Below are 55,469 nucleotides of genomic sequence, written 5' to 3'. Positions count from 1 at the left end.
TCGAGGGTCCCTCGCTGCTGATCGAGGAGGGCCTCGACCAGGTCCGGCAGCTGGTCTCCGCCCACGCCGGGGCGGGTGCGGACGAGCTGGCCGACGGGGTCCTCGGGGCCGCGGAGCGGACGGGCCACGAGGACGACGCGGCCGTCCTCGTCCTTCGGCACGCTCCGGCCCGGGCGGGGTGACGAGCGGAGCGGCGGTGACGGCCGACATGTGACGGCGGGGGGCGGTGGGAGTGCCGGTCGGCCGTGACGGCGGGCGGGCACCCGGGCCGTGTCGGGCGCGGGGGCACCTTCGGCGCCGCTCGTCGGAATGCGCCCGGGTGGCGGCTGCGGAGGCCTGCGGGACCTCGGACACCGGGACGTCAGGCTGCCGGGCACGGGCACGTCAGGCTCTCGGGCGCGTGTCACCGGGCGTTCCGTCCGTGCGGTCGGTGTCTGATGAGCGGTGTGATCCGCAGTAAGGAAGCCAGACGTCGGGCCGTGTACGTGGCGCAGATCCTGGGCGTGACCGGCGCCTACTACCTGTCGGGGCGGCTCGGGCTGACGCGCCAGGTGGTGGTGGACGGGGCCGTGGTGACCCCGCTCTGGCCGCCCACCGGGATCTCGCTCGCCGCGCTGCTGTACTTCGGGGCGCGGATCTGGCCGGGCATCGCCCTGGGCGCGCTGATCACGGTCTCCGTCATCGGTGACGCCTTCACCGTGTCGCGCATGGGCATCGTCCTCGGCAACACCCTCGCCCCCCTGGCCGCCTACGCGCTGCTGCGGAAGGTGGGGTTCCGGAGCGAGCTGGACCGGCTGCGGGACGGGATCTGCCTGGTCTTCCTCGGCGCGTTCGCCGGGATGCTGGTCAGCGCCACCGTCGGCAGCGTGACCCTGCTGCTCGACGACAAGGTTCCCCCGGGGCGCTTCTGGCTGGTCTGGGCGTCGTGGTGGGCCGGGGATGCCATCGGGGTCCTCGTGGTCACCCCCGTACTGCTGGTGCTGCGCCGGCTGCGGCGGCCCCGGCTGGACGATCGGTGGGCGGAGGCGTGCGTCCTGGCGGTCGCGGTGGTCCTGGCGGGGACGATCTCCACCAGGAGCCCGCAATCGATGCTCTATCTCGTGTTCCCGGTGATCGTCTGGGCGGCGCTCCGGTTCCAGCTGCCCGGCAGCGCGCCGTGCGCCCTGGTGGTGTCGGTGCTGGCGATCACGGCGGGCACCGATTCCCTGGGGCCCTTCTCGGGTCACACCCTGATGGAGATCATGATCAACCTGACCGTGCTCAACGCGTGTGTGGCGCTCACGGCGCTGCTGCTCGGCGCGATCGTGGCCGAGCACCAGAACATCCGCCGCGAGACGGAGCACGCGGTCGTGGAGCTGGAGGCGCTGGTGGAACAGCTGGCACCGCTGCCGGGCCCGCCGACGGGCCGCCATGGCGACGGGCCGTCGCCCCCTCCCCGGTAGGCCGGTGGGCCGCTCAGTAGGGCAGCGGCCGGCCGGACGGCGTGCGCAGGTCGAGCGGGGGCGGCCCGGACGGGGGCGGTGGTCGACGGACTACGATACGGATGCGGCCCATGGCCACCACCTCCTCCAGGTGACCGGTATCTGCCCAGTCGGCGCGGCTTCACACGTCCCTGCCCCGCTTCCCTCTTGTCCGTTCCCCCGTTTTCGGCGCCCCGGCAGGTGCCGGGGATGCGGGCCGGGCCTCGGGAGGTGACCCTTGTCGGGTGGGGGCGCAGAGCCGAGGAGGCCAGGTATGTCCGCGATGGACAAGATCAAGAAGATGTTCAAGGGCCATGAGGACCAGGCCGGCAAGGGCATCGACAAGGCCGGAGACGTGGTCGACGACCGCACCCAGGGCAAGTACAGCGGCCAGGTCGACTCCGCCCAGGACAAGCTCAAGCAGCAGTTCGGTACGGAGCGCGACCAGGATGGTCCGCCGCGTACCTGACCCGCATCCGGTCCCCGTCCGTACCGCTGCCGTACCGCTGTCGGCGGCGACCGGTCGGCGCCGTCCGCTCGCGCTCCGGTCCGTGCCACGGGAGGCGTCCCGTGGCACGGACCGGAGCGCGTCCGCGTAGCGAGGGCGCTGAGGATTTCCGGGACGCTCGTCGGATTCTTGTTATCGTCCGGCCCGCTCCGCATCTCCCGAGTGTGGGAAGTGACAGCACCGGACCCCGGAAGAGTGAACACAGCATGGGCAAGGATCACGGGACGGCCTTGATCGCGGCGGCGCGGAACGGCGACCAGGAGGCCAAGGACCAGCTCGTAGCGTCGTATCTGCCGCTGCTCTACAACGTCGTCGGCCGGGCGTTGAACGGGCACGCGGACGTGGACGACGTCGTGCAGGAGACGGTGCTGCGGATGCTGCGCTCACTGCCCGAGCTGCGCGATCCGGGGCGCTTCCGTTCCTGGCTGGTCGCGATAGCCATGAACGAGATACGCCGGCACTGGCGCGAGGGCCAGGCGGGGCCGGGCTCCACCGACCGCCTGGACGACTCGTTCGACCTGGCCGATCCACGTGCCGACTTCGTCGAGCTGACCATCCTGCGGCTCGGGCTGACCGGGCAGCGTCGCCAGGTGGCCGAGGCGACCCGGTGGCTGGACGAGGACGACCGTGCGCTGCTGTCGCTGTGGTGGCTGGAGACGGGAGGCCAGCTCTCGCGGGCCGAGGTCGCCGCCGCCATGGAGCTCTCCCCGCAGCACACCGCCGTACGGGTGCAGCGGATGAAGGCGCAGCTGGAGGCGGCCCGGGTCGTGGTGGGCGCGCTGGCCGCCGACCCGCCGTGTGTGCTGCTGGAGGACATGCTCGTCGGCTGGGACGGGGTCCCGTCCGCCCTGTGGCGCAAGCGGCTGGCCCGGCACGCCCGCGAGTGCACGGTCTGCTCGGGCCACGGCATGGGGCTGGTACCGGCGGAGGGACTGCTGGTGGGGCTGGCGCTTCTCCCGGTGGCCGGGGCCGTGGGGAGCATGGTGGCCCCGGAGCTGCTGCCCACGGCCGCACAGCTGGCCGCGGCCCCGGCGGCCGGAGCGGGGCGGGCCGAGCGCAGGCGCGGTCAGGCACGGCGGCGGCGCCGCAATTCGGCCATCGCCGCCGTGGTCGCCGTCGCGGCGCTGGGGACCGGTGGCGCGGCCGTGCACCTGTACACCGACGACGAGGACCGCGACGCGACGACGCTGAGCGCCGGGGTCCCGAGCGGTGGCCCGACGCTGCCCGCGGAGGCCGCGGCCTCCTCCGCCCCGACGACCGCGTCCCCCTCGGCCTCCGCCACCTCGTCCTCCCCTTCGGCCGGCGCTTCGGCGTCGTCGAGCCCCTCGCGCAAGCCCGAGCCCAAGCCCTCGCCGACGAAGAGCAGCCGGCCCCCCGCGCCCAGCTCGGCCGCCCCGGCCCCGCAGCCCCCGCCGCCGCCCGCACCCGCGCCTCCGGCGTCGGAGGGCGACCAGGTCCTCCAGATCGTCAACGCGGAGCGGGCGAAGGAGGGGTGCGGTCCGGTGACCTCCAACGATCTGCTGGCCACGGCGGCGCAGCGGCACTCCGCCGACATGGAGTCCCGGGACTACTTCTCGCACACCTCCCCCGACGGCACCGACCCGGGCGACCGGATCACCGCGGTCGGGTACCGGTGGAGCACGTACGGCGAGAACATCGCCAAGGGGCAGCGCACTCCGGCCGATGTGATGGAGGCGTGGATGAACAGCCCGGGGCACCGGGCGAACATCCTGAACTGCGCCTTCAAGGAGATGGGGATAGGAAAGCAGGACTCCGGCGGCGGACCGGTGTGGACGCAGAAGTTCGGCACCCGCTGAGCATCGGCCGGCCGGGCGGGACCGAGCGGGCGGGACCGGCCCAAGGCAGGGCGGGCGGGGCCGGGTTCGGAGCGGTCGCCGCGTCCTGACGGACTCGGACAGGGCTTGCTCGGATGGGGCTTGCTCGGGCGGGGCGGGGCAGGGTGGGGCTCGGCTCGGGCGGGGCTCGACGCGGGCCGTTCAGGAACAGCTGCCGCCCGGCCCTCGAACCCCGGAGGGCCGTGGGCCGGGCCGGGATCCGGTACGACCGCAGGGGGTCGTACCAGATCCCGGCCGGTTCAGCGCAGCAGCAGGGTCAGCGCGATGGCGACGGCGGTGACCGCACCCACCGCCGTGACCGCGAGGGCCACACAGCGGGCCCGGAGCCGCTCGTAGCGTGCGGTGTACTCCCCGCGCAGTTCGGCCGCCCGGTCGCGGACGCGGGTGAGCGCGTCGCGGGAGGCGGCGACCCGCTCGGTGAGGTAGACGCGCTCCACGTCCTCGCGCTGGGCGGTGGTGAGCCAGGGGAGCTGGTCGGTGAAGCGTCGCGCCTGCGCCCGCGCCCTCTCGATCTCGGCGTTCCACAGCAGGTAGCCCTCCAGTTGGGCCAGACCGCGGGCGCTGTCCTTGTCGGGGTTCACACGTCCTCCTCTCGTCGGGCTCTCCGGTCGCGGCGGGACGGGCTCACTCCTGCCGGTCCCCCGGCGCCACGGTGACGGAGGCGTCGGGCCGGTTGGCGGCCGCGTCGACCTCCCGCAGCGTCGGGTGGTGCAGGTCGAACGCCGGGGATTCGGAGCGGATCCGCGGCAGGGTCACGAAGTTGTGGCGCGGGGGCGGGCAGGAGGTCGCCCACTCCAGCGAACGGCCGTAACCCCACGGATCGTCCTCCCGGATCCGCTCGCCGTACTTGGCAGTCCTCCAGACGTTGTAGAAGAACGGCAGGATGGAGAGACCGAGAATGAACGAGGCAATGGTGGAAAGGGTGTTCAGCGCGGTGAACCCGTCGGCCGCGAGATAGTCCGCGTATCGGCGGGGCATTCCTTCCGCCCCCAGCCAGTGCTGCACCAGGAAGGTGCCGTGGAAGCCGACGAAGAGGGTCCAGAAGGTGACCTTCCCGAGCCGCTCGTCCAGCATCTTGCCGGTGAACTTCGGCCACCAGAAATGGAATCCGGCGAACATCGCGAAGACCACGGTGCCGAACACCACGTAGTGGAAGTGCGCGACGACGAAGTACGAGTCCGAGACGTGGAAGTCCATCGGGGGCGAGGCGAGAATGATCCCGGTCAGCCCGCCGAAGAGGAAGGTGACCAGGAATCCGATCGACCAGAGCATCGGTGTTTCGAGGGAGATCGACCCCTTCCACATGGTGCCGATCCAGTTGAAGAACTTCACGCCCGTCGGGACCGCGATGAGGAACGTCATGAAGGAGAAGAACGGCAGCAGCACCGCTCCCGTGACGAACATGTGGTGCGCCCATACGGTCACCGAGAGCCCGGCGATGGCGATGGTGGCGGCGACCAGGCCGATATAGCCGAACACCGGTTTACGGCTGAAAACCGGGAAGATCTCGGTGACGATGCCGAAGAACGGCAGGGCGATGATGTACACCTCCGGGTGGCCGAAGAACCAGAAGAGGTGCTGCCACAGCAGCGCGCCGCCGTTGGCCGGGTCGAAGACATGGGCACCGAACTTGCGGTCCGCCTCCAGGACGAGCAGGGCGGCGGCCAGGACCGGGAAGGCCAGCAGGACCAGGACACCGGTCAGCAGGACGTTCCAGGTGAAGATCGGCATGCGGAACATCGTCATGCCGGGTGCGCGCATGCAGATGATCGTGGTGATGAAGTTGACCGAGCCGAGGATCGTGCCGAAGCCGGAGAAGGCCAGACCCATGATCCACATGTCGGCGCCGATGCCCGGCGAGCGGACGGCGTCGTTCAGCGGCGCGTAGGCGAACCACCCGAAGTCGGCGGCGCCCTGCGGCGTGAGGAAGCCCGCGACGACGATGAGCGAGCCGAAGACGTACAGCCAGTACGCGAACATGTTCAGCCGCGGGAACGCCACATCGGGCGCCCCGATCTGCAGCGGCATGATCCAGTTGGCGAACCCGGCGAACAGCGGCGTCGCGAACATCAGCAGCATGATCGTGCCGTGCATCGTGAACGCCTGATTAAATTGTTCGTTCGAAATCAACTGGGTTCCGGGCCGGGCCAGTTCGGCGCGCATCACCAGGGCCAGCAGCCCGCCCACGCAGAAGAAGGCGAAGGACGTGACCAGGTAGAGCGTGCCGATCGTCTTGTGGTCCGTGCTGGTCATCCACTTGACGACGACATTGCCCGGCTCCTTGCGCCGTACCGGCAGTTCGTCCCCCTCTGCGGCATCGGTCTCCACCGGTTGCGAGATGCCCCTCGTCGTCACTGCGACGCTCCTTCGGTCAACGGCCCGTATGGACTCGGCGACCAGGATGGACCCGCGGAGATCGGTCCGGTGGGACATCCTTCCCCGTCCCGTGCGAGCGCCCGGCAAGGACACTCATATGGCCCACAGCGCCCTTCACCCGGCTTCTCCCTGACGTCACCCGAACGCACCGGCCCGGAATAGCTCGCCGGACAGCGGAGTTGGTGGAGCCACAGAACCACTGCTCCCCCACCCAGCACGTATCGGAAGGTCGGATCCATGAAGATCGGCATTATCGGCGCGGGCAACATCGGCGGAAATCTCACCAGGCGGCTGACGGCGCTCGGGCATGACGTCTCGGTCGCCAACTCCCGTGGCCCGGAGACCCTGACGGCCCTGGCCGAGGAGACCGGTGCCACCCCGGTCACCGCGTCCGAGGCGGCGCGGGGCGCCCGTATCGTCGTCGTGACCGTCCCGCTCAAGGCCGTACCCGACCTGCCCTCCGGGCTCCTGGACGGGGCGGCCGAGGGGGTGGCGGTCATCGACACCGGCAATTACTACCCGCAGCGCGACGGCCGGATCCCCGCCATCGAGGACGGGCTGCCGGAGAGCCGGTGGACCGAGCGGCAGCTCGGCCACCCGGTGATCAAGGCGTTCAACGGGACCTACGCCCAGGACATCCTGGACCGGGGCCGCCCGGCGGGCAGCCCCGGCCGGCAGGCGCTGCCGGTGGCCGGGGACGACCCGGTGGCGAAGCAGGCCGTACGCGACCTGATCGACGGACTCGGCTTCGACACGGTCGACGCGGGCGGGCTCGACGAGTCGTGGCGCCAGCAGCCCGGCACACCGGTCTACGGCCACCAGGGCGATGCCGACGCCGTCACGAAGGCGCTGGCGGAGGCGTCGCCGGAGCGGACGGCGGAATGGCGCGCCTGAGCGCCTGATCCGCGGGGGGGGGCGGACCGTCGCCGTCTCCCCCGCTTCCCCCCGTCCGTCCGTCGGGGCTCAGACCACCCCCGTCACCGTCACCCGCACCGAGACCGAGGGCTCGCCGCGGGTGGCGACCAGTGTGGCGGTGTGGACGGCCCGGGTGACATCGAGGGCACGGTGGCCGCGGTGCAGGACGAGCCGGAGGTCGATGTGCCAGGTGCCCGTCGTGGCGTCCCGGCTCACCCGTACCCCCTGCGTCCGCGGACCGGGGCCCGTCGCGAGGCGCGGGGCCCGGTCCGCGACCCGGGTCCTCAGCAGGTCCACGACCCCGGGGCGCAGGAAGGCGACGCCGGGAACGCCCTCGGCGGCCCGGGCCGCCGCTTCGGCCAGGCGGTCCTGGTCCCGGTTCCGGTCCCTCTCCCCGTCCTGTTCCCGGTCCCGCGGTGCATCGGCGGTCATCGCGCTGTTCCTCCCGTGCCATGGCCCTCGCGCCCGTCGTACGCTCCGTACGAACGGTGCGCCGGGCCGTCGTCGTGCTCGTCGTCCAGGATGTCCACGACCATGACGTCGGCCGCCCCGAGGCGGATGCCGATGTCCTGGTCGGCGACGGCGGCGATCCGGGCGCGTACGTCGTCGGCCACCTCCGGAAGGGACCGCTCCAGGCTCGCCGCCACTTCGACCCGCACATGGACGGGGCCCGTCGGGTCGGCCGGGTCGAGCGGGGCGATCCGGCAGCTCCCGGCCCGTACCCCGGGCAGCGCGTCGACCGCAGCCCGCAGCAGCCGGGCCGCGGCAGCCTCGACGATCCAGTGGTCCTCCTCCGGTTCCCCGAGGGGAAGCGCACGCCCGGGGCGCAGTTCGAGGCGGACCAGGTCCATCACCCGGGCCGTGATCGCGGCCGCGGTGGCCTCCGGAACATCGGGCTCCTCGGCGCAGGTGCGGCGTACGGCGGCGTCCAGGCCGGTGAGTTCGGCCAGGGCGGCCGAGCAGTGCGGGCAGGCCGAGAGGTGGGGGTCGTCGGCGGTCCGGCCGGTGTCACCGGCGTCCCAGACCTCGCTGAGCAGACGCCCGCAGGCGAGCCGTTCGTCCTCCGCCTCCTCCGTTTCGTCCCGGCTCCGCCCGGATGTGTACGGGTCCTGTTCCGGCTCGTGTCGGTTCCCATCCGGCCGGTAGCGGTTCTCCTCCAGCTCCTGCCCGTCCTCTCCCGGCACGTGCCCGTTCTCTTCCGGCAGGCCGGGGTCTGCGCTCATCGCCATGCGCTCATCGCCTCCGTCAGGGAGCGGCGGGCCCGGAAGACCCGGCCTCGGACCGCCTGCAGACTGATTCCGACCGTGTCCGCGATGCTCTCGTACGACAGTCCTTGCATCTCGCGGAGCACCCAGCAGACACGTTGTTCGGGTGAGAGGTCCGCCATCGCCCGGGCCAGTGCGTCGGCCGCGGCCCGCGACTCCACGGCGCGGGCGGGCGACGCCTGGTGGTCGGGGGCGGCCTGCTCGGGGACCGCGTCGAGGGCCGCCGCCGGTCTCCGGGAGCGGAGCCGGTTGAGGCAGCGGTTGGTGACGATGCGGTGGAGCCAGGTGGAGAAGGCCGCGTCCCGGCGGAACTCGGGGAGTTTGCGCCAGGCGCTCACGAAGGCGTCCTGAACGGCGTCCTCCGCGTCCGCCCGGTCCCCCAGGAGCCGCATCGCGAGTTGCAGCATGGCGGGACTGTGCCGCCGTACGAGCACCTCGAACGCCTCCTCGTCGCCCTCACCGGCGCGCACGACCAGCAGCGTCTCGTCGGTACGGGTGCCCTGCGGCGCCCGTGCCGTCATCTCATTCCCGTTGCCGGGCACGGACCAGCCCCTCCCGCGATCGCTTCCACGTCACCTTCCCGGTGCTGTCGTCTTCTCTGCTTCTCGGTCCTCTCCGTTGGACACACCGTCCGCCGGAACGTCACGCACCGATCTGCCCCGAACTCGGGTTCTCGAACTCGGACGCCACAGGGGTCGGCAGAAGATTTCCGGGAACCCGCGTGACGAATCGGCGGACGGCGTGTCCAAAGAGATGTCAGGCAGAACGAGCCGAGCGATGTGCGAGGAGTTTCCATGACCACCACTCAGGCAGCAGCAGCCGTTCCCTCCGCGAGCACGGGGCAGGGCACGGGCGGGACGAAGCAGGGCGCCGGCGGGACGACGACCGTGGGGAGCGGTGCCACCGGCGCGTCCGAGCCCGCCGCGACCCGGGGCCGCACCTCGATCGCGGACACCGTCGTCGTGAAGATCGCGGGGATGGCGGCGCGGGAGATCCCGGGCGTGCACGACATGGGCGGCGGGCTCTCCCGCACGATCGGCGCGGTGCGCGACCGGGTGCCGGGCGGCCGGCCCAACGTCGGGCGGGGTGTCAAGGTCGAGGTGGGCGAGCGCCAGACGGCCATCGACCTGGATCTCGTCGTCGAGTACGGCGTCGCGATCACCGATGTCGCCCATGACGTACGCGAGAACGTCATCGCGGCCGTGGAGCGTACGACGGGTCTGGAGGTCGTCGAGGTCAACGTGACCGTGAACGACGTGCACCTGCCCGAGGACGACGACGAGGCCGCGCCCGCCGAGACCCGCGTGGCGTGACGCGGTGACTCGGAGGGTGGACGGGCCGGAACCGGTGGGCGGTGTGCCCGGCGGCCGGGGTGTGCTCGGTGCCGCCGCGGGCATGGCGCTGGGGTTCGCGGGCTGGTTCGGCGGGTTCGGGGCGTTCCTCGTGGTGGGCGCGCTCGGGGCGCTGGGCTGGTTCGCCGGTCACCTCGCGGACCGGGGCACCGGGCTGCGGGAGTTCCTGGACGAGTTGGCGGGGAGGCGGCGGTGACGGTCCCCGCCGGTGAGCGCGGTACGACGACGGTGGCCCCGAGGACGGTGCGGCGCATCGCCGAACGGGCCGCCGCCGAGGCCCTGCCCGGCGGCGGGTCGGTGACCCGGGGTTCGGCCACGGTGCGCGGGGCCTCCGCCCGGATCGCGGTGGACGTGCGGCTGCCGTACCCGGTGCGGGCCGACGAGGCGGCGCAGCGGGTGCGGGAGCGGGCGGAGGCGCGGACGGCGGCCCTCACGGGGCTGTCCGTGCCCCGCGCCGCGGTCCGCGTCGACGCGCTGACGGTCGCCACGGCCTCTGCCGTGGTGACGCGTGGGGCTCCTGGGGACGTGGATGCCGTCGAGGCTCCGGAGGTGGTCCCCAGCGCCCGGATCAGGGCGGAACGGCGTGTTCCCTCGGCGCTTCTGGCGGTCGCGGGGGCCGTGGCGTGCGGGCTGCTGCTGGCCGATGTGATCGCGGTGCGGCTCGGCGGTGCCCCGGCCGACTGGCGTACGGCTGTCCTCGACTGGGCGGCGACCCACGGTCCGGCGGACTCCGCCGTTCGGATCGGCGGGGCGGTGGCGGCGCTCGCGGGCGTCTGGCTGCTGGGGTGCGCACTGCTGCCGGGTTCCCGGCGGCGGCTGCGGATGGGCGTGTCCGCGCCGGAGGTGCGGGCGCAGTTGGACCGCACGGCTGCGGCCCGCGTCCTGCGCGAGCGGGCGCTCGCCGTCTCCGGGGTGGTCGGAGCGCGGGTCGGCGTCCGGCGTCGGCGGGCCCGGGTACGGGTCGTCGTGGGGTATGGCGACCCGGAGGAGGTGCGCTCGGAGGCGGTCCGGGTGCTGGACGCGAGTCTGGCGGAGCTCGGCCTGGCCCGTACGCCGGTGCTGCGGGTCGGGGTTCAGGTGCGGCGTGACGCGGGCGCGGAGGCGACCGAGCCTTCGGCGGCGACTGCGGGCGCGGACCGGCATGAGGTTCGGGACACGTCGGACGGCCTTCGGGACGGCCGCCAGGGCGAGCTGCGGAACGGGCACGAGGACGGCGTCGGCGACGAAGTCCGGACCGGATATGAGGACGGGGTCGGCGACGACCTCCGGGAGGGCGGAAAGGCGTGAGCGGCGTGGCGGATGGCGGCGTGACGGGCTGCGGCGGGGCGGGCGGCGGCAGCGGGTGCCGGGCGAACGGACGGGGTGCGGGCCGGTGACCGGGTCGCGTGGCGTGGTGAACCGGGCGCTCCTCGGTACGGTCGGCCTCGCCCTCCTGACCGGTGGCGTCCTGCTGGCCGTCGGGGACGGTTCGGGGCTGGGACGGATCGGGCGCGAGGTGCCCGACCGGTGGGCCGAGCGCGCCGCGGACGGGGTGCTGCTGGACCGCGACGGGCTGGCCCGGCTGCGGGAGAACGGCTGGTGGACTCCTGCGGTGATCGTGGCGCTCATCCTCGTACTGGCCCTGTTCGTCCGGTGGTTCGCCCTTCAGGTGTCGGTGTCCGGCCCCCGCTGGGTGGGCCTGCGGGCCCCTGGACTGACATTGCGACGACGGAGCTGGGAGCGGGCGATGACCGCGCAGGCCGTCGCCGTGGAGGGCGTGGCGCGCGCCCGGGTCCGCCTGTCCGGTCGGCCACTGCGTGCGGCGGTGACACTGGTCGTCGAACCGGAGGCACGGCCTGCGGAGGTGGTGCGCCGGGTCGCCGCCGGGATGGTCGCGGACGCGCGCCGCTGCGCGGGCGTACGCGGTCTGCCGACCGATCTGCGGGTGCGGGTGGTGAACCGGCGCGAGCGGCGCACGCGCTGAGCCGGGGTGCCGGAGACGGTGCACCGGATCCCCACCCCGCCCACCACCCGTACCTACTCGTGAGTAAGGTGTGGGGCCCGGGATGCCGACGCCACGGTCCGTCCGGTCCCGGAAGGTCCCCGACGAAGGCCGTGGAGAAGGAGCCGTGCCATGCCCCGCACCATGTCCGTGGCGGACAGCATCGTCGTCGGCGCCCCACCGGCGTACGTGTACGAACGGCTCAGCGACCCCACCGCGATGGGGCGTTGGAGCCCCGAGAACCGCGGTGCGACCGTCCGGGGAGAGCGGCGCGGCACGTACGTCGGCATGGTCTTCGAGGGCCGCAACAGGCGCGGGGCCATGGGCTGGACGACCCGGTGCACCGTGACGGCGGCCGATCCGGGCGAACGCTTCGCCTTCCGGGTCCACGCGATCGGCGTCTGGCGTCCGCGCCTCCCCGGGCCCGTGGCGACCTGGGAGTACCGCTTCGACGCGGTCGACGGCGGGACCCTCGTGACCGAGACGTGGACCGACGACCGGCGCTCCTGGCCGGACTTCGTGGCGGGCGCCTTCGACCGGGTCGCGACGGGCGGGAAGACGTTCGCGGAGTTCCAGCGCGGCAACATCCGGACCACGCTGGAGCGCCTCAGGGCCGCGGTGGAGGCGGACTTCCGGGGATCCGCCTGAACTGCTCGGAGCCCCTGGTCCCTGGCGCCTCCGGGAGTGTCCGACCCCCGGTGCACACTGGGTGTCCACGCGGGTTGTGAACGCTGAGGGACGTAGGGGCAGGGGGCGCATGGACAGGGAGAACGCCGGGTTCGAGCCCGCCACCGGGGACGGCCCGCCGCCCGGCGGGAATGGCGAGGCGCGTGCCGCTTCGGTGCGGACCGCCTTCGAGGGGCTGTTGCAGATCCGCCGTCTGACGGGTGGTGGTGGAGGGGCCGATCCGGCGGGCTCACCGGCACCGTGGGAGCTGCACCGGCCGGTACGGGCCGTCGCGCTGGCCCTGGAGAGCTCCGGAGCGAAGCCGTCCGCCGTCGACGCGGCGGGGCACCGGGTCTCCACCGGGTACCGGGTGCGGACGGGCGAAACGCCCCGGTCGGTACGGGTCGACTGGGCCGGGCCGCCGGGCAGCGGCGCAGCTCACCAGGAGGAAGAGGCGCTGGCCGGTTGTGCCGAGGTGCTGCGGCGGCTCGGCTGGACCGTGCTGCTCTACCGGGGGCCGCGCAGACGGCGGTATCTGGAGGTTGAGCCACCGGCGGGAGTTCCCGGGGCGCGGTAGTCGGACCGAGGGGCGTTGTCAGACCCATGGGAGATGCTTGACGGTCCGACACCTCTGATCAGGAGACGCCGAGATGGACAAAGACGAACTCGCCGCGGCGCAGGCGTACGTCCGCCTGCTGGAGGCCACCCGGGCCGCGCTCTCGGACCCGGAAGACGCACCCCTGTATCTGCCGCTGCTCACCTCACCGATGCGCGAGGCCGACCGCGCCCTTCGGGGAGCGGGGCTGACGGGGAACGAGGACAGGCTGTTCGCCCTGGTGCGGGAGTTGCAGCCGAGCCTGTCCGGCAGCGACCGGTAGCACGGCCTCCGCCCCGGGGCCGGTCTCAGGCCGCCCCGGTGGCGGTGGCGCCGGGCGCGAGGCCGAGCTCCGGTTCATCCGGGTCGAGAGGGGCGAAGAAGCGGGCGACCGTACGGTCGTCCACCTCGGCGAGGGTGGCCGGCTTCCACTGCGGGCTGCCGTCCTTGTCGATGATCCGGGCACGGACGCCCTCGACGAAGTCGGGCTCCTCACGGATCCGGGCGGAGACACGGAACTCCTGGTCGAGGACGGCTTCCAGGCTGCCGAGCCGGGCCGCACGGCGCAGAGCCGCCAGCGTGACCTTGAGCGCCAGGGGCGACCGTCCCCCGAGTTCCACGGCCGCCTCCGCCGCCGCGGGGGTGGCCGTGTCCTCAAGGCGTCGGAGGATCTCCTCGACGCTGTCCGTGGCGTAGCAGGCGTCGATCCAGTCGCGGTGCGCGGCCAGTTCGGCCGGCTCTCCCGGCTCTCCGGCGGGTGGCTCCTCGGAGAAATTCCGTACCGTCCGCTCGGCCTCCTCGGCGGTCACCGAAGCGGCCAGGGCTTCCGTGAGTTCCGGCAGGCGCCCCGTGGGTACGTAGTGGTCGGCGAGGCCGCAGAGCAGGGCGTCGGCCGCTCCGGCCGAGCGGCCGGTGAGCGCCAGATGGGTGCCCAGCTCGCCGGGGGCGGCGGCCAGCAGGTGGGTGCCGCCGACATCGGGCACGAACCCGATGACGGTCTCCGGCATGGCCACCCGGGAACGCTCCGTGACGATCCGGAGCGAACCGTGCGCCGACACCCCGACTCCCCCGCCCATCACGATGCCGTCCATCACGGCGACGTACGGCTTGGGGAAGCGGGCGATACGGGCGTTCAGGCGGTACTCGTCGCGCCAGAAGTCCAGCGAGGCCCGGCCTCCGGCGCGGGTGTCGTCGTGGAGCGCCCGGATGTCGCCGCCCGCGCACAGGCCCCGCTCGCCCGCCCCTGCCAGGACGACCGAGGTGACCGACCCGTCCCGCTCGGCGGCCGTGAGGGCCTCATCGATGAGCCGCACCATGGTGTGGGTGAGGGCGTTGATGGCCCGGGGGCGGTTGAGGGTGATGTGCAGGGAGCGTCCCCGGGTCTCCAGCAGGACGGGACGGTCGTCGGTCATCTGTGCGCTCCGCTCACTGGGTTCGGTGGAGACCTGGTGGCCGGACCACCGGGCGCCGCCGCCCCGGGTCCGTACCGCCATTCTGCGACTCCCCCGTCGTCGGCCGGACAGGGGGTCCGACGCCGAGGGCCTCGAGTCCGTCCGCCGCCGGTCGCGGGGGCCGGAGGCTGTTCGGGGCGTTCACGATGCTCAGGGTGTTCAGGGCGTTCAGGGCGGGAACTTCGTCGGTGCTCCGCTGTGGCACTCCGGTCCGGGCGGCTCGACAATTGAGGCCTACGGGGCGCGTCGCCGCGCGCCCCGCCGGACGACCTCCGGAGCATGCATGACGGACCACGAACGGCCGCACTACACCGATGCCGCTCCGCTCCGCCGGCTCGACCGGAGGGCCAACGGTGAGATCGGGCCGACGGAACGCCTCGCCATGAACCGGACGGGCAGTTTCGACTGGGATCTCGATGCCCGGACCCTGGACATCGACGAGGCCGGTCTCGCCGTGCTGGGGGTGGATCCGGAGACGTTCGACTCGCGTCCCGGTGCGCTGGCGGAGCGGCTGGAGCCGGCGGAGCGGGCCCGGCTGGACGTCACGATCGACGAGGCCGTCACGGGTGGCAGTAATGCGTACAACGTCCACTTCCGGGTGCCGCTGGAGGACGGGACGAACCAGTGGACCCATGTCCAGGCCCGCATCCTGCGGTCGAAGGACGGAAAGGCCCACCGGATCGTGGGGGTGGTGCGCGACGCGACGGCCGAAGTCACCCATTCGGCCTTCGTCCTCGATCTGGAAAAGCGCCGGCAGCGCCAGACCAACATCGTCGAACGCACCACCAGCGCGATGTCACGCGCGGTGACCGTGGACGATGTGACGGCCGCGCTCACCGGCCCGGGCGGGCTGGCCAGGCTGGGGGCGGACGGGCTGGCCCTCGGGCTGGTGGAGAACTCCTCGCTGAACATCGTGGCGCTGAGCGGCGAGTCGCTGGAGGCGCTCGACGGGCTGGGCTCCGGGGACCTGGAGCGCAATCTTCCGCTGGCCGACGCGATCCGCAGCGGGCGGCCCCGGTTCATCACCTCGCTGGCGGCGCTGGCCAGGCGCTACCCGGTGCTGGAGCCGCATCTGGGGCAGCTCCGGTTCCGCGCCGCAGCCTATCTGCCGCTGGTCGCCCAGGCCCGGTCGCTCGGCGGAATGGCCCTCTTCTACCGGGAGCGCACGGTCTTCAACGCCGATGAGCGGATCCTCTGCCTGGGTCTCGCGGCCATCGTGGCGCAGTCGCTCCAGCGGGCGATGCTCTTCGACGAGGAGAGGGAGTTCGCCACACAGCTCCAGTCCGCGATGCTCCCGCCCCGGATACAGGACATCGAGGGCGGCGAGATCGCGGTGCGCTACCACGCCGCGTGGAGCGGACGGCAGGTCGGCGGCGACTGGTACGACGTGATCGCCCTGCCCAAGAACCGGTACGGGCTCGTCGTCGGGGACGTCCAGGGGCACGACACCCACGCGGCGGCCATCATGGGCCAGTTGCGCATCGCCCTGCGCGCGTACGCCGCCGAGGGGCACCCACCGGCGACCGTGCTGGCGCGGGCCTCGCGCTTCCTCTCCGAGCTGGACACCGACCGCTTCGCGACCTGCACCTACGCTCAGGTCGACCTGGCGACGGGGGCGGCGCGGGTGGTGCGGGCCGGGCATCTCGGGCCGCTGATCCGGCATGCCGACGGGCGGGTCGGCAGCCCGCAGGTGCGCGGCGGGCTGCCCCTGGGGATCTCCACGGAGTTCCAGGACGAGGAGTACCCGGAGACCCGACTCGATCTGGTGCCCGGGGAGACGTTCGTGCTGTACACGGACGGCCTGGTGGAGGAGCCGGGCGCCGACCTGGACACCGGGGTGCAGGCGCTGCGGAACGAGGTGAGCGCGGGGCCCGCGGGGGCCGAGGCGCTGGCCGACCATCTCTCGGACCGGCTCTGGGAGCGGTGGGGTTCGGGGGACGACGTGGCGCTCCTGGTCCTGCGGCGCAGTCCCGATGTGGGTTCCTCGCACGCGCCCCGGCTGCACCAGTACATCCATCAGGCGGATCCGGAGGGCCTGTCGGACGCCCGGGCCATCGTGCGTCAGGCGCTCGCCGACTGGGACATGGCCGAGTTCGCCGACGACGCCGAACTGGTAACCGGTGAGCTGCTGGTGAACGTGCTCCTGCACACCGAGGGCGGGGCGGTCCTGAGCCTGGAGGTGCTGCCCGAGCCAGTGCGGCGGATCCGGCTCTCAGTACAGGACCGGTCGAGCGCCTGGCCGCGGCGGCGTACCCCGGGTGAGACCTCGACGTCGGGGCGGGGACTGCTCCTGTTGGACGCGGTCGCCACCCGGTGGGGCATCGAACCCCGGGGCGAGGGCAAGGCCGTCTGGTGCGAGATCGGTCCCGCTCCCCCGCCCGCCACCGCGCCCGCACCGGGCACCGCGGAGCGGGTCCCGCCCACCGGGCAGGGGTGAGGGGCGCAGCGGACTGGGATCGGGTCCCGGGCAGGTCCGGCGAGCCGGGGCTCGGGGAGGGCCGCGCCGGGGCGGACTCCGAGGGCGCACCGCTCGGGGTGCCGCTGGGCTCCGGCGTCTCCGTGCCGGGGGACTCCGTACCGGGGGTTGTCGGCGGCGTCGCCCCGGAGGGAGCGGATGCCGCCGGGGTCGGCTCGGTCGGGGTAAACCGGGCTCGGCCCCGGTCGGCGTGGGGGTCGGCTTCGTGCTCGGCTAGAGAGCCTTGTGCATGATGTGCAGGCCCACATAGCCCTCGGTGGGGTGGGCGAACCCATCGGGCAGGGTGCCGATCACCTCGAAGCCGATGGACTCGTAGAGCTTGACCGCACGGGTGTTGGTCTCGACCACCGCGTTGAACTGCATCGCCCGGTAGCCCGACGTACGGGCCCAGTCGACCGAGTACGCGCACAGGGCGCGCCCGACTCCCTGGCCCGAGTGCGCGGGGTCGACCATGTAGGTGGCGCTGGCCACGTGGGAGCCGTTGCCCATGTGGTTCCGGTTCATCTTCGCCGTGCCGAGGACGGTTCCCGCGTCGTCCACGGCGACGACCACGCGGCTCGGCGCGGCGACGTACCACCAGCCCCGCGCCTCCTCCTCACCGAGGTCGAGCGGGTAGGTGAGGGTCTCGCCCGCGGCGATGATCGTGTGGAAGAACGGCCATATCGCGGGCCAGTCCTCGGGCGTGGCTTCTCTGATCAGCATGTGGACATGATGCGGGGCCCGAAGGCGTGTGCGCGAACCACTTTCTCTCCCTGCCGCGAACCCTGGTGCGTGCCTAACCGTCTTTCCTCCGACGCCATCCCAGCCTGGTCAGCAGCCGTTGCCGGCCCGGTGCCCGTACGGCGGAGGGTGTCTCCAGGCCCGGGGAGAACGAAGGCGGGGCCGGCGGCTGAGCGGCAGGGGTGAGGACCGGTGCGGCGACCACGGCCGACGCGGGCGCCGGAGGTGGCTCCGGGGCTGGATCCCCGGTCCGTTCGGGGGCTGGATCCCAGGCTGGCCCCGAAGCTGGGTTCCGGGCTGGTTTCCACGTCGGTCCCGAGGCTGGGTTCCGGGCCGGACGCCAGGTCGGTTCCGGGGACGGTTTCGCCGCTGCCTTCGGGACGGGTGTCGGGGCGGGCCTCGGCGTGGCGGGCACCGCCGCCCCGGGGTCGTCGCCCGGGTGTGGGGCCGGCCTGTCCTCACGGGCCTGTTCCAGACTCAGCGTCAGATTGATCCGCCGCCACAGGATCTCGTCGGGGTCGTCCGCCAGCATCAGCTCCCCCACCGCTTCCCGGGCCGGCAACGAGCCCGGCCGTCCGAAGACGGGCTCCGGCCTCACCCGTACGAGATAGGCGCGCTCATAGGGGTCCTCCACCACCTCCGCCAGGTGGGCGGAGTCCAGAGCGGACGCCTCCACGGCGGCGCGGGCCCAGGGGTCCTCGGTGCGCCGCAGCATGCGTTCGATGCGCTGGGCCCGCCAGTTGCGCGCCCTGCGGTCGCCGCCCGCCTCCAGCCTCGTACGCATCTCCTGGGGCATCCGGCCGCCGAGCAGTGCGGGCTCCCGCACCGCGAACGAGGCCAACTCGTCGGCGAGATAGAGCCAGACCACCGCCCGGTAGCGGTTCAGATAGAACGTGACCGGTGAGAAGCAGCCCGCCCGGGCCAGCCGGGTGAACCTGGCGGGGACGATGCCGAGCAGCGCCGCGCCCTCCGCGGTGCCGACCGTGCGCACCCGCTCCACCAGCCCGTCGAGGTGTCCCGGCTCCTCGCGCAGCCGCGCGACCTGCCGTTCCCGCACCCTCGGCCGCCCGCCGCCGGGCATTTCGGTGACGGCGATCAGCCCGAGATGCACGGCAAGCTCGAACTCGTTGCGCCGAAGCCCCAGTTCCTGTGCGGCGCGGCCCGCGGCCACCGTGGCACCCGTCGTGGCGGGCGGGACGTGCGCGCCCGGGTCCCGGGTCCCGCCCGTGCCCGCGTCCTGGACCTCGGACGTGTCCTCCCGCGTGTCGTACGTGCCTCCGACACAGGCGGGAATCGCTTCCTTGACCGTCATGACCGACCTCCCCGTGAACTTCGAATACTCTCCGTAATCACGGTAGCTTCGCGGGGCCGCTTCCGGTCAGCCTGTGGATAACTCTCCCTGGTGGGCGAATCCGCAGGTCGGAGGGTCGGTGACGCGCAGGGACGGGGTCAGAGGGGGCCGATGTCCTCGGGGCCGCCCTGGCGGGCCGCCACTCCGAGGTGCTCACCCACGCGGTTGACGAGCAGGGTCATCTCGTAGGCAACCTGCCCCACGTCGGCCTCGGCCTCGGTCAGCACGGACAGGCAGCTGCCGTCGCCCGCTGCGGTCACGAAGAGCAGGGCCTCGTCGAACTCGACCATCGTCTGACGGGCCCGCCCGGCCCGGAAGTGGCGTCCCGAGCCGCGTGCCAGACTGTGCAGCCCGGAGGAGACCGCAGCCAGGTGTTCGGCGTCCTCCCTGGCCAGTTGGGTGCTGGCCCCGGTGACCAGGCCGTCGTTCGACAGCACGAGCGCGTGCCGTATGTGCCGCACCCTCGTGGTGAGATCGTCAAGGAGCCAGTCGAGTCCCCGGTCAAGCGCCATCTGTGCGTCCTCCCCGTGCCTTCGTTCCCCGTTTCCCCGCTACGCGCGTAAGCCTTGCGCACCACCTCCGTACGGGCAAGCGCCCCCTTCCGCCCGGGGCGCCGCTTCGCGCCACGGCGGCGGCGGGCCCAGGATGAGCGCATGGCACATCACATGACCGAGGAAGAATGGCGGGCGTTCCTCTCCGAAGGCACCCGCACCGCGAAGGTCTCGACCGTACGGGCCGACGGCAGCCCGCACATCGCGCCCGTCTGGTTCCTGCTCGACGGCGACTCACTGGTCTTCAACACCGGCGAGAAGAGCGTGAAGGGCCGCAATCTGGCCCGCGACGGGCGGGTCTCCCTCTGCGTCGACGACGACCGTCCGCCCTACGCGTTCGCCGTGGTGCAGGGGCATGCGGAGCTGAGCGAGGACCCGGAGGAGCTGCTGCGGTGGGCGACGCGGATCGCCGGCCGGTACGTCGGGGCGGAGGCCGCCGAGGAGTTCGGCCGGCGCAACGGCGTACCCGGTGAGCTGGTGGTACGGGTCCGGATCGACAAGGTGATCGCCCTGGCCGACATGGCCGGCTGAACGGCCGCGCCCCACCGGTCGGGCGATCGGCCCGTCAGCCGGTGGGCGGGTCAGCTCACGGAGTCGAGGAGCCGGGCGGTGTGCACACGCCCGGCGTACTCGACCGTACGGATCAGGACATCCTTGCCGGAATCGCGGTCACGCGCGTCGCACAGCACCACGGGCGTGCCCCGGTCCAGGTCGAGGGCGTGCGACACATCGTCGACCGTGCAGGCCCGGGCTCCGGGGAAGCGGTTGACGGCGACGACGAACGGTATGCGCCGGCGCTCGAAGTAGTCGACGGCGGCGAAGCAGTCCTCCAGCCGCCGGGTGTCGGCAAGGACGACCGCCGCCAGCGCACCCTCGGACAGTTCGTCCCACAGGAACCAGAAACGGTCCTGGCCGGGTGTGCCGAACAGGTAGAGCGACAGACCGGCGTGGAGGGTAATACGGCCGAAATCCATCGCTACGGTCGAGGCGGTCTTCCGTGCCACCACTTCCGTGTCGTCCACTCCCCGCCCGGCCTCGCTGAGCGGTTCCTCGGTCCGCAGCGGCCGGATGTCGCTGACCGCGCCGACCAGGGTCGTCTTCCCGGCCCCGAAGCCGCCCGCCACCAGGATCTTCAGCGCCATCGTGGTGACGCCGTCCCCGTAGGCGCTGTACGTGCGGCGGGCGCTGGGGGTGTTCCGTACATCGTGGGCGTTCCCGACGTGCTCAGAGGACATCGGCCACTCCTCCCGCGTGTGAGCCGCACACCGTGGCGAAGCTCGGTTCAGCTGTTCGGACATCGCTGCCGGGACAGCATGGCAACCCGTCGCACGGCCCGCGCCGGTTGTCCGTTCTTGATCGATCCGGATCCCGCCCGCCCACTCCTGCCGCATATCGTCCTGGTGGGGCGTGGCCTCTACACTGGTTTCTTTCGGTCGCGGCAAGGGAGAGAGCAAGGTGTCGACAGGTACCGGCGGCGGTTTCCAGGATCCGCCCGCCGAGGTGCTGGCCGAGGCCGCGGCCGCGTTCGGGCTCCTGGCGACACCGGCCAGGCTGCATATCGTGTGGGCCCTGGCCCAGGGGGAGAGCGATGTGACGGGTCTGGCCGAGCGGGTGGGCGGCACGCTCCCCTCGGTCAGCCAGCATCTGACCAAGCTCAAGCTGGCCGGTCTGGTGCGTTCGCGCCGTGAAGGCCGCCGGCAGGTGTATCTGGTGGACGATCCGGGTGTGGTGACGGTGGTCCGGCTCATGGTCGGCCAGCTCGCCGAGCGCGCCGGGCACCCGGCACAGGAGCCCGTCCGCCTGCGTGAACTCGGTGCCTGAGGGCAGCGCAGCCGCGGGACCCGGCCGGGCCGATCCCGGCGCGTCGGCCTCCGTGACACCGTTCCCGGGCGTCGATGCCTCGGCACCGGAGTCCGGGCCGGGGTTCCGGTCGGAGTCCGTCCCGGGGGCCGTACGGGAGTCCGCACCGAGGGCGGTCGGTGGTGCGGGCTCCGGTTCCCCCGGTCCGCCTGCCGGTGCCGGGCCCGGCACGGGCCAGGTGAAGACCTCCCTGGAGATACTGCGCTCGCTGGACAGCGGGCCGCGCGGCCTGGTGGAGGCGCGGGCCGAGGAGCGGCTCGCCCGGTTCGGGGAGAACGTGCTGCCCGCCTGGCGGCCGGTTCCGTGGCCCCGGCGCTTCGTCCGCAGTCTCCGGGACCCGTTCACCTCCGTACTGCTCTGCCTGGGTCTGGTCTCGGCCGTCGTCTCCGCCTGGGGAACCGCCTGCGTGATCCTGGCCCTGGTCGCGGTCAGCTGTCTGCTGCGCTCCGCGGAGGAGCACCGGGCCGACCGTTCGACGGCGGATCTGCGGGATCTGGTGGCGACGACGGCGACCGTCGTGCGCCGGGCCTCCCCGGACGCGGTGCCCCTGGAGCGGGAAGTACCGGTGGCCGATCTGGTGCCCGGCGATGTGATCCGGCTGGGTCCGGGCGACCTCGTACCCGCCGATGTGCAGGTGCTGCGCGCGGGCGGGCTCACGGTGCACCAGTCGGCCCTGACCGGCGAGTCGGCTCCGGTGGCGAAGCACCCCCTCGACACGCCGGACCCCGCGCTCGCCGCGGCCGGCCCCTTCGCCCAGCCTCAGCTGTGCTTCCAGGGCAGCAGTGTGACGTCCGGCAGCGGCACGGCGGTGATCGTGGCGACCGGCGGGGCGACCCGGTTCGCCGCCGCGCACGACGGCCGCGCCCGGCAGCGGGGCGCCAGCGCCTTCGACCGGTCGGTGCAGGGGATCTCCTGGACACTCATCCGGTTCATGCTGCTCACCCCGCCGCTGGTGCTGATGGCCAATGCGGCACTGCGGGGCCGGGGGCTGGAGACCCTGCCCTTCGCCGTCGCGGTGGCGGTGGGGCTGACGCCCGAGATGCTGCCCGTCATCGTCACGACGGCGCTCGCCCGGGGCGCGGCCCGGCTCGCCCGTACCAGCGGGGTCATCGTCAAACGGCTGCCCGCCCTGCACGACCTGGGTGCGGTCGACGTGCTGTGCCTGGACAAGACGGGGACGCTGACCGAGGACCGGCCCGTCGTGGCGGCGGCGGTCGACGGGGCGGACCGGCCCGATCCCGAGGTGCTGCGGTGGGCGGCGCTCAGCGCGCTGTGGACCCTCCAGCTGGCGGAGCTTCCCGCGCCGGACGCCCTCGACGAAGCGGTGCTGGACGCAGCGGAGGAGGGCGAGGGGTGGGGGGCGTGCGCCGGGTACGAGGGGGTGGCCGCGCTGCCCTTCGATCCGGTGCGGCGGGTGGCGACCGCGGTGGTCCGGCCGCCCGGCAGGCTCGGCGTCCACACCCTGGTGACCAAGGGGGCTGTGGAGGCGGTGCTGGAGCGGTGCCTGCTGGACGGGGACGAGCGGGAGCGGCTGCTCGCCCTGGCGGACCGGAAGGCGGAGTCGGGGCTGCGGTTGCTGGCCGTGGCCCGCGCCGACCGGCCCGCCCGGCCGGGCGCGTACACCCCGGCGGACGAACGCGGGCTGACCTTCGTGGGCCTGGTCGCGCTGCGGGACGTCCCGGCGCCGAGCGCCGCCGAGGCCCTGGGCGTGCTGGCCCGGCGCGGGGTGACGGTCAAGGTACTGACCGGCGACCACCCGGGGACGGCCGCCCGCGCCTGCGTGGACCTGGGCCTGGGCCTGCGTACGGGTACCGGCACAGGAGCCGGGTCGGGTGCGGATCCGGGCGCCGGGTCCGGGGCGGAACCGGGCACGGATGCGGGCGTGGGGTCCGGCGCGGATGCGGGCCGCACCATCGCGTACGGCGACGTGGTGACCGCCGAACTGGTGGACACCCTGTCCGACGCGGAGCTGGCGCGGGTCGCGGACCGGGCGACGGTGTTCGCGCGCTGCACCCCCGAGCACAAGGCCCGGATCGTCTCGGCACTGCGTGCCGCCGGGCACACCACCGGATTCCTCGGCGACGGCGTCAACGATCTGCCCGCCCTGCACGCGGCCGATGTCGGCATCTGTCCGCGCAACGCGGTCGACGTGGCGCGCGAGGCGGCGGACGTCGTGCTGGCGGAGAAGGACCTCACCGCGATCGACCGGGCGGTGCTGGCGGGGCGGCACAGCAGCGGGAACATCGCCACCTATCTGCGCATCACGCTCTCCTCCAACCTGGGCAACGTCATCGCCATGCTGACGGCCGGGCTGATGCTGCCCTTCCTCCCCATGCTCCCGGCACAGGTGCTGGTGCAGAACCTCTGCTTCGACGCGGCGCAGCTCGCCTTCGCCTTCGACCGCCCGGCGGCGTCGGCCCTGCGCAGGCCCGCGGTCCTGCGCTCGCGCGACTTCCTCCGTTTCATCACCGGTTTCGGACTGCTCAACGCCGCCGCCGACCTCGCCACCTTCGGCGTGCTGGCGCTCGCCCTGCACAACGCGGCCGGGGACGGCGAGGCGGCGTTCCACGCCGGGTGGTTCACGGAGAACCTGCTGACCCAGGCCCTCGTGATGGTCCTCCTGCGGACGGGGCGCAGCGCCGCCGAGCGGCGGGCCGGAGGGCCGTTGCGGGCGGCGGCGGCCGGGCTCGCCGTGACGGGCGTCCTGCTCCCCCTGACGCCGGTGGGACCGCTGCTGGGGATGAGCGCCCTGCCGCCGCTCTACTACCTGCTGCTCGGCTCGGTGCTGGGGCTGTACGCGGTGGGGCTCACGGCGGCCCGGAGGCGGTACGAGCGACGGCATCCGGCCGGTGACGAGAGCGGGCGGGGCCTGCGGAAGGCCGACGCGGAGCGCTGAGACGGGGCGCCGGGACCGAGCGTCGAGGGTGTGCGCCGGGAAGAGCGTCGGGGGGTGGCCGTCCGACCGCCGCACGACAGTTGTACAGTTGCGCAAAGCGGCAACTGTTGTCGCGCGGACGGAGAGAAGGGCGGGACCAGAATGTTGCGCAACGGCCTGGAGCCCTGGCACCTGTTGATCCTGGCCGTCGTGGTGGTCGTGCTCTTCGGCTCGAAGAAGCTGCCCGACACGGCCCGCGCCCTGGGGAAGTCGATGCGCATCCTCAAGAGCGAGGCGAAGGCCATGAAGGACGACGAAGCCCGCTGACGCCGCCCCGGGCCCCGGGACTCCGGGGACCGGCGTCCCGGATCGCGCATCGGGTGCCGTTCTTCCGGCCGCCGTTCATTTCACGGCTTGCGCAATCCGGGAACCACACGGGCGGCGCGGGACGTTCGTATCAATAGCGGCCACATGTAGTGACAGCGACACAGCACGGATCGCAGGATCAAGGATCATCCGATCCATCACACGTGCGGACCGACGGAACACAGACAGAGCACTGGAGGAAATTCATGGGTGTGAGCCTGGCCAAGGGCGGCAACGTCTCCCTGTCGAAGGAGGCCCCGGGCCTGACGGCCGTCACGGTCGGCCTCGGCTGGGACGTCCGGACCACGACCGGAGCCGATCACGACCTGGATGCCAGTGCGCTGCTGTGCTCCGCGGCGGGCAAGGTCCTCTCCGACTCCCACTTCGTCTTCTACAACAACCTCAACAGCCCCGACGGTTCCGTCCGCCACACCGGTGACAACCTGACGGGTGAGGGCGAGGGCGACGACGAGTCGATCGAGGTCGACCTGGCCTCGGTCCCCGCCGAGGTCGCGAAGATCGTGTTCCCGGTCTCCATCCATGACGCGCAGAGCCGGGGCCAGAGCTTCGGCCAGGTGCGCAACGCGTTCATCCGCGTGGTCAACCGGGCGAACGGCGTGGAGTTGGCCCGCTACGACCTGAGCGAGGACGCCTCCACCGAGACCGCGATGGTCTTCGGCGAGCTGTACCGGCACGGCGCGGAGTGGAAGTTCCGGGCCGTCGGCCAGGGGTACGCCTCGGGTCTGGCCGGTATCGCGTCGGACTACGGCGTCAACGTCTGAGCGACGGCACGGATGTGAGCGCCCGGATGCCCGGACCGGAAGCCGGTCCGGGCGTCCGGACTGTTCTGGGTGGCGCGCTTCGGTGACGTCCGCGGTGGTGACGGACCGGCGGTGGTCGTCCAGCGGCGTTCCGTCCGGGCGTCGGCTGCGCGATCATGTCCGCATGGCCGATGACCACCACACCCATGTCCTGGACTTCTTCACCCCGCGCGCGGTCGGCTGGGACGGCCGGTTTCCCGATGACGGCCCGGCCTACGCCACCGCGGCCGGTCTACTCGGGCTGCGGCCGGGGGACGCCGTGCTCGACGCCGGCTGCGGAACCGGGCGAGCACTTCCTGCACTGCGCGCGGCCGTCGGGCCACGGGGGACGGTGCTGGGCGCCGACCTCACCCCCGCGATGCTGGAGCGGGCGGCACAGGCGGGACGAGGAGAGAGCGGCACGCTGCTGCGCGCCGATGTCGCACGGCTTCCGCTGCGCGACGGGGTGCTGGACGCGGTGTTCGGTGCCGGGCTGATCTCGCATCTGGCCCGTCCCGAGGCCGATACGGCGGAGCTGGCGCGGGTGGTGCGGCCGGGCGGGGTGCTGGCCCTGTTCCACCCGATCGGCCGGGCCGCCCTGGCCGCGCGCCACGGGCGTGCCCTCACGGACGACGACCTGCGGGCCGAGCCCAGGCTGCGGGCCCTGCTGGCCGGTTCCGGTTGGCGGCTGGACTCGTACGTCGACGAGGACGACCGCTTCCTCGCCCTCGCCGTGCGTCAGCCCTGACACAGGCGCCACGCATCAGCGCCGAGCCGGTCGGTCTGTGCGTCTGTGCGTCTGTGCGTCTGTGCGTCTGTGCGTCTGTGCGTCTGTGCGTCTGTGCACATGCTCGCGCAGTGCATCGCCTGCCCCGCTCCCGTCAGCTGGCACAAATACACGGCTTCGCCCCCGGCCACGGCGCGGATCACTCGGCGGGCGCCTCTGTCGGTCGCCGGTGGCCGGGGACCGGGCAGCCTCGGACGCCCGGGGTGGGGAACGTACCGAGGGCGGCGACCTCATAGCCGTCCGGGTACCCCTTGATCTCCGGGTTCTGGCGTGCGTAGTGCGGCTTGCGCCGGGGCGGGAGGAGCCGGACGGCGCGGGCGCGGAGGCGCAGGGCGCCCCGGGTCAGTCCACGTGCCACGGGCCCTGGGCGGTCGTAGCGGAACGCCCGCAGCAACGAGTCGTCCAGGAGGGCGAGGCTGGCGCCCCGGACCAGCGGGGCGAGCGGGGCCGGGTACCAGGAGGCCATGAGTGCCAAAGTCCCGTCGGCGACCCGGCGGGCTCCCTCGTCCCAGCCGAAGTGCTCGCGCTCGTAGGTGTCGAGGGTGTGCTCGAAGTCCTCGTAACTCTGCGGGAGGTCCTTGATGCCCATCCGGGCGCCCAGGGTGCGGTAGTAGGCGGCGAAGGCCCGCAGTTCGTGGTCGGAGAGTCGGCGCCACCCGAACTCGTCCAGCCAGCGCTTCGGGGTGACGACGAAGGTGCACAGGACGTAGCGCATGTCGTCGTTGCTGATGTCGTAGCTGCGGTGCATCTGGTTGATCCGGCGGACGGCCGTGCGGCCCTCCTCGGTGTCGAATCCGTGTTCCACCACGGCGTCCAGGAGCAGGGCGGTGTCGTCGTACCTCTTCTGCGTACGCTCCGTCAGCTCTGCTGTCTCATCGAGGAGTCGGCCGATGCTGGGTACGGCATAGGTGCGGTAGAGGGCCAGTTCGAGGGCGCGGGTGACGTCCCAGGGGAACTCGTAGGTCACGGTGAGGCGGTAGATCTCCAGGAAGTCCCGCTCCGGGTCGAGTCGCCGAATCTCTTTCAGCCGGTCGTACCGCTGGACCATGCTCTTCCCCTCGTTCGTCGGAAGCTCCGATCCTACGGCGACCGCCCCTCCCGCTCCGGTGCTTCCCGGTCCTTCCCGGCCACGGCGGACCGGTCGGACGTATCTGTCGAAAGAGCTGCCGGGAGACGGTCAAGAGTGCGGCCGATCCGGACTTTCGCCGTCGGCCAGGGCCTCGACGGCGAGGTTACCGAGTAGTTAAGGTGCGCCGGACGGGCGACCGGGGATCGGGACGAGGAGGACACTGTGGCCGGTGCGGACACCGAAGACGCGCTGCTGGTGCTGACCGCGGTACTGCTGACCCCCGCCCGGTTCCCCGGGGTACTGGGCGACGACTACGTGGCCGCCTGCGGGGCGCTCGCCCTCGAACCGTACGAGCGGGGGTACGGCCTCGTCCTCGGGCAGGACGGCGACGGGGCCCGCTGGACCGTGGTCGTCGACGACGCCTCCCTGGTGGCCGTGGCCATCGCCGCGTGGGACTGCGGCATGGCGTACGACCTCTCCCCCGACGAGCGCACCGTGGTGTGCGCGCTGCCCGGCTGGCCACTCGCCCTGGCCGTCGCCGCGCCCGGGGTGCCCGCCCCGCACGACCCGGAGACCGACGGCGCGGGTCCCGCCCCGCTCGCTCCTCCGGACCCGGACTCCTGGGGCCCCGCGCAACGGAGGCTCGGGGCCGACGAGATCGCGGAGCGGTGGACCGTGTGGCGGGAGCAGATCGACGATACGGGGTCCGGCCCACAGGTCCAGGAGAACGCCGCCGAGGGGCACCGGCGCGGGCAGGCGGAGAAGGAAGCGGCGGAGAGGCCGACGGCTGACGGGGGCGCGGCCGACGGGGAGGCGCAGGCTGGTGACGCTGTCACCGGGCCGAGGCATCCCGGCGTACGGCGGGCCTTGGCGGAGGCGCGCGCCTACACGGAGACTCCCCCGCCGCCCGGCCGGATCCGCTCCGTCTTCGCCTCCGCCGACACCCGCACCCTGCGGGTCGACGGCCCGGGGTGGTCGATGGTCGCCCGGACCGACGACGTGGCGCTGATCCTGCTGGACGAGGAGCCGGGCGAGGTCTTCCCGGTCGGCCGCGGGCCCTCGCTGCCCGGCCTGCTCGAGGCCCTGGACGCGCTCGCGCCGCGTCCGGCCTGACCCTGGCTCCGGCCGGATGCCGGACTCACGCCCCCGACGGGATGTCCGGCACCGACCGTGCGCGGCCGCCCCGCCGGTCTCCGGGACGGTGGCAAGCAGACGGATGGGGAGACATGACCTGCGTTCAGCGGCCGATCTGCTTGTTGTTGATCCTGCGGAGTCTGCGCCGCTGGGACGGGTCCAGCAGCAGATAGCCGGCGGCCGGGACGCCGATCACCACCAGCAGCGCCCACCAGAATCCGATCAGGGGCCACAGGACGGCCGCAGCCACCACCCCCGCGACAGCGACCTTCGCACCGTTCGACATGGTCCACGCCTCCTTCGCGGCACGACGCCGCTCCTGTTCACTCAACGCACCCGCACGTTCTTACGTTCCCCCTGTTTCCCCCCATTCGCCCTGCCGGTATCCCTCAGCAGCCCCGCCGGTATACCCCGGCGGAGGGGAGCGCCCACCTCGTGCATATGGGTCAGCCCCTGGCGGTAGGAGTCGACGAGTCCGGTCTCCGTGTACGGGATGCCGAGGGATCGGCAGTGCGCCCTGACCAGGGGCTGGGCCAGCCGCAGGTGGGGCCGGGGCATGCTCGGGAACAGGTGGTGTTCGATCTGGTAGTTGAGGCCGCCGAGGAACCAGTCGGTGAGGAGTGAGCCGCGCACGTTGCGTGAGGTGAGCACCTGGCGCCGCAGATGGTCCCAGCGGTCCCCGTCCGGGTCGGGCATCTCCATGCCCTTGTGGTTCGGGGCGAAGGCCAGGCCCAGGTGGAGACCGAACAGGGCGTGGAGCAGCAGGGCGAAGACGACGGCCCTGCCCGGGGACAGGGTGGTCAGCAGCAGGGTCGCGTACAGCGCGATGTGCCCGGTCATCAGCAGGGCCGAGACCGCGCGCTCCCCGGCCCGCTGACGGCGCAGGAACTGGAAGCCGTAGACCTTCAGGGCCACGCCTTCGAGCAGCAGCATCGGGAAGAACAGTCTCGCCTGATTGCGGGCCAGCCGGCGGGCGAACCCCTCGCGCCCCATGGCCTGCTGCTGCGTCCAGACCAGGGCGCCGACGCCGACGTCGGGGTCCTTGTCGACGTGGTTGGGGTTGGCGTGGTGACGTATGTGCTTGTCGTTCCACCAGGCCTCGTTCATACCGAGGAGCAGATTCGCGTGGATCAGGCCGATCCACCGGCTCACCCGGCGGTCACCGGATATCTGGGAGTGGCCCGCGTCATGGGCGAGGAAGGCCGTGCGGGTCCACAGAAGGGCCAGCGGGAGGGTGAGCAAGAGGCTCCACCAGGTGTCGCCCAGCGATACGAGCACGGTGATCACCACGCCCAGGGCCACCGTGTTGGCCCCGATGTCGAGCACATAGCGGCCGGTGCGCCGGTCGAGCAGGCCCTGTCCCTTCACCGCACGCAGCAGGGGGGCGAAGTCGCTTCCGGCACCCGGTGGCCCGGTCCGGTCCGAACCGCTGTCACCGGCGTGACCCGCCCCGACGTGATCGGCGGAATCCGCAACGGCGGCTGTCGCTTGGAGCATGGTGCCTCCGGTCTCCAAAACCTGCGCTGACCTCATAAAACGTACGGATCGGCGGCTGTCCGTGACCATGACGCCACCACCCCGGTCACCCTGGGGCAGACCCCCGCACTCCGGGGTGGTGCCAGCCACACCATGACCACCGACCAGCCCCAGCAAGTGACCTGAATCACAGCGAGGGGCCATGTGTCACGGGCGCGAGTGGAGTACCCTCGGCGGCTCGGCTCACTAGTCAAATTTGAGGAATCTGCCATTCCTGTGCACCTGCACCCTGCGGAAACGCCTTGCGAGAGGTCCGCACCGTCCCGCTGCTGTGTGGTCTTCGTCCCCTCGGATCCGCCCCGTACCGGTCTGATCGCCTTCTGGAACCCGGACGGCGGCCCCCCTCCCGGCCCGCCCGGAGCCGCCGCGGAACTCACCGTGACCGGGGCGGACCTCCGGCGCCGTACCGTGCCCGCCGTGCAGCTGCCCGTACGGGAGGCACTGCCGGTGCTGACCCGGGCGCGGGCCGACGACCAGGCCTCCCCCTCGGCCGCCTTCTGGGGCGCCGCCGCGCTGCTCGGCCTGCAGTTCGTGGCCCGTGGCCTCCTGCTGCCCGGGGTGAGCCCCACCGACCGGGACGCCTGGCGCGTGGGGCCGCTGGGCGCCGGGGACCTGGAGCGGATCCGGGAACTCGCCGCGTCGATGCCGCCCACCGCTCACGCGACCCCGCTGGAGACCGGTGCGGCGGAGGACGGTCCGCTGCTCCTGCCCGAGCCCGAGCGGTTGCTGCGGGCGTTCCTGGACGCGGTGGCGGACGGGCTTCCCCGGACGCCCGCCGCCGCCTTCGCCACCGCCGGTCCCGCGTTCGCCGCCCCGGAACCGCACCCCGTCCCCGAGGCGCGGGCCTGGGCGGCCGACGTGGCGGCCGGTCACGACGCGGGGGTGCGGCTCTCGTTGCGTATCGAGGTCACCGGCACCACGGGCGCCGACGCCCCGGCCGGGAGCGCTTCTCCCGACGGTGCCACGCCCTCTTTCCGTGCCGTGTTGCAGATCCACAGCGTCAGCGACCCGTCCCTGGTCGCGGACGCGGCGGAGGTCTGGGCGGGCTCCACGCGGAGCGCCTCGGCGTTCGGGCCACGGGCCCGGATGGACGCCCTCCTCGCCCTGCGCCGCGCCGCCCGCGCCTGGCCGCCGCTGGCCCCGCTGCTCTCCGCCGCCGTGCCGGACTCGGTGGAGCCGGCCGACGAGGAGATCGCCGAACTGCTGGGTCCCGCCTCGCGCGCCCTGGCCGCGACGGGGGTCCAGGTGCACTGGCCCAAGGAGCTGGCGCGGAAGCTGACGGCCCGTGCGGTGATCGGCCCGGCCGGCCAGGACGGCGCAGGCGAGGACCGCGAGGGCGAGGGCGGCGACGGGCGGCGGGGGCGGGCCTTCGCGGACACCCCCACGTTCCTCTCCGCCGACGCCCTGCTCGCGTTCGACTGGCGGTTCGCCCTCGGTGACCAGCAGCTGAGCCGCGAGGAGCTGGACCGGCTCGCGGAGTCCAGCAGGCCGATCGTGCGGCTGCGCGACCAGTGGGTCCTCATCGACCCCGAGGAGGCGCGCAGGGCCCGGGAGACCAAGGACCGCAAGGTCACCCCCATCGACGCCCTGGGCGCGGTGCTGACCGGCTCCACCGAGGTGGACGGGCGCCGCGTGGAGGTGACCGCGACGGGCGGGCTGGAGCGGCTGCGCGCGCGACTGGCCGACCCGGAGTCGACCGGGGCCCAGCAGATCGGGCAGCCCGCGGCGCTGACCGCGACGCTGCGCGACTACCAGCTGCGCGGACTGAACTGGCTGAACACCATGACCTCCCTCGGTCTCGGCGCCTGTCTCGCCGACGACATGGGTCTGGGCAAGACGATCACGCTCATCGCGCTGCATCTGCACCGGCAGGGCGAGCGGGACGCGGCCGGTCCGACACTGGTGGTCTGCCCGACGTCGCTGATGGGCAACTGGCAGCGGGAGATCGAGAGGTTCGCCCCGGCCACTCCCGTACGCCGCTTCCACGGCGCGTCACGCTCCCTGGAGGGGCTGGCGGACGGCGAGTTCGTGCTGACGACGTACGGCACGATGCGGCTCGACGCGCCCGGGCTCGCCGCCGTCCCCTGGGGGCTGGTCGTCACCGACGAGGCCCAGCACGTCAAGAACCCGCACTCGGCGACGGCCAAGCAGCTGCGCACCCTCGGCGGCCGGGCCCGGGTCGCCCTCACCGGCACCCCGGTGGAGAACAACCTGTCCGAGCTGTGGGCGATCCTGGACTGGACGACGCCCGGACTGCTGGGCCGGCTCGGCACGTTCCGCCAGCGGTACGCGTCCGCCGTGGAGGGCGGCGAGGACCCGGCTGCGGCCGCGCGGCTCGCGGCCCTGGTGCGCCCGTTCCTGCTCCGCCGCCGCAAGAGCGATCCGGGGATCGCCCCGGAGCTGCCGCCGAAGACGGAGACCGACCGGGCGGTGTCGCTGACGGCCGAACAGGCCGGGCTGTACGAGGCGGTCGTCCGCGAGACCCTGGCCGAGATCGCCGGGGCGGACGGATTCGAGCGGCGGGGGCTCGTCATGAAGCTGCTGACGTCGCTGAAGCAGATCTGCAACCACCCGGCCCAGTACCTCAAGGAGGAGCGGCCCCGGATCGCGGACCGGTCGGGGAAGGTCGAGCTGCTGGACGAGCTGGTGGACACGATTCTGGCCGAAGAGGGTTCCGTACTGGTGTTCACGCAGTACGTGCGGATGGCGCGGCTGCTGGAGGAGCATCTGGCCGCGCGTGGGGTGCCCACGCAGTTCCTGCACGGCGGTACGCCGGTGGCGCGGCGCGAGGAGATGGTGGCCCGTTTCCAGGCGGGCGGGGCCCCGGTGTTCCTGCTGTCGCTCAAGGCCGCCGGGACCGGGCTCAACCTCACCCGGGCCGGTCATGTCGTGCACTTCGACCGCTGGTGGAATCCGGCGGTGGAGGCGCAGGCGACCGACCGGGCGTACCGGATCGGGCAGACCCAGCCCGTGCAGGTGCACCGGCTGATCGCCGAGGGCACGATCGAGGACCGGATCGCGGAGATGCTCACCCGCAAGCAGGGGCTCGCGGACGCGGTGCTCGGCTCCGGGGAGGCGGCGCTGACCGAACTGACCGATGCGGAACTGGCCGATCTGGTCGAGCTGCGAGGGGGCGCACGATGAGCGACGCGTACGAGCCGGACACGGTGGACGCCGAGGACGGGGCCGACCTCGCCGAGGTCACGTTCGCGCCGCTGCCTCCCGCGCGCGGCCGGGGGTTCGCCACCTCCTGGTGGGGCCGGGCGTGGCTGCAGGCGCTGGAGGACACGGCCCTGGACGGTGAGCAGCTCAAGAAGGGGCGTCGGCTGGCCCGGGAGGGCGCGGTCGGGGCGGTCTCCGTGCGGCCCGGCCGGATCACCGCCGTCGTACGGGACCGGGACGGCACGGCGCACCGGAGCGACGTACTGCTCCAGGAGCTGGGCGCGGAGGCGTGGGACAGGTTCCTGGACATGGCGGTCGACCGGGCCGGGCACATCGCGGCGCTGCTGGACCGGGAGATGCCGCCGCATCTGGTGGAGGACGCGGCGGGTGCCGGGGTGGAGCTGCTGCCCGGGATCGGCGATCTGGAGCCGGAGTGCACCTGCGGGACCTGGGACCACTGCCCGCACTCGGGCGCCCTCTGCTACCAGGTGGCGCGGCTGCTGGACGAGGACCCGTTCGTCCTGCTGCTGGTGCGGGGGCGCGCGGAGCGCCGGCTGCTGGACGAACTCCAGGTCCGCAGTGCCGCGCGCGGTGCGGAGGGCGGCGAGGAGCCGGAGGGCGCGGAGCGGGAGGGGTACGGCATACCGGCCGACGAGGCGTTCGGCGCGGGCTCCATCCTGCCGCCGCTCCCTCCGCCCCCGCCGGTGCCCGAGGAGCCGGGGCTGCCGCCGTCACTGGACACGGAGGCGGACCCGCCGCCCGGTCTCGACCCGGCGGCCTTGGAGGTGCTGGCCGCCGACAGCGCCGTACGGGCCCGGCGGATGCTGCTGGAGGCGCTGGCTCCGGGGCATGGAGGGGCGCCGGTTCCGGCGGAGCTGACGCCGGGGCAGGACGCGGTGCGGCTGGTGGCCGACGCCCGGCCGGAGCCGTGGATCGCGGGGCGGCTGGCCGAGGCGGCGGGCCGGTCGCGGGCCGAACTGGCGGCGGCGGTGCGCGCGTGGCGGTACGGAGGGGCGGCCGCGCTGGCGGTGCTGGACGAGGAGTGGGCCCCGGACGCGGAGTCCCTCGCCCGGGCCCGTGCCCGGCTCGCGGCGGCCTGGGAGGAGGGCGAGCGGCCCCGGCTGCGGGCGGCCGGGGCCCGTTGGACCGTGGCGGATGCCGATGTCCAGCTCCGGTACGACCGCGACGGCCGGTGGTGGCCGTACCGCAGGGAACGCGGCCGCTGGGTGCCCGCGGGACCGGCGGACGACGATCCGGCGAGTGCGCTGGCGGGGCTGCTCTCCGGGGCTGCGGCGGAGGCCTGAGGCTGACAGCGGACCAGGGGTGCTGATGGTGGCCCAGGCGTGAGGAGAGGCGGCGGTACGGAACCGGAGCCTTCTTTCGTACGTCATCAGCGGCAGGCTGCTTCGGCCGCCTCTTCTTGTGCTCACGTGTCCGCCACGAGTGAACCCGGCCCCCTGGAGGAGTGCGATGCACCGCAGAAGGCTCCTCCAGGGGGCCGTCGTCACCGCGGCGGCTGCGCTGGTCCCGGCGTCGGCGCGGGCCGTCGCCCCCGTGGCCGGCTCCCCGGACTACCCGGCGGCACTCTGGGCGCCCGCCCACGCGGCGAACCGCTCCGTCCCCGCGCACCCCTCCGAGCGCCGGATCGACCGGGTCGTCATCCATGTCGCCCAGCAGTTGTTCACCCCGACGATCGGGATCTTCCGCGATCCCGCGCAGCAGGTCTCGGCCCACTACGTGGTGCGGTCCGGTGACGGCCATGTCGCCCAGTGCGTGCGGGAGAAGGACATCGCCTGGCACGCGGGCGACTGGGACGTCAACACCCGCAGCATCGGCATCGAGCACGAGGGGTGGGTGGACCGTCCGGAGTTCTTCACCGACGTCATGTACCGGCGCTCGGCCCTCCTCACCGCGGACATCTGCGCGCGGCACGGCATACCCACGGACCGGGCGCACATCATCGGCCACCACGAGGTGCCGGGCAGCGACCACACCGACCCGGGCGTCCTCTGGGACTGGGACCGCTACCTCCGTCTCGTCAACCTCCCTTGACCCTCCCCGCGATCACCCCGCGCAGCCGGGTTGTCGCAGGGAGCGGCGGCGACGACGATGGGGAGGCAGGAGGCGGGACGGCCCCGGACGGAGGGCGAGTTGACGGACCCCTGGGTGGCCCTGGCCGCTGATACGGACCCCGGTGAACAGATGGGGGCGCTGCGCCGCGCGCACGAGGTGTTCACCTCCGCGGGGCGGCTGGAGCGGCCGGTACGGACGGTCGTCGGACAATCGTGGCTCCGCTCGGCGCGGGCCCGGGTCAGCCCGGACGGCGCGCCCGCCGTGGAGTTCGGCGCGGACGAGCTGGGCCCCTACCGCGAGGCCCATCCGCTGGCCCGGGCGATGCCCGTCATCCGCGAACTCATGGGCGCGTACGCGACGGACGGGGAGCATCTGCTCGCCGTCTGCGACGCGCAGGGCCGGCTGTTGTGGGTGGAGGGACATGCGGCGGCCCGTCGCCGCGCCGGAGCGATGAACTTCGTGGAGGGCGCCCGCTGGGCGGAGTCGGTCGCCGGGACCAACGCACCGGGCACGGCCCTCGCGGTCGGCCGCCCGGTGCAGGTCTTCGCAGCCGAGCACTTCCTGCGCCCGGTGCAGCAGTGGACGTGCGCGGCGGCTCCGCTGCACGACCCGCACACCGGCCGGGTGCTGGGGGCTGTGGACATCACGGGCGGCCCCCGGCTGGCGCACCCGCACAGTCTGGCGTTCGTGCAGGCGGTGGCGCGGGCCGCCGAGTCGCAGCTCGCCCTGCTGGCCCCGGCCCTCGCCGAGGACGGTCCGGTGCGGCTGAGCGCACTGGGCCGGGACGAGGCGCTCCTGGTGGCCGGGGACCGCAGGATCCGGCTGAGCAGGCGGCACAGCGAGATCCTCGTCGCCCTGGCCCGCCGTCCCGAGGGGGTGAGCGGGGACGAGCTGCTGATCGAGCTGTACGAGGACGAGTCGGTCTCCCCCGTGACGCTGCGGGCGGAACTCTCCCGGCTCAGGCGGCTGCTGGGCCCGGACCTGCTGCATTCGCGTCCCTACCGGCTGGGTGTGCCGGTGGACGCCGACTTCGACACGGTGGCCCGGAGGCTGGGTTCGGGAGCCGTGGCCGGGGCGATGGGCGCGTACGCGGGTCCGCTGCTGCCTGGTTCGCGGGCGCCCGGGGTCGTACGGCTGCGTCGGCGTCTCGCGGACCAGCTGCGGGCGGCGCTGGTCGCCCGGGGTGATCCGGGGCTGCTGGCCGACTGGGCGTACAGCCCGTGGGGCGAGGACGACCTGCAGGTGTGGCGGGCGCTGGCGGAGGCGGTGCCCGCGGGACAGCGGGCGGCGGTGCTGGCCAGGGTGCGGGGGCTGGACGCGGAGCAGGGCGGCTGAGCCGGAGGATCCGGGGGCGGATGTGGGCGGGAGGGACCTGGGCGGGGGGACCCGGGCATGGGGCCCTGGGCCGGGGGGGACGGCTCGCGCCGGGTGCGCCGTGGTGCGCCACGATGCGCCCGGTGCCCTGCGCCGGGCGTGCCCCCCGGTCTCGTACCCGGGACGCCTGCCCGGGACTTCCCTCCCCGGCCGGCCACGGTCCCGTACCGCCTGACGCGTTCCGGGGCCTGGACGCCCCTCCGTACCCGTACACCTCGCGCACCACCCGACCGCCACCGCAACGGCGTTGCAACGTCCGGCCTCCTAGCCTCGCGCCGAGGCCGTCCAACGGCGGGCGGCACCGGAGCTGGAGGCCAGAGAGATGACCCGTTACGCCGCACCGGGCACCGAGGGCGCGATCGTCACGTACGCGTCCCGCTACGACCACTGGATCGGCGGTGCGTACGTGCCGCCGGTGCGCGGGCAGTACTTCGAGAACCCGAGCCCCGTCAACGGCCGCCCCTTCACCGAAATCGCCCGGGGGACCGCCGAGGACGTCGAACTGGCCCTGGACGCGGCCCACTCCGCCGCGCCCGCGTGGGGCGCCACCCCGGCCGGTGACCGCGCGGGCGTGCTGAGCCGCATCGCGGACCGGATGGAAGCGCATCTGGAGGAGCTGGCGGTCGCGGAGAGCTGGGAGAACGGGAAGCCGGTGCGCGAGACGCTGGCCGCCGACATCCCGCTGGCCATCGACCACTTCCGCTACTTCGCCGGGGTGCTGCGGGCCCAGGAGGGCTCGCTCAGCGAGCTGGACGAGGACACCGTCGCGTACCACTTCCACGAGCCGCTGGGCGTGGTCGGCCAGATCATCCCGTGGAACTTCCCGATCCTGATGGCCACCTGGAAGCTCGCCCCCGCGCTGGCGGCGGGCAACGCGGTGGTCCTGAAGCCGGCCGAGCAGACCCCTGCGTCCATCCACTTCCTGATGAGCCTGGTGGCGGATCTGCTGCCCCCGGGGGTGGTCAACATCGTCAACGGCTTCGGGGAGGAGGCCGGAAAGCCCCTGGCCTCCAGCCCCCGGGTAGCGAAGATCGCGTTCACCGGTGAGACCACGACCGGGCGGCTGATCATGCGGTACGCCTCCGAGAACCTCAAGCCGGTGACGCTGGAGCTGGGCGGCAAGTCGCCGAACATCTTCTTCGACGACGTCTCCACGAGCGACGACGACTTCCTCGACAAGGCCCTCGAAGGGTTCACCATGTTCGCCCTCAACCAGGGCGAGGTCTGCACGTGTCCGTCGCGTGCCCTGATCCAGCGGGGGCACTACGGCACGTTCCTGGAGGCCGGTATCGCCCGTACGGAGAAGATCGTGCCGGGCGACCCGCTGGACACGGAGACGATGATCGGCGCGCAGGCGTCCGAGGCCCAGCTCCGCAAGATCCTCTCGTATCTGGAGATCGGCCGGCAGGAGGGCGCGAAGGTCCTCACGGGCGGGGAGCGCGTCGAGCACGGGGGTGCGCTGGCGGGCGGCTACTACGTCCAGCCGACGGTCTTCGAGGGCGACAACCGGATGCGGGTGTTCCAGGAGGAGATCTTCGGCCCGGTCGTCGCGGTGGCCTCCTTCACCGACTTCGACGACGCCATCACGACGGCCAACGACACCCTGTACGGGCTCGGGGCCGGGGTGTGGACCCGTGACGCCAACACGGCCTACCGGGCGGGGCGTGCGATCAAGGCGGGCCGGGTCTGGACGAACTGCTACCACGCGTATCCGGCGCACGCCGCGTTCGGCGGTTACAAGGAGTCGGGCATCGGCAGGGAGAACCACAAGATGATGCTGGAGCACTACCAGCAGACGAAGAACCTACTGGTGTCGTACTCGGCGAAGAAGCTGGGCTTCTTCTAGGCGCAGAAAAGGGCGCCTGACCAGGGGACTTACCTGGCAGGCGCCCTACGCATCGCTCTCCGGCTCCCACCGCCGCATCGACGGACACGCGGCCAGGCACGCCGAGGCGATGGCCGCCGAACTCGCCGGCAGGGCCCGTCGCAAGCACCCCCTGCGCGGCCGTCTCGCGGACCTCTTCCTGCGCAGGTCACGCGAGCTGTCCGGACTGCGGGCCACGGTCGCCGCCCGGCGCGCGGAGTACGGGCGGGTACTGCGCCGCCGTACCGTTCCGGTCGCCCTGCTCTCCGACGGCACCGACGTGGAGACACTGCTGCCCGCCCCACCGCCCGACGACCGCACGCTCACCGGCATGGGGGCCTCCGGCCAGGTCACCGGCCGGGCCCGGGTGGTCCACGACCCCTCCGACGCGACCCTCGAACCCGGAGGCATCCTCGTCGCCCCGACGACCGACCCGGGCCGGACCCCGCTGTTCCTCACCGCCGACGGCCTGCTGCTGCCGCTGTCCCCCGGCACGCACACCGGGTGGGTGCTGCGGCTCGGGGCGGGGCCACCCGGCGTTCACGGTCGGGCCCGCGGACCGACCAGTTGCTGATAGAGGGCGCGTCGTGCTGCCGTGTCGCCCTCCGTAGCTGCGAGTTGTTCTTCCCAGTCGCGCTGGATCTCGTCCAGGTAAGTCCGCCAGTCCCCGCTCCGATGGGCGGCGCCCATTTGCTGAAGATCGACGTAGCGTTCGTTCTTGCCCAGACCACCGGAGCCGGTTTTGTCGGCCTTGTGTCCGTGCAGGACGGATTCAGGGTTCGAGGTGGCCTCGGTGGAGCGGAAGTCGTGCTGGTATCCGACGGGGCTGGCGGCGTGCGGGGCGATCGTCTCGATGCCGATCTGGAGCGATCCGTCCTTCTCTGTGGTGGGACGGTGGTAGACCAGCAGGACGTGGCCGTAGGAGCCGTTCGGCAGGACCATGTTGCCGTTCCAGTCCTTGGAGCCGATTCCGCCGCCGGAGATGTCCTTGCCCCAGAGCTTGGGGCTGGCGGCTCCAACGGTGAGCTTGTTCGTAACCGATGCCAGGATGCCCCCCTTCTCCTTGAACGTGCCGCGCGCGTCGGACTTGTTGGCGCTGATGGACGTACGGTGGGTGGCGAAGTCCCGCTCGGTGAAACCTTCTGCGGTCTCCCCTTTGGTGGCGTCCTTGGTCACCCCCAGAAAGTGCGGAAGCCAGTAGTCAGAATCGCCCTTGGCGCTCAATGCGGGAATCCGCACGTTGACGCGTCCGCCGTGAGCCAGTGCGCGAATGACATCCTTCTCGTAATCCACGGCGTGGCCGCCCGCTTCGGGGCTGTAGAGCTGGAGTCCGTGGCGCAGGACGAGAAGTATCCTGGTGAGCATCTCACGGCCCTGGGCATCCCTGCCGACGTAATCCGGGGCTTTCTCGCCACCCTTGCCGAGCGGAGTTCCCTTCGCGGGGACAGCGCCCTCGTGGCGGCGCCCCGGTGCTATGCCTTCCGGGTGGAGGGTGTCGACGGCAGTATCGCGGATCTGCTGGTCGCGCTCCCGCTCCAAGACCTGCCGCACCGCAGGGTCAGTGCCGGGCGCTCGGGTTTCCATGAACCGGCCGAGCGTGTAGGCCGGGTCGGTCGGGGTGAGGACTTCTGGATCTCTGAAGACAGGGTGGCTTCTGCGGACGGCCAGCGTGGCGGTCAGGACACGCTTGCCCGCAGGCAGTCTCAGCCAGTCGTCGAACGGGCCCTCGGTGTACTTCTCAGCCTCCGAGTACGTCCCGATCCCGACATCGGCGAGCCACTGGGGATTGATCTCGGACAGCTTCTTTATGTCTGCCAGATCCTCTTCGCTGAATGTCTCCCCTCGCATCACCCGCCTGTCCAGAGTTTTCCGCAGCCGGGCGGGCCCCCTGATCATCCACTGTTCGGGCCACCACGTGCCGGGAGCGAAGACATTGCTCTTGGACTTCTTCTGGACAGTGTGCAGCTCGATCGACTGGCTCAGACGAGAAATGATCTCCTTGCCCTTGGGCGCTTCCTCCTCGGGCCCCGCCCCCGTGGCTGCGGACGGTTCTTCCGCCCCCGCACGTTGGAGCGGTGCCGCCGTGAGCCGGCGGGAGACAGCAGCGCGGCCGGAGGCAGAGGGTCGCACTGCTGCTCCCTGCCCCATGACCGCACTGGGACCACCCGCGCTCATCCGCGAAGCGTTCGACTCCGCCTCCCGTTCCTCGCGGTCCCCAGGGTGCGTCATGGCGAAGCCACTGCCCGTAGGGTGACCGGCCGAGGGACTCTGAAGGTTACGCACGGTATGGGTCAACTCGTGATCCAGCGTCTTGAAATCGCCTCCGTCCTTGCCGATGACGATGTCCTGTCCGACCGTGAACGCTCGGGCCTGCACCGCGGCCGCCGCCTCCTCTGCGGAGGGGCCTGTGTGCAGGCGCACGCCGGTGAGGTCGGCCTGGAACTGGGTTTCCTTACGGGCCAGGGTCGCGCGGTCCAGAGGACGGCCCGGCGAGCGCAGTCCGGCCTCAACAGCCGCCCGGTCCGGGGCAGGCTCCGCCACCTGATGCACGGAGTCCTCTCCGGCCGCGGAGCCCTGCCCCTCATCCGCCGCGCGCTGTCGGCGCATCATCTCCAGAACTGCCTGGTTGCCCACGCTCGCCTGTAACGCCATGAATCCGCCGGAGGGAGCTGAACGCACCGCTCTCTGCCCACTGGCCGACTCGACGGAACGCTCGTTGTCGTGAGACTTCATGCGTACTACTCAACTCCTGCCTCGGCGTCGAGCTAGAGGTGTTGTGGTGGTATCAGAACCCACGGACCGTCTACCACGCATGCCTTCTGGCCTGAACGGCAACAGAGTCGGGCCCACAGGGCAAACTTTCGCTGAAGGATCTGCCCCTGGCAGGCAAACCTCCTGCCCTGGCTGAGGAGGTGCCTCGGGCAGGTGCTCTTGGTTGTGCCGCGGATGGTCCGCTCGGCCAGGGGCGGGTGCGCGTCATTCTCGACCTGGTCGACGCCGAGTTGGAAGGGCGGCGTCCTGGTGACGCGGTTCGCCGGCCCCAGCCGGTGCCCGCTGTTCCTCGGCGTCGCGGGGCTGGTGACGGAGGTGGGCGGCCTGATGGCGAGGGTGGCGGTGCGCACCTTCGTGCGCGATCTGTGACACCAGGACCGGCGGGCCCCGGCCTGCCGGTACCGCTCGACGTCGCCAGAGGCGATGCCGCCGGCGCGGGCGATAGCGGTCTGCCCCGTACCCACGTCGGTGTCCGCACCGGAGGGGAGGACGCCGAGCATCGCAGCGAACTCCGTTGACACGGCTACCGGTTGCCTATCCGAGGCCTTGGCCAGGACGGATGTCCGTGCGGCGAGGGCTTCCCGGGCCGCGTCCTGAACAAGCTCTCAGAGCGACCAGAACCTGCTCCTTTCGACGGCCCGAATCAGCCCGCAGTCTCGGCCCGGTAGCGCCAGAACGGGCGTACGGCCAGGGCGGCCGCGAGGACGAGGGCGGCGCACAGGGTGCGGGTGAGTCCGGCGGCGGCGATGGCCATGGCCATGGCCCACACGATCACGGCCGCGATCGGGGCGACGCCCTGGCGGCGGACACGGCCGATCCAGCCGCCGAAGAGCCCGGCGACAAGCGCTCCACTCCGCGATCGCGGAGTGGAGCGGGCCCACACCGCCGTGGAACCGTCCGGCCGCCGCTCGAGGAAAGAGGCTTCGGGCCCGGCCAGCACCATGGCGGCGACATCGACGAGGGAAGACATGAGCACCACGGGACGAGGAGTGATGAACAGCAGGCCGTCCGCCACCGAGCGCAGGCCGGGAAAGCCGGCGGATCCGCCGGAGGGGAAGGGCAGGTGGGGCAGGCTCTGCACCATCAAGGCCAGAGAAGCGATCCAGGTGAGCCGGCACGACCCGAGATACAGCTTCCGGCGATCCACCTCGTCGGCGACCGCTCCCACGTAGAGGCCGGGGACGACGGTCGGCACCAGCCCGACGAGTCCGCTGACGCCCACCACCGCAGAGGAGTGCGTCAGCGCGTACACCTCGGCGTGATCAACCTCCGGCTGCTGCCTGCCGACATCACGGCCCTGCAGCTTCCCACGGCCCGCGACCCCCGCCTGACCGCCGCATGCCGCCTCGTACTGAAGGATCTGTCCCAGCCACGGATCCTCACCTGGCCGGCCGGACGAGTCGGTGTGGGCGAGCGGCAGTCGGGACGGCTCCTCCTCGCGGAGTTCGGCGGAACCTGTCCCGAGTGGCGCGCCAACGCCCGGATCCTCCAGGCGATGATCGAATTGAGTGAGGGAGCTACCGTGACTCAGGCGGCACACAGGTGCGGCTGGGCCACCCCCAGCGCCTTCATCGACACGTTCACCCGCGTCATGGGCCGCACCCCCGGCAGCTACCGCAGGTAGACGCTCCAGCGGGATCGGCTTGCTTCGCCCGCCCCGCACCGGGCGACGATCGTCGGCAGGCATGCGGCCGTCCACCTCGAAGGTTGTGGACTGTGTGGCCCTTTCCCTGGGCGACCTTCTGAAGGAGAGGCCCGTTCGAGCTGCTTGATTCCCTCTCCCGGAGAGACGTTCTCGGCGATGTGTGCGCCGTCAAGCGGCTCATGGTCGAAGGCGGCGGCACCCCATTCACACAGAACTCCTCGTAGGTCCTTGCGCGTGGGGGTGGAGCTGGCTCCACCCCCACGACAGGTGCCTGCCCCCTCGTGGCCGCCGCGGCGGGTTTCTAGCGTTTCCCCGTGAGGACGATCCGGCCGTGAAGGCCGGGCGGGAGCCGGCCGATGTCCAGAATCGCGCCGGTCCGCCGACGGTCCATCCCGGAGGGACGTGGAGATGTCGAGGCGACGCGGCGGTACGGAGGCCCTCGCGGGGGACGAGAGGCTGTCGGATACGGTCCCGGCCGGTCCGGTACCCGCTCTGGACCTGGACACCGTTCGCCGTACGTACCCCGGCGGGGTGACCGCGCTCGACGGGGTGAGCCTGCGGGTGCCCGCCGGCCGCATGGTCGCCGTGCTCGGGCGTTCGGGTTCGGGGAAGTCGACGCTGCTGCAGTGCGCGGCGGGTCTGGACCGGCCGACGTCCGGGACGGTCCGGATCGGCGGTACGGGGCTCGCGGGGCTCCGGGAAGCGGCGCTCACGCGGCTGCGCCGCGACCGGGTGGGCTTCGTCTTCCAGTCCCTGAACCTGGTGCCGTCGCTGAGCGTGCTGGAGAACGCCGCGCTCCCCCTGCTGCTCGCGGGCCGGGAGCCGGGCGGCCGGGCGCGGGCCGCCCTTGCGGCCGTCGGCCTCGCAGACCGGGCGGAGGACCGCCCGGCCCGGCTCTCCGGCGGCCAGCGTCAGCGGGTCGCGGTCGCCAGGGCGCTGGTCACCGAGCCGGACGTGGTGTTCGCGGACGAGCCCACCGGCGCGCTCGACCCGGTCACCGCGGCCGAAGTCCTCGCGCTGTTGCGGCAGGCGGCCGACGACGGCCGTACGGTCGTGATGGTCACGCACGATCCGGTCGCCGCGGCCTGGGCGGACGAGGCGGTGTTCCTGCACGCGGGCCGGGTCGCCGCCCACGAGGTCGCGCCGCGTGCCGAGGCCGTACGCGCCCTGCTGCACGAGCTGGGACGCGGGTCCCGCGAGAGGTCTGCCGGGTGGCCGCAGCCGTTGCCGTGCGAGCCGGGTTCCCGCGCCCACCACGGCCCCGCCGCCGTCCCGTCGCACGAGCGGAGCCCGCGATGAGCGCCGCACCGGCGGCCGCGCTGCTGGCCGCGCGGGCACGGCGGACGCACCGCGCGGCGTGGTCGGCGGTCGTCGTCGCGCTCGCGCTCGCCTCGTTGCTGCTCGGCGCCTTCGCCCTGACCGTGGGCGCCACGGCGCTCGGTCACGCGCGCGTGGAACGCTACGCGGCCGCCGACGCAGTGGTGGCCGCCGACCAGACGACCCGCTACCGGGCCAGGCCCTGGGGCGGCGGGTCGGATACGGCCGAGGCGGCCCTCACCGAGCGGATCCGGGTGCCGTGGCACACCGTCGATCTGCTGCGGAAGGTGGCCGGCGTACGGGCGGCCGTGCCCGACAGTACGTTCCCGGTGACCTTGGAGAGCGCCGACGGCGCTGCTGCGCACGGCAGTTCGTGGGGAGCCGCCCGGCTCGCCCCGTACGCCCTGCGGACGGGACGCGCGCCCGGTGCGGCGGACGAGGTGGTCGTGTCCGCCGGGCACGGGGCCTCCCCCGGCGACCGGGTGCGCCTACGCGCGGGCGGGGTGCCCCGTACGTTCACGGTGGTCGGCGTCGCGGACGGCCGGGAGGCCGTGTACTTCACGGCGGGCGAGGCCCGTCGGCTCTCGGGGCACCCCGGCACCGTGGACGCCATCGGTCTGCTGGCCGAACCGGGGGTGAACAAAGCCGAGTTGCAGGCCCGGGTCAGGGACGCCCTCGACCGGGCCCGGGTGCGGGACTCCCGGGCGGAGGCACGGGCGGCCGACGATGCCACCGCCCTGCGGGTGTACACCGGCGACGACCGGGGTTCCGCCGAGCAGTTGGCCGCGGCCCCGGCACGGTCTGCGCTGCTCGCGCTGTGCGGAGCCGTCGCGGGGACCGTGGTCATGATCGCGGTTCTCGTCATCGCCTCCCTGGTGGCGCAGGCCCTGCGCCAGCGGGCGGGCGAACTGGCGCTGCTCCGGGCCGTCGGCGCCGCACCAGGGCAACTTCGCGCTGCCGTCGGCCGGGAGGTCCTGCGGGTCTCGGTGGGTCCCGCGCTGCTCGGGGCGGTCGCCTCGATACCGGCGTGCTTCGGCCTCCTCGGCCTGCTGCGGTCAGGCGATGCGCTGCCGCCAGGGTTCGAACCGGCCACACCCGCCTGGCTGTTCGCGGCCGTCCTGGTGACGGCGGGCCTGACCGTGGGCATCGCCCGCCTGGCCGCGTTCCTCGGCTGCGAGCCCATCGCACGGGCCCGGCCCGCGGCGGCCCTCGGGACGACGGCCGCCGAACCCGTGCGGGAGCGACCGGCCCGGCGGATCACCGGCCTGGTCCTGCTCGCCCTCGGCGTCAGCGCCGCCGGGACGGCGACCCTCCAGAGCGGCGCGGTGGCCGCCGCCGCGGCCAGTGCGGCGGCGCTCACGATGGTCGTCGGCTGTGCGGTGCTCGGCCCGTGGATCGCCCGTGGCGCGACCAAGGTGGCCGCCGTACCGCTGCGGCGTCTCGGCGGTCCCCCGGGGCGGCTCGCGGCCGCCGAGTCCGCGAGCGGCACCCGCAGGCTCGGGGCGGCGATCACGCCCGTCGTCCTGGTCACCGCCTCCGGGAGACCCCCGGGGTCGCCGCCGTCAACGACGTCCTGCGCGGCACGGTGGTCCTGGCCGGACGGGAGGCGGGCGCGCCGGCCCTCGAACGCCTGCCGGTCCTCGGGGTCACCCCGGACGCCCTGCCGCGCACCCTGGACCCGGGACTCGTCGAGGGCTCGTTCGCGGACCTCGGCCCGGGCACGGTGTCCGTCGGCCGGGACCGGGCCCGTTCGATGGACCTGCGCCCGGGCGACCGCGTGCGGCTCCGCTTCGGCGACGGCACGGAGCGCTCCCCGCGCGTGGCGGCCGTGCACGAGCGCTCGCTGGCCCTGGGTGAATTCCTCTTCGCACGGGACGAGTTGGCGGCACACCTGACGGCACCGCGCAGCACCGAGGTGCTGATCGCGGCCTCCCCCGGGGCCGCCCCGTCCGGCCTGGGCGCGCGTCTGATGGAGCGTCTCGCCGCCGATCCCGCGCGCCCGGACGCTCAAGCACCCGGCGGCCCGAGCGATGTGACACTACGTCATGATCCTGCGCCGGTACGCCTCGTGGCCGAGGAGCAGCGCGCCGGTGAGATCCTGGCGGGCGTCGCCGTGGCCTCGATCGGGGCGTTCACCGTGATCGCCGTACTCAGCACCCTGACCCTGATCGGCGTCGGGCGCCGCCCGGCCCTGCGGCTCCTGCGTCTGGTCGGCGCGGGCCGGTCCCAGGTGCGCGCGATGCTCTGCGCCGAGGCCGCTCTGGTCACGGTGGCCGGACTGATGGTAGGGGCGGGGGTGGCGGCCGTGCCGCTGACCGCCTTCAGCTTCGCGACGGCACGCACCGTGCCGTATCTGCCTCCGCTCCAGGGGCTGTTGATCGTCGGCGTGGTCGCGGTGACGGCGGCCGCGGGGACGTTGCTTCCGGTCCGCAGGGCGATGCGGTGACCGCGGGCTCGGGGCGCCGGGTGCCGCGCCCCGCTCAGGCGTTGAGATAGGCGAGCACGGCCCGCACCCTGCGGTGCCCGCTGTCGCTGGGCGGCAGATCGAGCTTGGTGAAGACATTGCCGATGTGCTTGTGCACCGAACGCTCCGTCACCACGAGGGACTTGGCGATGGTCGCGTTGTCGTGGCCCTCGGCCATGAGGTGCAGCACCTCGCGCTCGCGCGGGGTGAGGGCGGCCAGGGGGTCGTCGCGGCGCCGCCGGGACATCAGCTCGGTGACGACCTCGGGGTCGAGCGCGGTGCCCCCGTCGGCGACCCGGCCGAGCGCGTCGAGGAACTCGTCCACCCGGCCCACCCGGTCCTTGAGCAGATAGCCGACGCCGCGCGCCCCGCCGCCGAGGAGTTCGGCCGCGTAGGTCTCCTCGACGTACTGGGAGAGGACGAGCACCGGGAGGCCGGGCAACTGCTCGCGGGCGGCGAGGGCGGCGCGCAGGCCCTCGTCGCGGAAGTCGGGCGGCATCCGGACGTCGAGCACGGCGGCGTCCGGCCGCGTCTCGAGCAGCAGGGGAAGGATCTCGGGCCCGGTCGCGGCGACGCCCGCCACCTCATGGCCCGAGGAGCGCAGCAGCAGGACCAGGCCCTCCCGCAGCAGGGCGTTGTCCTCGGCGATCACCACGCGCACGGCAGCTCCACTTCGATGTCGGTCGGGCCCCCGGCGGGGCTGGTCACCCGGACGGTTCCGTCCAGGGCGGCGACCCGGCGGCGGATGCCGATCAGACCGGTGCCGCGCGGCTGTTCGGGGTCGGTGCCGGTGAGGGCCTCCTCGGCGCCGCCATGGCCCTCGTCGTGGATCCGGACGCGGACCAGCCTCGGGGTCCGGGTGAGCGTGACCGACGCCCGCTCGGCGCCACTGTGCCTGGCCGCGTTGGTGAGCGCCTCGGCCACCGCGAAGTAGGCGGCGGCCTCCACGGCGGCGGGCGCCCGCGTCCCGTCGTCCGTACCGTCGACGCTCACCTCGACATCCAGACCGCTGCTCGCGGCGAGCGCGCGCACCGCGCCCTCCAGGCCCCGGTCGGTGAGGACGGGCGGGTGGATGCCGCGCACCACGTGCCGCAGTTCGGTGAGCGCCTCCTCCGCTTGCGTCTGCGCCTCGTCGAGCAGGGCACGACCGGTCGCGGGATCGGTGTCGTAGACACGTTTGGCGAGGCCGATGCGCATCGACAGGGAGACCAGGCGGGCCTGGGTGCCGTCGTGCAGATCGCGTTCGATGCGCCGCAGCTCGGCGCCGTGCGCGGCGACCGCGCCGGCCCGGGTCTCGGTGAGCTGCTCGACCCGGCGGGCCAGGAGGGCCTGCGGCGAAGGCGTCAGGAGGGCCCTGGACCACGCGCAGGCGAGATCGGCGATACGGGTGAGCAGGGGCAGGACGACCGGGGTACGGCCGAACACCCCGCACCACAGTCCGTCGACCACGATCGCGGGCACCCAGACGACCACCGCGACGCAGAACAGGACGATCCCGTACACCACATGGGCCCCGACCCAGCGCAGATCGCGCAGGGTGCCGGGGTCCTCGGCCGCGCCCCGCAGCCGCTCGACGACCGTCCCGGTCAAGGCGGTGTACGCCTCGGGCACCTCGACGCCCGTCCAGGCGCCCACCCGCCGCCGCTCGAAGCCCGCGAACCGCCGCACGGTCAGCACGGTCTCGGGCAGCATCCCCGCACCCACCACGAGGGCGGTCGCCGCCAGCGCGATGAGGAACAGAGCCACCAGGAAGAGACAGGCACAGCTCAGCCCGAAGCCGACGACGAGCTGCCGGGTCGCCCGCCAAGCCCTGCCCACCGCCCGTTCCATGGCGACCAGCCTATTCGACCGGCACGGGCCTGCGAGGTGGAGCCTGCTACACCATGCACCGACGAGTGGGCACCCTGCCACGGCACGGTGGGCGGCGACCAGCATGGAGGCATCAGGACGCACCGCGTCACCCACTCGTCCCCCGGGAGTTCCCCATGAAGGCTCTGCTCTGGTTCGTGCTCGTCTGCTCGCTCGTCTTCAACGTGACGACGAGCCTGCTCTGGTCCGGAACGACGCAGGCGGCAAGCAGCATCGCGTCCGGGCTGATCCTCCTGGGATCGGCGTTCACGCTGTGGCTGCTGCGCGAGAAGAACCCGCAGAACTCCTGAGCCGCCGGCCGGATCCAGTGCACCAGGCCAGTGCGGGTCCGCCCCGACGGGGAGAGGCCCGACCGATAACACCGATCCACAGGGAGTTGTGATGGGACGCACGAAGACCGCTTCAAGGCTGCGCAAGGGCATACTGGTCGTTTCGGCGGTGAGTCTGGTGGGATCGGCCACCACGATCGCGGCCGCGGCGGACACATCGCGGGAGGCCACCGCACGAGCGGGCGGAGACACGGCTCTGCAGCGGAGCCTCGACGCACTGGTGGCCCAGGAAAGGTTTCCGGCCGCGTTCGCGTGGGTGCGCAAGGACGGCCGTACCTCCTCGCTCGTCTCCGGGTCCGCGAGGCTGGGCGAGACGGTTCCGGTCCCGCGCGACGGCTATGTGCGGGCGGGCAGCAACACCAAGACATTCACCGCGGTCGTGGTCCTGCAGCTGGTGGCCGAGGGCAAGGTCGAGCTGGACGAGCCCATCGAGACATACCTGCCCGGCGTCGTCAGGGGGCAGGGCATCGACGGGCGGAAGATCACCGTACGGCAGCTGCTCCAGCACACCAGTGGCCTTCCCAACTACACCGAGCACATCGGCCTGGAGAACTTCGACAAGGTCCAGCACAAGTTCTTCCACGCGCACGACCTTCTCACCGCGGCCCTGGCCCACCCCGCGGAGTTCGCTCCGGGCACCAAGTGGAAGTACAGCAACACCAACTACCTGCTGGCGGGAATGCTGATCGAGAGGGTCACCGAGCGCCCCGTGCAGGAACAGATCACCGAGCGCGTGATCCGCAGGGCGGGGCTGCGCCACACCTCCTGGCCGCAGCCCGGCGACCAGACCCTTCCCAGGCCGCACGCCCGCGGCTACGCCCTCAGCAGCCTGGAGAACGGCAAGGTCATCGACGCCACCCGGATGGACCCCTCCTGGGGCGGCGCCGCCGGCCAGCTGATCTCCACCCCGAGCGACCTCGCGAAGTTCGCCCGCCAACTGCTCGACGGAAAGCTCCTCGCTCCCGCCCAACTGGCCGAGATGCGCAGAACGGTCGACGCACCCCTCATGCCCGGATGGCGCTACGGCCTCGGCGTCTTCAGCATCCCGCTGAGCTGCGGCGGTGAGTACTGGGGGCACGGCGGCGACATCGACGGCTACGAGACCCGGGGCGGCGCCACCGACGACGGCCGTGCCGTCGGCCTGGCGGTCACCGCGCTCCCCGGCACCTTCGGCGACGCGGAGAAGAGCGCGAAGGCGGTCATGTCCGCAACCGACACCGCCTTCTGCAACTGACCGCCCGTAGGTGCCTCTGCTCACACCGGAAGGTGCTCACGGGCCGACGCTGTCGGAGACGGAACCACCTACGTCCCGGCAGGACGCGCAGAAGGAGCACAGTGCCGACAGCAGTTCCTGTGAAGCCCCTCGGCCGGCAAGTGGCCGCATTCGGGGACAACACCGCCGGTGATGTCGCGGGGCAGGGAAGCGCCGGCACCCACGGGGGCCCAAGGGCTGACGCCATGGTGGATGGCGTCCGCCCCTTGCTGACCGAGGGACTGGACGCGGCCGTCGAGGCGTTCCGGCTCAGGCCGGCGGACCGATCACTGACCGACTACCTCGCCCTGCTCCAACGACGGCACGCCCTCCCTTCCCCCGATCCTGCAGTCCTCGACCTCCTACGCCTGGCCTGCACCGATCCCGCCCTGCGTCCCGTCTGGCTCCAGGCACCCGACGACGCGCTGCCCGTGCTGACCCAACTCCTCGCGCACAGAACCGGGTCCGATACGCAGGACCTGCACGTCCAGGTCCACGCCGCCGTCGTCAACAGCGCGCTCCGGATCGGCGCCGAGAACTTCTCACTCCAGCCCCCGGGGAGAGCTCCTCGGCCGCCCCTGACCTGCTTGCTGCACTCCGAATCGCCTCGCAGGGCCTTCCCCCTACTGACCCTGCGTGTGCCGCTATCGGCTGAGGCGCGGAGCAGTTCCTCCTCCGGCTAGCAGTGTCGAGTACGCGCAACAGCAGGAGTCGACGGGCCAGCAGGGCCCCAGCGGTCTCTTGCCCCCGCTCAAACTCCAGGCACTGGAGCAGATCCAGGTCCGCGGTGGCGGCTTCCCACTCGCCGCAGTTCGCCTCCCGCCACATCGCGAGCAGCGATCAGCCTTCCGGATGCGCTGATGGTGCCGACGATCCACCTCTGCGCGGCCCGGACCTCCAGGGGCAACCGCTGTCGCCATCTCCAGATCCCCGCTCTGACCGGCACCCTTTACGGAGCTGTCCGTGCTGGTCGATGAGGAACTCCCGCAAGTTCCCGGCGAGGAGACGGTCGGAATGCCAAAGGTCGTGGTGTACGCGCCAGCACTGCACCCTCGCCCAACTGGGCTCGGACACGTAGTGTTAACCCCTGGGCCACAGTGGAGAGCGCTCTCACGCGGTTGACTGGCAGCCCACCCCGTTTTCAGCAAGCCAGCCACGAGGACACCATGTCTACGCGTCGAGTGCGAGCACAGATCGTCCTCGCAGCGTGCAGTTCCTGGTCTGCCACTGGTCACGTCATGCAAGGTACAGAAGATGCACACCCCCTCTAAAACCCCCGCCGGTGACAGCGCCTATGCGCGCTACCTCAGCACCGATGTCCTGCTGAGTCTCCAGCGCGACACCGAGGGGTTGGCCGACCCTGACGAGATGGTCTTCCTCGTCGTGCAGCAGTCGTCCGAGCTGTGGCTGAAACTGGCGGCGACCGACCTGGAGCGGGCACTGCGGGCGGCAGGCGAGGGCCGCCTTCCGGCCGCGGCCCGCATGACCGGCCGGGTCCGCTCCCACATCGACTGTCTGACCCGGCAGCTGGACAGCCTGGACCACATATCCCCGTGGGCCTACCAGCAGATCAGGACGCAGCTGGAGAACGGCTCGGGGTTCGACTCCCCGGGATGGCGGCGGGTGCGCACGCTGGCACCCCAGCTGTCCGATCTGCTGGAGACCGAGCTGAAGAGCGCGGGCGTGGAACTGGAGGAGGTCTACCGCGGCGATCCGCGGTGGGAGCCGCTGTTCCAGTTCGCCGAGGCGCTTCTGGACCTGGACGTGGCCTGCATGGAGTGGCGCTCCCGCCATCTCAGGGTCGTCGAACGCCTCATCGGGACCGACGCCGTCGGAGTGGCGGGCACCCCGATCGACGTACTGGCCAGGCTCGCCACCCGACGCCTCTACCCGCGGGTGTGGGAGGTACGTTCCCGGCTCACCGCCCAGGCACCGACCCGGTACACCAGCCCGGCCCGGACTCGCGGACGGGACAAGCAGAACGGCAACACCCCATGAAGAACGAGCAGTCGACGGTCCCCGACGACTGGGACGAGGTGCTGGAAGCCTGCCGCCCCCACCTGGCCGCGCTCCTGGACACCCAGCGCGACCCCACGGCACGCCCCGTCTACGCCGATGACCCGGCGCTGCACACTGCCGGCAGGAATCCGGCACAGCTGCCGCAGCAGGGGCTCCCGCTCTCCCGGCTCCTGGAATCGGCGCTGCCGGACATCCTCGACCGGGCCTACTGCAACGGCGCCCACCCGCAGTACTTCGGCTACTTCCACCCCCGCCCGCTGCCCGTGTCGGTGCTCGGGGACGCGGTGGCCTCCCTGCTCAACCAGAGTCCGGCCGCCTGGCGGATGGGGCCGGCGGCCGCCGCCATGGAGATCGAGACCCTGTCCTGGGTGGCCGACTTCATCGGCTACCCCACGGCCACGGACGCCTCCCTGCCTCCCGGCATCTTCACCTCGGGCGGCAGCCTCGCCAACCTGACCGCGCTCAAGGCCGCTCGGGACAGTGTCCTCGGCCCCGACGCCCAGCTGCGCGGAGCCGGCGTCCTCGGCCGCGCCACGGTCTACGCCTCCAGCGAGTCCCACTACTCCATCGCCCGGGCCCTGGACATCCTCGGGATGGGACGCCGTGCCCTGCGCGTCATCCCCGCCGGCCCCGACGGACGCATCGGCGTCGACGCCCTGCACCGGCAGGTCACCGCCGACACCGCCGACGGACTGCGCCCCGTCGCCGTCGTGGGCCTCGCCGGTGCCACGGCGACGGGTGCCGTCGACCCGCTCACCGAACTCGCCTCCATCGCCGCCGAGTGCGGCGCCTGGTTCCACATCGACGGCGCGGCGGCCGCTGTCTATGCCGACCTGCCCGCGACGAGACCCGCCTTCGCGGGACTGGACGCGGCCGACTCCGTCACCCTGGACCCGCACAAGTGGATGTTCCTCTCCTACGGACTGGGCTGCCTCCTCGTACGTGATCCCGGAAACCTGGCCACCAGCTTCGCCGACCACGCCCACTACTGGAACCACGACCCCCGCGACGACTTCGTCTTCCTCGGCCCCGAGGGCGCCCGCCCCTGGAAGTCCCTCGGACTCTGGCTCGCCCTGCGGTCCCTGGGCCGACAGGGATACGCCGACCTGCTGGCCCGGAACCTCGCCACCGCGCAGCACCTGGCACGCCGCGTACGGACCACCCCCGGCCTGGAACTGCTCTGCGACCCGGTGATACCCATCTGCTGCTTCAGGCCCCTGACCAGCGATGGTGAGGGCTCCGACGCCCTCACCCTGGCCGTCCATGAAACCCTGACGGCATCGGGGTCCTACTACACCACCATCTGCCACCCCGGTGGCGCCCCGTACCTCAGAGTGGCCATCAACAACCACACCACCCGCGAGGAGCACGTGGACGGGCTGGTGGACGCTGTGACCTACGCCCGATCGACCCTGTGCGCATGAGTAAGGTCTCCCCGTCTCGCGGAGGGTCTTCCAGACGCGCGGGACGTGATTTCGCCGGAGCGAGCCAGGATCGCCTCTGGCCTCCCTCAGGGGCGTCTCTCGCGGTTCTTCGCACGGCACCAAAGGCAATCGGGGGCATCCCGCAATCAGGGAGTGCCAGCCCGAACCCGGTTAGCAGGACAGCCCGACGTTCCTCATACTTCAGCTGTAGATCGTGATCCCCATGTTCGGGGATGCCGCCTGTCGGCCATGGCACGGCGGTAGCCTCCTGTGCGGCGGGCCACCCGGAACTCGTGGCTGGAGTGCCAGCTGCAGCAGGCGAAGAAGCGGCGGACCCGGGACCCGTCTGCTGACCTGCCAGGCCAGGCCGTAGTCGCTCGGCGTTGTCGGCTACGGCGCGCTTCGCCCCACTTCGCGACAGGCCCCGGCCCCAGAGGACCACTCACATGACCGTCGACGACGGACCAAGCGCCCCGACCACCGACCCGGTGGCTGAGTTCGCCTCTTCCCTGCGTCGGCTGCGGCTGGACGCCGGCAACCCCACCTTCGAGTCGATGGAACGCAGGTCCGGCCGCTCGCGCGCCTCCCTGAACGGGGCCAGCAAGGGCAGGAAGTTCCCCACCTGGGACGTCACCAGAGACTTTGTGGCCGCGTGCGGCGGCGATCTCGCGGAGTGGCGGCAGCAGTGGCAGGCCGCCCGGGACGCCCAGTCCCACATCCCGCAGCAGGGCGACGGCAAGCCCTCGCCGTACCGGGGACTGGAGCCGTACGGCCGCGACGACGCCGACCTGTTCTTCGGCCGGGAGCGTCTCGTCGCCCGGCTCACCGAGCTGACCACCCGGGCGCGCTTCACGGTCGTGCTCGGCGCGTCGGGGAGCGGGAAGTCGTCTCTGCTGCGGGCCGGGTTCATCCCCCGGGTTCGGAACACGGAGGGCGAGCGGCCGTCCGTCGTCCGGACGCTGAAACCGGGTGCGACGCCCCTGACGGGGAACCGCACGCGCCTGCGTTCCTCCGAACGGCCGGGCGACACTCTGCTGGTCGTGGACCAGTTCGAGGAGCTCTTCACCGTCTGCCGGGATCCTGCCGAGCGCGAGGACTTCGTCGAAGCCCTGCTCGCCGCCCGTGAACCGGACAGCCGGTTAAGGGTCGTGGTCGCCCTCCGCTCCGACTTCTTCGGCCGGTTCACCCAGCACGCGGGCCTCGCCCAGGCGTACCAGGAGTCGCACGTACTCGTCGGGCCGATGAACAGGGAGGAGCTGCGCGAGGCCGTCACGAAGCCGGTCTCCGTACGAGGGCTGAACGTCCGGCGGACCCTGACCGAACGTGCCGTCTCCGAGGTCGAGAACGACCCGGCGGCAGTGCCGCTGATGTCCAACGCGCTCGACCAGGCCTGGCGCTTCCGCACGGGGCACCTACTGGACGAGGAGGCGTACGACGCCGCCGGGGGCCTGCACGGTGCCATCGCCCAGCAGGCCGAGAGCACGTACGCCGCATTCACCCCAACCCAGGCCGCGCACGCGTGCCGTGTCCTGCTCCGTCTCGTCACCCCGGGCGACGACGGACCGTGCACGCGCCGCCGCGTCCGGCACGCCGAGCTGCACGCCTCCCTGGACGAGGAGGGGATACGCGAGACCCGCACGGTCGTGGAGGCGCTGGTCGCCGCCCGGCTGCTGATCCTCGACGAGGACGACGAGGTCGACCTCGCCCACGAGGCACTGCTCGCTTCCTGGCCGCGGCTGCGCGAGTGGATCGACGCGGAGCACGAGCGGCTGCGCGTGCACCGCCGCCTCGTCGACGCCGCTCACGAGTGGCACGCGCTGGACCACGCCCCCGACGCCCTTTACCGCGGCAGCCGCCTGGACACCCCCAGGAGGTCTTCCCGCCCGCCGAGCGCCCCGCTCAGCTCACCCCGCTGGAACGGGACTTCCTCACCGCCTCGGAACACCGGCGCAGCC

Annotated in this window: 52 protein-coding genes and 1 pseudogene (2 of these 53 cut by a window edge); 36 read left to right on the top strand and 17 right to left on the bottom strand. The window is 72.7% G+C overall.

What is annotated here, in order from left to right; all coding sequences use genetic code 11:
• From ACQ9ZG_RS32835 to ACQ9ZG_RS32820, 4 genes are all read left to right on the top strand, one after another.
• On the top strand, window positions 1–182 hold the end of the coding sequence (locus ACQ9ZG_RS32835) for a PP2C family protein-serine/threonine phosphatase (RefSeq protein ID WP_109916287.1). Its footprint begins 646 nt before the window's first position; the window shows 182 of its 828 coding nt (coding positions 647–828); its start codon lies off the left edge, out of view; it ends in the stop codon at window positions 180–182.
• A gap of 264 nt (window positions 183–446) precedes the next feature.
• Window positions 447–1,442: an MASE1 domain-containing protein gene (locus ACQ9ZG_RS32830; protein WP_181398409.1), complete on the top strand. Its 996-nt coding sequence runs from the start codon at window positions 447–449 to the stop codon at window positions 1,440–1,442.
• Between the two features lie 292 nt (window positions 1,443–1,734).
• Entirely contained in the window at window positions 1,735–1,929 is a 195-nt protein-coding gene (locus tag ACQ9ZG_RS32825; protein WP_109917414.1) for an antitoxin, read from the top strand.
• A gap of 245 nt (window positions 1,930–2,174) precedes the next feature.
• The gene (locus tag ACQ9ZG_RS32820; protein ID WP_499281542.1) at window positions 2,175–3,785 is read left to right on the top strand and encodes a sigma-70 family RNA polymerase sigma factor; all 1,611 of its coding nucleotides are present in this window, start codon (window positions 2,175–2,177) and stop codon (window positions 3,783–3,785) included.
• A 278-nt stretch (window positions 3,786–4,063) separates the two neighbouring features.
• Here the strand turns inward: ACQ9ZG_RS32820 and ACQ9ZG_RS32815 are convergent, their stop codons facing one another.
• Both ACQ9ZG_RS32815 and ctaD read right to left on the bottom strand, forming a co-directional pair.
• Window positions 4,064–4,405: a hypothetical protein gene (locus ACQ9ZG_RS32815; protein ID WP_109914026.1), complete on the bottom strand. Its 342-nt coding sequence runs from the start codon at window positions 4,403–4,405 to the stop codon at window positions 4,064–4,066.
• Between the two features lie 43 nt (window positions 4,406–4,448).
• Window positions 4,449–6,179, bottom strand: a complete 1,731-nt coding sequence (gene ctaD, locus ACQ9ZG_RS32810) for an aa3-type cytochrome oxidase subunit I (protein ID WP_499281541.1) — start codon at window positions 6,177–6,179, stop codon at window positions 4,449–4,451.
• A 234-nt stretch (window positions 6,180–6,413) separates the two neighbouring features.
• On the opposite strand from ctaD, the pseudogene ACQ9ZG_RS32805 reads away from it, so the two are divergent.
• Window positions 6,414–7,094, top strand: a pseudogene (locus ACQ9ZG_RS32805) (NADPH-dependent F420 reductase); the annotation flags it as partial.
• A gap of 69 nt (window positions 7,095–7,163) precedes the next feature.
• On the opposite strand, the gene ACQ9ZG_RS32800 reads toward ACQ9ZG_RS32805, so the two are convergent.
• Genes ACQ9ZG_RS32800 through ACQ9ZG_RS32790 form a run of 3 tightly spaced genes read right to left on the bottom strand, consistent with a single transcriptional unit; the run spans window position 7,164 to window position 8,901 of the window.
• A complete protein-coding gene (locus tag ACQ9ZG_RS32800) occupies window positions 7,164–7,547 on the bottom strand; it encodes a hypothetical protein (RefSeq protein WP_109917381.1) in 384 nt (127 codons plus the stop codon).
• Window positions 7,544–8,344: an anti-sigma factor gene (locus ACQ9ZG_RS32795; protein ID WP_109917380.1), complete on the bottom strand. Its 801-nt coding sequence runs from the start codon at window positions 8,342–8,344 to the stop codon at window positions 7,544–7,546. The genes ACQ9ZG_RS32800 and ACQ9ZG_RS32795 overlap by 4 nt, the downstream gene beginning before the upstream one ends.
• On the bottom strand, window positions 8,335–8,901 hold the full coding sequence (locus tag ACQ9ZG_RS32790; protein ID WP_028417762.1) for an RNA polymerase sigma factor: 567 nt from the start codon (window positions 8,899–8,901) through the stop codon (window positions 8,335–8,337). Before ACQ9ZG_RS32790 ends, ACQ9ZG_RS32795 begins: the two co-directional genes overlap by 10 nt.
• A 273-nt stretch (window positions 8,902–9,174) precedes the next feature.
• Here ACQ9ZG_RS32790 and ACQ9ZG_RS32785 point away from each other — a divergent pair, with 273 nt between their 5' ends.
• From ACQ9ZG_RS32785 to ACQ9ZG_RS32755, 7 genes are all read left to right on the top strand, one after another.
• The gene (locus ACQ9ZG_RS32785) at window positions 9,175–9,693 is read left to right on the top strand and encodes an Asp23/Gls24 family envelope stress response protein (protein ID WP_028417763.1); all 519 of its coding nucleotides are present in this window, start codon (window positions 9,175–9,177) and stop codon (window positions 9,691–9,693) included.
• 4 nt (window positions 9,694–9,697) lie between these two features.
• A complete protein-coding gene (locus ACQ9ZG_RS32780) occupies window positions 9,698–9,928 on the top strand; it encodes a hypothetical protein (protein WP_028417764.1) in 231 nt (76 codons plus the stop codon).
• Window positions 9,925–11,019 (top strand): DUF6286 domain-containing protein, encoded by a 1,095-nt coding sequence (locus ACQ9ZG_RS32775; RefSeq protein ID WP_499281540.1) that lies wholly within the window; start codon window positions 9,925–9,927, stop codon window positions 11,017–11,019. Before ACQ9ZG_RS32780 ends, ACQ9ZG_RS32775 begins: the two co-directional genes overlap by 4 nt.
• A gap of 85 nt (window positions 11,020–11,104) precedes the next feature.
• The gene (locus ACQ9ZG_RS32770) at window positions 11,105–11,695 is read left to right on the top strand and encodes an Asp23/Gls24 family envelope stress response protein (RefSeq protein ID WP_499281539.1); all 591 of its coding nucleotides are present in this window, start codon (window positions 11,105–11,107) and stop codon (window positions 11,693–11,695) included.
• Between the two features lie 150 nt (window positions 11,696–11,845).
• Window positions 11,846–12,361 (top strand): SRPBCC family protein, encoded by a 516-nt coding sequence (locus tag ACQ9ZG_RS32765; protein WP_109916064.1) that lies wholly within the window; start codon window positions 11,846–11,848, stop codon window positions 12,359–12,361.
• A gap of 109 nt (window positions 12,362–12,470) precedes the next feature.
• Window positions 12,471–12,956, top strand: a complete 486-nt coding sequence (locus ACQ9ZG_RS32760; protein WP_109916063.1) for a hypothetical protein — start codon at window positions 12,471–12,473, stop codon at window positions 12,954–12,956.
• Window positions 12,957–13,029: 73 nt separating this feature from the next.
• Entirely contained in the window at window positions 13,030–13,257 is a 228-nt protein-coding gene (locus tag ACQ9ZG_RS32755) for a hypothetical protein (protein ID WP_015606445.1), read from the top strand.
• 25 nt (window positions 13,258–13,282) lie between these two features.
• On the opposite strand, the gene ACQ9ZG_RS32750 is transcribed toward ACQ9ZG_RS32755, so the two are convergent.
• Window positions 13,283–14,386 (bottom strand): enoyl-CoA hydratase/isomerase family protein, encoded by a 1,104-nt coding sequence (locus ACQ9ZG_RS32750; RefSeq protein ID WP_109916066.1) that lies wholly within the window; start codon window positions 14,384–14,386, stop codon window positions 13,283–13,285.
• Between the two features lie 322 nt (window positions 14,387–14,708).
• Between ACQ9ZG_RS32750 and ACQ9ZG_RS32745 the strand changes: the two genes are divergently transcribed.
• Window positions 14,709–16,862: a SpoIIE family protein phosphatase gene (locus ACQ9ZG_RS32745; protein ID WP_109916062.1), complete on the top strand. Its 2,154-nt coding sequence runs from the start codon at window positions 14,709–14,711 to the stop codon at window positions 16,860–16,862.
• A gap of 252 nt (window positions 16,863–17,114) precedes the next feature.
• Here the strand turns inward: ACQ9ZG_RS32745 and ACQ9ZG_RS32740 are convergent, their stop codons facing one another.
• The 3 genes from ACQ9ZG_RS32740 to ACQ9ZG_RS32730 form a co-directional block, all read right to left on the bottom strand.
• Window positions 17,115–17,603, bottom strand: coding sequence for a GNAT family N-acetyltransferase (locus tag ACQ9ZG_RS32740; RefSeq protein ID WP_109915555.1), 489 nt, complete (start codon window positions 17,601–17,603; stop codon window positions 17,115–17,117).
• A 73-nt stretch (window positions 17,604–17,676) separates the two neighbouring features.
• Window positions 17,677–18,933, bottom strand: coding sequence for a DUF6397 family protein (locus tag ACQ9ZG_RS32735; protein ID WP_109915556.1), 1,257 nt, complete (start codon window positions 18,931–18,933; stop codon window positions 17,677–17,679).
• A 137-nt stretch (window positions 18,934–19,070) separates the two neighbouring features.
• On the bottom strand, window positions 19,071–19,484 hold the full coding sequence (locus ACQ9ZG_RS32730) for a roadblock/LC7 domain-containing protein (RefSeq protein ID WP_028417772.1): 414 nt from the start codon (window positions 19,482–19,484) through the stop codon (window positions 19,071–19,073).
• Window positions 19,485–19,625: 141 nt separating this feature from the next.
• On the opposite strand from ACQ9ZG_RS32730, the gene ACQ9ZG_RS32725 reads away from it, so the two are divergent.
• On the top strand, window positions 19,626–20,054 hold the full coding sequence (locus ACQ9ZG_RS32725; RefSeq protein WP_028417773.1) for a PPOX class F420-dependent oxidoreductase: 429 nt from the start codon (window positions 19,626–19,628) through the stop codon (window positions 20,052–20,054).
• A 50-nt stretch (window positions 20,055–20,104) separates the two neighbouring features.
• Here the strand turns inward: ACQ9ZG_RS32725 and ACQ9ZG_RS32720 are convergent, their stop codons facing one another.
• The gene (locus tag ACQ9ZG_RS32720; RefSeq protein ID WP_109915557.1) at window positions 20,105–20,665 is read right to left on the bottom strand and encodes a GTP-binding protein; all 561 of its coding nucleotides are present in this window, start codon (window positions 20,663–20,665) and stop codon (window positions 20,105–20,107) included.
• Window positions 20,666–20,978: 313 nt separating this feature from the next.
• Here ACQ9ZG_RS32720 and ACQ9ZG_RS32715 point away from each other — a divergent pair, with 313 nt between their 5' ends.
• The 5 genes from ACQ9ZG_RS32715 to ACQ9ZG_RS32695 all read left to right on the top strand — a co-directional run bounded on the left by ACQ9ZG_RS32715 (window position 20,979) and on the right by ACQ9ZG_RS32695 (window position 26,172).
• A complete protein-coding gene (locus ACQ9ZG_RS32715; RefSeq protein WP_018487739.1) occupies window positions 20,979–21,344 on the top strand; it encodes an ArsR/SmtB family transcription factor in 366 nt (121 codons plus the stop codon).
• A 52-nt stretch (window positions 21,345–21,396) separates the two neighbouring features.
• Entirely contained in the window at window positions 21,397–24,279 is a 2,883-nt protein-coding gene (locus ACQ9ZG_RS32710; protein WP_499281658.1) for an HAD-IC family P-type ATPase, read from the top strand.
• A gap of 141 nt (window positions 24,280–24,420) precedes the next feature.
• Window positions 24,421–24,585, top strand: a complete 165-nt coding sequence (gene tatA / locus ACQ9ZG_RS32705; RefSeq protein WP_018487737.1) for a Sec-independent protein translocase subunit TatA — start codon at window positions 24,421–24,423, stop codon at window positions 24,583–24,585.
• Window positions 24,586–24,830: 245 nt separating this feature from the next.
• Window positions 24,831–25,406, top strand: a complete 576-nt coding sequence (locus ACQ9ZG_RS32700) for a TerD family protein (protein WP_018487736.1) — start codon at window positions 24,831–24,833, stop codon at window positions 25,404–25,406.
• A gap of 163 nt (window positions 25,407–25,569) precedes the next feature.
• Window positions 25,570–26,172, top strand: a complete 603-nt coding sequence (locus ACQ9ZG_RS32695) for a class I SAM-dependent methyltransferase (RefSeq protein WP_109915550.1) — start codon at window positions 25,570–25,572, stop codon at window positions 26,170–26,172.
• Between the two features lie 178 nt (window positions 26,173–26,350).
• Here the strand turns inward: ACQ9ZG_RS32695 and ACQ9ZG_RS32690 are convergent, their stop codons facing one another.
• Complete coding sequence (locus tag ACQ9ZG_RS32690; protein WP_109915549.1) at window positions 26,351–27,259, bottom strand: oxygenase MpaB family protein; 909 nt, start codon at window positions 27,257–27,259, stop codon at window positions 26,351–26,353.
• A 243-nt stretch (window positions 27,260–27,502) separates the two neighbouring features.
• Here ACQ9ZG_RS32690 and ACQ9ZG_RS32685 point away from each other — a divergent pair, with 243 nt between their 5' ends.
• Entirely contained in the window at window positions 27,503–28,393 is an 891-nt protein-coding gene (locus tag ACQ9ZG_RS32685) for a hypothetical protein (protein ID WP_109915548.1), read from the top strand.
• A 124-nt stretch (window positions 28,394–28,517) separates the two neighbouring features.
• On the opposite strand, the gene ACQ9ZG_RS32680 is transcribed toward ACQ9ZG_RS32685, so the two are convergent.
• Both ACQ9ZG_RS32680 and ACQ9ZG_RS32675 read right to left on the bottom strand, forming a co-directional pair.
• Window positions 28,518–28,700 carry a tail-anchor membrane protein gene (locus ACQ9ZG_RS32680; protein ID WP_053216704.1) on the bottom strand — a complete coding sequence of 61 codons (183 nt, stop codon included), beginning with the start codon at window positions 28,698–28,700 and terminating at the stop codon, window positions 28,518–28,520.
• Between the two features lie 41 nt (window positions 28,701–28,741).
• Window positions 28,742–29,911, bottom strand: coding sequence for an acyl-CoA desaturase (locus tag ACQ9ZG_RS32675; RefSeq protein WP_109915547.1), 1,170 nt, complete (start codon window positions 29,909–29,911; stop codon window positions 28,742–28,744).
• A 255-nt stretch (window positions 29,912–30,166) separates the two neighbouring features.
• Between ACQ9ZG_RS32675 and ACQ9ZG_RS32670 the strand changes: the two genes are divergently transcribed.
• From ACQ9ZG_RS32670 to ACQ9ZG_RS32645, 6 genes are all read left to right on the top strand, one after another.
• Window positions 30,167–33,094: an SCO1167/SCO6262 family helicase gene (locus ACQ9ZG_RS32670; RefSeq protein ID WP_499281538.1), complete on the top strand. Its 2,928-nt coding sequence runs from the start codon at window positions 30,167–30,169 to the stop codon at window positions 33,092–33,094.
• On the top strand, window positions 33,091–34,416 hold the full coding sequence (locus ACQ9ZG_RS32665) for an SWIM zinc finger family protein (RefSeq protein WP_499281537.1): 1,326 nt from the start codon (window positions 33,091–33,093) through the stop codon (window positions 34,414–34,416). The genes ACQ9ZG_RS32670 and ACQ9ZG_RS32665 overlap by 4 nt, the downstream gene beginning before the upstream one ends.
• Before the next feature lie 166 nt (window positions 34,417–34,582).
• Window positions 34,583–35,164, top strand: coding sequence for an N-acetylmuramoyl-L-alanine amidase (locus tag ACQ9ZG_RS32660; RefSeq protein ID WP_109914003.1), 582 nt, complete (start codon window positions 34,583–34,585; stop codon window positions 35,162–35,164).
• A gap of 99 nt (window positions 35,165–35,263) precedes the next feature.
• Window positions 35,264–36,520 (top strand): GAF domain-containing protein, encoded by a 1,257-nt coding sequence (locus ACQ9ZG_RS32655; RefSeq protein ID WP_109914004.1) that lies wholly within the window; start codon window positions 35,264–35,266, stop codon window positions 36,518–36,520.
• A gap of 361 nt (window positions 36,521–36,881) precedes the next feature.
• Window positions 36,882–38,405, top strand: a complete 1,524-nt coding sequence (exaC, locus tag ACQ9ZG_RS32650; RefSeq protein WP_099220014.1) for an acetaldehyde dehydrogenase ExaC — start codon at window positions 36,882–36,884, stop codon at window positions 38,403–38,405.
• Window positions 38,406–38,514: 109 nt separating this feature from the next.
• Window positions 38,515–38,997, top strand: coding sequence for a hypothetical protein (locus ACQ9ZG_RS32645; RefSeq protein WP_109915464.1), 483 nt, complete (start codon window positions 38,515–38,517; stop codon window positions 38,995–38,997).
• Here ACQ9ZG_RS32645 and ACQ9ZG_RS32640 read toward each other — a convergent pair.
• Both ACQ9ZG_RS32640 and ACQ9ZG_RS32635 read right to left on the bottom strand, forming a co-directional pair.
• Window positions 38,964–41,156 carry an eCIS core domain-containing protein gene (locus ACQ9ZG_RS32640; RefSeq protein WP_181398241.1) on the bottom strand — a complete coding sequence of 731 codons (2,193 nt, stop codon included), beginning with the start codon at window positions 41,154–41,156 and terminating at the stop codon, window positions 38,964–38,966. The genes ACQ9ZG_RS32645 and ACQ9ZG_RS32640 overlap by 34 nt on opposite strands.
• A gap of 682 nt (window positions 41,157–41,838) precedes the next feature.
• Entirely contained in the window at window positions 41,839–42,417 is a 579-nt protein-coding gene (locus ACQ9ZG_RS32635; protein WP_499281536.1) for a hypothetical protein, read from the bottom strand.
• A 12-nt stretch (window positions 42,418–42,429) separates the two neighbouring features.
• Between ACQ9ZG_RS32635 and ACQ9ZG_RS32630 the strand changes: the two genes are divergently transcribed.
• The 4 genes from ACQ9ZG_RS32630 to ACQ9ZG_RS32615 all read left to right on the top strand — a co-directional run bounded on the left by ACQ9ZG_RS32630 (window position 42,430) and on the right by ACQ9ZG_RS32615 (window position 46,603).
• Complete coding sequence (locus ACQ9ZG_RS32630; RefSeq protein ID WP_219995609.1) at window positions 42,430–42,819, top strand: helix-turn-helix transcriptional regulator; 390 nt, start codon at window positions 42,430–42,432, stop codon at window positions 42,817–42,819.
• Between the two features lie 429 nt (window positions 42,820–43,248).
• Window positions 43,249–44,139: an ABC transporter ATP-binding protein gene (locus ACQ9ZG_RS32625; protein WP_499281535.1), complete on the top strand. Its 891-nt coding sequence runs from the start codon at window positions 43,249–43,251 to the stop codon at window positions 44,137–44,139.
• Window positions 44,136–46,052, top strand: coding sequence for an ABC transporter permease (locus ACQ9ZG_RS32620; RefSeq protein ID WP_499281534.1), 1,917 nt, complete (start codon window positions 44,136–44,138; stop codon window positions 46,050–46,052). The genes ACQ9ZG_RS32625 and ACQ9ZG_RS32620 overlap by 4 nt, the downstream gene beginning before the upstream one ends.
• Window positions 45,977–46,603 carry an FtsX-like permease family protein gene (locus ACQ9ZG_RS32615; protein ID WP_499281533.1) on the top strand — a complete coding sequence of 209 codons (627 nt, stop codon included), beginning with the start codon at window positions 45,977–45,979 and terminating at the stop codon, window positions 46,601–46,603. The genes ACQ9ZG_RS32620 and ACQ9ZG_RS32615 overlap by 76 nt, the downstream gene beginning before the upstream one ends.
• Before the next feature lie 34 nt (window positions 46,604–46,637).
• Here the strand turns inward: ACQ9ZG_RS32615 and ACQ9ZG_RS32610 are convergent, their stop codons facing one another.
• Both ACQ9ZG_RS32610 and ACQ9ZG_RS32605 read right to left on the bottom strand, forming a co-directional pair.
• Complete coding sequence (locus ACQ9ZG_RS32610) at window positions 46,638–47,282, bottom strand: LuxR C-terminal-related transcriptional regulator (protein WP_028417792.1); 645 nt, start codon at window positions 47,280–47,282, stop codon at window positions 46,638–46,640.
• Window positions 47,270–48,451 carry a sensor histidine kinase gene (locus ACQ9ZG_RS32605; protein ID WP_181398441.1) on the bottom strand — a complete coding sequence of 394 codons (1,182 nt, stop codon included), beginning with the start codon at window positions 48,449–48,451 and terminating at the stop codon, window positions 47,270–47,272. Before ACQ9ZG_RS32605 ends, ACQ9ZG_RS32610 begins: the two co-directional genes overlap by 13 nt.
• 155 nt (window positions 48,452–48,606) lie before the next feature.
• Here ACQ9ZG_RS32605 and ACQ9ZG_RS32600 point away from each other — a divergent pair, with 155 nt between their 5' ends.
• The 6 genes from ACQ9ZG_RS32600 to ACQ9ZG_RS32575 all read left to right on the top strand — a co-directional run.
• A complete protein-coding gene (locus ACQ9ZG_RS32600; protein ID WP_181398440.1) occupies window positions 48,607–48,780 on the top strand; it encodes a hypothetical protein in 174 nt (57 codons plus the stop codon).
• Window positions 48,781–48,871: 91 nt separating this feature from the next.
• Window positions 48,872–50,053 (top strand): serine hydrolase domain-containing protein, encoded by a 1,182-nt coding sequence (locus tag ACQ9ZG_RS32595; RefSeq protein WP_109917688.1) that lies wholly within the window; start codon window positions 48,872–48,874, stop codon window positions 50,051–50,053.
• A gap of 224 nt (window positions 50,054–50,277) precedes the next feature.
• Window positions 50,278–50,754 carry an acyl-CoA-like ligand-binding transcription factor gene (locus tag ACQ9ZG_RS32590; protein ID WP_146225958.1) on the top strand — a complete coding sequence of 159 codons (477 nt, stop codon included), beginning with the start codon at window positions 50,278–50,280 and terminating at the stop codon, window positions 50,752–50,754.
• Window positions 50,755–51,325: 571 nt separating this feature from the next.
• Window positions 51,326–52,069, top strand: a complete 744-nt coding sequence (locus ACQ9ZG_RS32585) for a tryptophan 2,3-dioxygenase family protein (RefSeq protein WP_109917686.1) — start codon at window positions 51,326–51,328, stop codon at window positions 52,067–52,069.
• Window positions 52,066–53,514, top strand: coding sequence for a pyridoxal phosphate-dependent decarboxylase family protein (locus tag ACQ9ZG_RS32580; RefSeq protein ID WP_181398439.1), 1,449 nt, complete (start codon window positions 52,066–52,068; stop codon window positions 53,512–53,514). The genes ACQ9ZG_RS32585 and ACQ9ZG_RS32580 overlap by 4 nt, the downstream gene beginning before the upstream one ends.
• A 446-nt stretch (window positions 53,515–53,960) precedes the next feature.
• A protein-coding gene (locus ACQ9ZG_RS32575) for an nSTAND1 domain-containing NTPase (protein ID WP_109917684.1) crosses the window boundary here: on the top strand, window positions 53,961–55,469 show its 5' portion. It continues 27 nt past the right edge of the window; the window shows 1,509 of its 1,536 coding nt (coding positions 1–1,509); the start codon lies at window positions 53,961–53,963; its stop codon lies beyond the right edge, outside the window.

This window comes from Streptomyces araujoniae (assembly GCF_050871195.1).
In the GTDB taxonomy this organism is placed as follows: Bacteria; Actinomycetota; Actinomycetes; order Streptomycetales; family Streptomycetaceae; genus Streptomyces; species Streptomyces bacillaris.
The sequence above is the reverse complement of the archived record's forward strand: the minus strand, read 5'-3'. Positions and strand labels throughout refer to the sequence as shown.

Excerpts from the sequence above, each read along its gene's own strand:
- ACQ9ZG_RS32790 (WP_028417762.1), bottom strand. The coding sequence starts at position 8,901 with ATGACGGCACGGGCGCCGCAGGGCACCCGTACCGACGAGACGCTGCTG.
- ACQ9ZG_RS32825 (WP_109917414.1), top strand. The coding sequence starts at position 1,735 with ATGTCCGCGATGGACAAGATCAAGAAGATGTTCAAGGGCCATGAGGAC.
- ACQ9ZG_RS32590 (WP_146225958.1), top strand. The coding sequence starts at position 50,278 with ATGGTGGATGGCGTCCGCCCCTTGCTGACCGAGGGACTGGACGCGGCC.
- ACQ9ZG_RS32660 (WP_109914003.1), top strand. The coding sequence starts at position 34,583 with ATGCACCGCAGAAGGCTCCTCCAGGGGGCCGTCGTCACCGCGGCGGCT.
- ACQ9ZG_RS32690 (WP_109915549.1), bottom strand. The coding sequence starts at position 27,259 with ATGGTCCAGCGGTACGACCGGCTGAAAGAGATTCGGCGACTCGACCCG.
- ACQ9ZG_RS32820 (WP_499281542.1), top strand. The coding sequence starts at position 2,175 with ATGGGCAAGGATCACGGGACGGCCTTGATCGCGGCGGCGCGGAACGGC.
- ACQ9ZG_RS32730 (WP_028417772.1), bottom strand. The coding sequence starts at position 19,484 with ATGGCGCTTGACCGGGGACTCGACTGGCTCCTTGACGATCTCACCACG.
- ACQ9ZG_RS32675 (WP_109915547.1), bottom strand. The coding sequence starts at position 29,911 with ATGCTCCAAGCGACAGCCGCCGTTGCGGATTCCGCCGATCACGTCGGG.
- ACQ9ZG_RS32620 (WP_499281534.1), top strand. The coding sequence starts at position 44,136 with ATGAGCGCCGCACCGGCGGCCGCGCTGCTGGCCGCGCGGGCACGGCGG.
- ACQ9ZG_RS32785 (WP_028417763.1), top strand. The coding sequence starts at position 9,175 with ATGACCACCACTCAGGCAGCAGCAGCCGTTCCCTCCGCGAGCACGGGG.
- ACQ9ZG_RS32720 (WP_109915557.1), bottom strand. The coding sequence starts at position 20,665 with ATGGCGCTGAAGATCCTGGTGGCGGGCGGCTTCGGGGCCGGGAAGACG.
- ACQ9ZG_RS32725 (WP_028417773.1), top strand. The coding sequence starts at position 19,626 with ATGGCACATCACATGACCGAGGAAGAATGGCGGGCGTTCCTCTCCGAA.
- ACQ9ZG_RS32600 (WP_181398440.1), top strand. The coding sequence starts at position 48,607 with ATGAAGGCTCTGCTCTGGTTCGTGCTCGTCTGCTCGCTCGTCTTCAAC.
- ACQ9ZG_RS32735 (WP_109915556.1), bottom strand. The coding sequence starts at position 18,933 with ATGACGGTCAAGGAAGCGATTCCCGCCTGTGTCGGAGGCACGTACGAC.
- ACQ9ZG_RS32745 (WP_109916062.1), top strand. The coding sequence starts at position 14,709 with ATGACGGACCACGAACGGCCGCACTACACCGATGCCGCTCCGCTCCGC.
- ACQ9ZG_RS32625 (WP_499281535.1), top strand. The coding sequence starts at position 43,249 with ATGTCGAGGCGACGCGGCGGTACGGAGGCCCTCGCGGGGGACGAGAGG.
- exaC (WP_099220014.1), top strand. The coding sequence starts at position 36,882 with ATGACCCGTTACGCCGCACCGGGCACCGAGGGCGCGATCGTCACGTAC.
- ACQ9ZG_RS32605 (WP_181398441.1), bottom strand. The coding sequence starts at position 48,451 with ATGGAACGGGCGGTGGGCAGGGCTTGGCGGGCGACCCGGCAGCTCGTC.
- ACQ9ZG_RS32680 (WP_053216704.1), bottom strand. The coding sequence starts at position 28,700 with ATGTCGAACGGTGCGAAGGTCGCTGTCGCGGGGGTGGTGGCTGCGGCC.
- ACQ9ZG_RS32755 (WP_015606445.1), top strand. The coding sequence starts at position 13,030 with ATGGACAAAGACGAACTCGCCGCGGCGCAGGCGTACGTCCGCCTGCTG.
- ACQ9ZG_RS32595 (WP_109917688.1), top strand. The coding sequence starts at position 48,872 with ATGGGACGCACGAAGACCGCTTCAAGGCTGCGCAAGGGCATACTGGTC.
- ACQ9ZG_RS32740 (WP_109915555.1), bottom strand. The coding sequence starts at position 17,603 with ATGCTGATCAGAGAAGCCACGCCCGAGGACTGGCCCGCGATATGGCCG.
- ACQ9ZG_RS32640 (WP_181398241.1), bottom strand. The coding sequence starts at position 41,156 with ATGAAGTCTCACGACAACGAGCGTTCCGTCGAGTCGGCCAGTGGGCAG.
- ACQ9ZG_RS32750 (WP_109916066.1), bottom strand. The coding sequence starts at position 14,386 with ATGACCGACGACCGTCCCGTCCTGCTGGAGACCCGGGGACGCTCCCTG.
- ACQ9ZG_RS32760 (WP_109916063.1), top strand. The coding sequence starts at position 12,471 with ATGGACAGGGAGAACGCCGGGTTCGAGCCCGCCACCGGGGACGGCCCG.
- ACQ9ZG_RS32800 (WP_109917381.1), bottom strand. The coding sequence starts at position 7,547 with ATGACCGCCGATGCACCGCGGGACCGGGAACAGGACGGGGAGAGGGAC.
- ACQ9ZG_RS32645 (WP_109915464.1), top strand. The coding sequence starts at position 38,515 with ATGGCCGCCGAACTCGCCGGCAGGGCCCGTCGCAAGCACCCCCTGCGC.
- tatA (WP_018487737.1), top strand. The coding sequence starts at position 24,421 with ATGTTGCGCAACGGCCTGGAGCCCTGGCACCTGTTGATCCTGGCCGTC.
- ACQ9ZG_RS32585 (WP_109917686.1), top strand. The coding sequence starts at position 51,326 with ATGCACACCCCCTCTAAAACCCCCGCCGGTGACAGCGCCTATGCGCGC.
- ACQ9ZG_RS32665 (WP_499281537.1), top strand. The coding sequence starts at position 33,091 with ATGAGCGACGCGTACGAGCCGGACACGGTGGACGCCGAGGACGGGGCC.
- ACQ9ZG_RS32580 (WP_181398439.1), top strand. The coding sequence starts at position 52,066 with ATGAAGAACGAGCAGTCGACGGTCCCCGACGACTGGGACGAGGTGCTG.
- ACQ9ZG_RS32765 (WP_109916064.1), top strand. The coding sequence starts at position 11,846 with ATGCCCCGCACCATGTCCGTGGCGGACAGCATCGTCGTCGGCGCCCCA.
- ACQ9ZG_RS32695 (WP_109915550.1), top strand. The coding sequence starts at position 25,570 with ATGGCCGATGACCACCACACCCATGTCCTGGACTTCTTCACCCCGCGC.
- ACQ9ZG_RS32700 (WP_018487736.1), top strand. The coding sequence starts at position 24,831 with ATGGGTGTGAGCCTGGCCAAGGGCGGCAACGTCTCCCTGTCGAAGGAG.
- ACQ9ZG_RS32795 (WP_109917380.1), bottom strand. The coding sequence starts at position 8,344 with ATGGCGATGAGCGCAGACCCCGGCCTGCCGGAAGAGAACGGGCACGTG.